General features: G+C 72.3%; 48 protein-coding genes (1 of these 48 running past the window's edge). 39 read left to right on the top strand and 9 right to left on the bottom strand.

Going from position 1 to position 57671, the window contains the following annotated elements; all coding sequences use genetic code 11:
- The first annotated feature begins 698 nt into the window (after positions 1–698).
- The 5 genes from EXU48_RS18505 (at position 699) to EXU48_RS18525 (ending at position 6269) form a co-directional block, all read left to right on the top strand.
- Complete coding sequence (locus EXU48_RS18505) at positions 699–1397, top strand: helix-hairpin-helix domain-containing protein (protein ID WP_235857130.1); 699 nt, start codon at positions 699–701, stop codon at positions 1395–1397.
- Positions 1394–2890 carry a ComEC/Rec2 family competence protein gene (locus EXU48_RS18510; RefSeq protein ID WP_133109178.1) on the top strand — a complete coding sequence of 499 codons (1497 nt, stop codon included), beginning with the start codon at positions 1394–1396 and terminating at the stop codon, positions 2888–2890. Before EXU48_RS18505 ends, EXU48_RS18510 begins: the two co-directional genes overlap by 4 nt.
- 39 nt (positions 2891–2929) lie before the next feature.
- Complete coding sequence (gene holA / locus EXU48_RS18515) at positions 2930–3943, top strand: DNA polymerase III subunit delta (RefSeq protein WP_133109179.1); 1014 nt, start codon at positions 2930–2932, stop codon at positions 3941–3943.
- Positions 3944–4001: 58 nt separating this feature from the next.
- Complete coding sequence (locus EXU48_RS18520) at positions 4002–4967, top strand: phosphotransferase enzyme family protein (protein WP_133109180.1); 966 nt, start codon at positions 4002–4004, stop codon at positions 4965–4967.
- 177 nt (positions 4968–5144) lie between these two features.
- Entirely contained in the window at positions 5145–6269 is a 1125-nt protein-coding gene (locus tag EXU48_RS18525; RefSeq protein WP_133109181.1) for a glycosyltransferase family 4 protein, read from the top strand.
- 131 nt (positions 6270–6400) lie between these two features.
- Here EXU48_RS18525 and rpsT read toward each other — a convergent pair whose 3' ends face one another.
- From rpsT to EXU48_RS18540, 3 genes are all read right to left on the bottom strand, one after another.
- Entirely contained in the window at positions 6401–6661 is a 261-nt protein-coding gene (gene rpsT / locus EXU48_RS18530; RefSeq protein WP_133109182.1) for a 30S ribosomal protein S20, read from the bottom strand.
- A gap of 157 nt (positions 6662–6818) precedes the next feature.
- Positions 6819–7409: a type II toxin-antitoxin system PemK/MazF family toxin gene (locus tag EXU48_RS18535; RefSeq protein WP_133109183.1), complete on the bottom strand. Its 591-nt coding sequence runs from the start codon at positions 7407–7409 to the stop codon at positions 6819–6821.
- 42 nt (positions 7410–7451) lie between these two features.
- Positions 7452–8639, bottom strand: a complete 1188-nt coding sequence (locus EXU48_RS18540; RefSeq protein ID WP_133109184.1) for an acetyl-CoA C-acyltransferase — start codon at positions 8637–8639, stop codon at positions 7452–7454.
- Positions 8640–8851: 212 nt separating this feature from the next.
- On the opposite strand from EXU48_RS18540, the gene EXU48_RS18545 reads away from it, so the two are divergent.
- The 11 genes from EXU48_RS18545 to EXU48_RS18595 all read left to right on the top strand — a co-directional run bounded on the left by EXU48_RS18545 (position 8852) and on the right by EXU48_RS18595 (position 18988).
- The gene (locus EXU48_RS18545; RefSeq protein ID WP_133109185.1) at positions 8852–10069 is read left to right on the top strand and encodes a substrate-binding domain-containing protein; all 1218 of its coding nucleotides are present in this window, start codon (positions 8852–8854) and stop codon (positions 10067–10069) included.
- Positions 10070–10149: 80 nt separating this feature from the next.
- Positions 10150–10908: an ABC transporter ATP-binding protein gene (locus tag EXU48_RS18550; protein WP_133109186.1), complete on the top strand. Its 759-nt coding sequence runs from the start codon at positions 10150–10152 to the stop codon at positions 10906–10908.
- Positions 10905–11672, top strand: a complete 768-nt coding sequence (locus tag EXU48_RS18555) for an ABC transporter ATP-binding protein (RefSeq protein ID WP_133109187.1) — start codon at positions 10905–10907, stop codon at positions 11670–11672. Before EXU48_RS18550 ends, EXU48_RS18555 begins: the two co-directional genes overlap by 4 nt.
- Positions 11669–12547 carry a branched-chain amino acid ABC transporter permease gene (locus EXU48_RS18560; protein ID WP_133109188.1) on the top strand — a complete coding sequence of 293 codons (879 nt, stop codon included), beginning with the start codon at positions 11669–11671 and terminating at the stop codon, positions 12545–12547. Before EXU48_RS18555 ends, EXU48_RS18560 begins: the two co-directional genes overlap by 4 nt.
- The gene (locus tag EXU48_RS18565; RefSeq protein WP_133109189.1) at positions 12544–13647 is read left to right on the top strand and encodes a branched-chain amino acid ABC transporter permease; all 1104 of its coding nucleotides are present in this window, start codon (positions 12544–12546) and stop codon (positions 13645–13647) included. Before EXU48_RS18560 ends, EXU48_RS18565 begins: the two co-directional genes overlap by 4 nt.
- Positions 13644–15269, top strand: coding sequence for a class I adenylate-forming enzyme family protein (locus EXU48_RS18570; RefSeq protein ID WP_133109190.1), 1626 nt, complete (start codon positions 13644–13646; stop codon positions 15267–15269). The genes EXU48_RS18565 and EXU48_RS18570 overlap by 4 nt, the downstream gene beginning before the upstream one ends.
- Positions 15266–15916 (top strand): TetR/AcrR family transcriptional regulator, encoded by a 651-nt coding sequence (locus EXU48_RS18575; RefSeq protein ID WP_133109191.1) that lies wholly within the window; start codon positions 15266–15268, stop codon positions 15914–15916. Before EXU48_RS18570 ends, EXU48_RS18575 begins: the two co-directional genes overlap by 4 nt.
- Positions 15913–16674, top strand: coding sequence for a 3-hydroxybutyrate dehydrogenase (locus EXU48_RS18580; RefSeq protein ID WP_133109192.1), 762 nt, complete (start codon positions 15913–15915; stop codon positions 16672–16674). Before EXU48_RS18575 ends, EXU48_RS18580 begins: the two co-directional genes overlap by 4 nt.
- A complete protein-coding gene (locus EXU48_RS18585) occupies positions 16671–17555 on the top strand; it encodes an alpha/beta hydrolase (protein ID WP_133109193.1) in 885 nt (294 codons plus the stop codon). Before EXU48_RS18580 ends, EXU48_RS18585 begins: the two co-directional genes overlap by 4 nt.
- Positions 17552–18316: a CoA transferase subunit A gene (locus tag EXU48_RS18590; protein WP_133109194.1), complete on the top strand. Its 765-nt coding sequence runs from the start codon at positions 17552–17554 to the stop codon at positions 18314–18316. Before EXU48_RS18585 ends, EXU48_RS18590 begins: the two co-directional genes overlap by 4 nt.
- A 3-nt stretch (positions 18317–18319) precedes the next feature.
- Positions 18320–18988 (top strand): CoA transferase subunit B, encoded by a 669-nt coding sequence (locus EXU48_RS18595; protein ID WP_207947821.1) that lies wholly within the window; start codon positions 18320–18322, stop codon positions 18986–18988.
- Between the two features lie 6 nt (positions 18989–18994).
- On the opposite strand, the gene EXU48_RS18600 is transcribed toward EXU48_RS18595, so the two are convergent.
- The gene (locus EXU48_RS18600; RefSeq protein WP_133109195.1) at positions 18995–19927 is read right to left on the bottom strand and encodes a LysR family transcriptional regulator; all 933 of its coding nucleotides are present in this window, start codon (positions 19925–19927) and stop codon (positions 18995–18997) included.
- Positions 19928–20044: 117 nt separating this feature from the next.
- On the opposite strand from EXU48_RS18600, the gene EXU48_RS18605 reads away from it, so the two are divergent.
- The 4 genes from EXU48_RS18605 to EXU48_RS18620 all read left to right on the top strand — a co-directional run bounded on the left by EXU48_RS18605 (position 20045) and on the right by EXU48_RS18620 (position 24790).
- Entirely contained in the window at positions 20045–21259 is a 1215-nt protein-coding gene (locus tag EXU48_RS18605) for an MFS transporter (RefSeq protein ID WP_133109196.1), read from the top strand.
- Between the two features lie 152 nt (positions 21260–21411).
- Positions 21412–23025: a circularly permuted type 2 ATP-grasp protein gene (locus EXU48_RS18610; RefSeq protein ID WP_133109197.1), complete on the top strand. Its 1614-nt coding sequence runs from the start codon at positions 21412–21414 to the stop codon at positions 23023–23025.
- Positions 23019–23951 (top strand): alpha-E domain-containing protein, encoded by a 933-nt coding sequence (locus tag EXU48_RS18615; RefSeq protein WP_133109198.1) that lies wholly within the window; start codon positions 23019–23021, stop codon positions 23949–23951. Before EXU48_RS18610 ends, EXU48_RS18615 begins: the two co-directional genes overlap by 7 nt.
- Positions 23948–24790, top strand: coding sequence for a transglutaminase family protein (locus EXU48_RS18620; RefSeq protein ID WP_133109199.1), 843 nt, complete (start codon positions 23948–23950; stop codon positions 24788–24790). Before EXU48_RS18615 ends, EXU48_RS18620 begins: the two co-directional genes overlap by 4 nt.
- 174 nt (positions 24791–24964) lie before the next feature.
- Here EXU48_RS18620 and EXU48_RS18625 read toward each other — a convergent pair whose 3' ends face one another.
- Positions 24965–25630: a hypothetical protein gene (locus EXU48_RS18625; RefSeq protein WP_133109200.1), complete on the bottom strand. Its 666-nt coding sequence runs from the start codon at positions 25628–25630 to the stop codon at positions 24965–24967.
- Between the two features lie 122 nt (positions 25631–25752).
- Here EXU48_RS18625 and lepA point away from each other — a divergent pair, with 122 nt between their 5' ends.
- From lepA to EXU48_RS18640, 3 genes are all read left to right on the top strand, one after another.
- Complete coding sequence (lepA, locus tag EXU48_RS18630; RefSeq protein WP_133109201.1) at positions 25753–27609, top strand: translation elongation factor 4; 1857 nt, start codon at positions 25753–25755, stop codon at positions 27607–27609.
- Positions 27606–28823 carry a radical SAM family heme chaperone HemW gene (gene hemW, locus EXU48_RS18635; RefSeq protein WP_133109202.1) on the top strand — a complete coding sequence of 406 codons (1218 nt, stop codon included), beginning with the start codon at positions 27606–27608 and terminating at the stop codon, positions 28821–28823. Before lepA ends, hemW begins: the two co-directional genes overlap by 4 nt.
- 117 nt (positions 28824–28940) lie before the next feature.
- Positions 28941–29996 carry a hypothetical protein gene (locus EXU48_RS18640; RefSeq protein WP_133109203.1) on the top strand — a complete coding sequence of 352 codons (1056 nt, stop codon included), beginning with the start codon at positions 28941–28943 and terminating at the stop codon, positions 29994–29996.
- A 312-nt stretch (positions 29997–30308) separates the two neighbouring features.
- Here the strand turns inward: EXU48_RS18640 and EXU48_RS18645 are convergent, their stop codons facing one another.
- Positions 30309–31163, bottom strand: coding sequence for a DUF3097 domain-containing protein (locus EXU48_RS18645; RefSeq protein WP_133109204.1), 855 nt, complete (start codon positions 31161–31163; stop codon positions 30309–30311).
- A gap of 129 nt (positions 31164–31292) precedes the next feature.
- Here EXU48_RS18645 and hrcA point away from each other — a divergent pair, with 129 nt between their 5' ends.
- The 3 genes from hrcA to EXU48_RS18660 are packed head-to-tail and all read left to right on the top strand — an operon-like array spanning position 31293 to position 34288.
- On the top strand, positions 31293–32321 hold the full coding sequence (hrcA, locus tag EXU48_RS18650; RefSeq protein ID WP_133109205.1) for a heat-inducible transcriptional repressor HrcA: 1029 nt from the start codon (positions 31293–31295) through the stop codon (positions 32319–32321).
- 58 nt (positions 32322–32379) lie between these two features.
- Positions 32380–33504: a molecular chaperone DnaJ gene (gene dnaJ, locus EXU48_RS18655; protein WP_133109206.1), complete on the top strand. Its 1125-nt coding sequence runs from the start codon at positions 32380–32382 to the stop codon at positions 33502–33504.
- Positions 33505–33517: 13 nt separating this feature from the next.
- Positions 33518–34288, top strand: a complete 771-nt coding sequence (locus EXU48_RS18660) for a 16S rRNA (uracil(1498)-N(3))-methyltransferase (protein ID WP_235857131.1) — start codon at positions 33518–33520, stop codon at positions 34286–34288.
- Between the two features lie 131 nt (positions 34289–34419).
- Here EXU48_RS18660 and EXU48_RS18665 read toward each other — a convergent pair whose 3' ends face one another.
- Positions 34420–34884, bottom strand: a complete 465-nt coding sequence (locus EXU48_RS18665) for a DUF2809 domain-containing protein (RefSeq protein ID WP_165962891.1) — start codon at positions 34882–34884, stop codon at positions 34420–34422.
- A gap of 431 nt (positions 34885–35315) precedes the next feature.
- Here EXU48_RS18665 and EXU48_RS18670 point away from each other — a divergent pair, with 431 nt between their 5' ends.
- Complete coding sequence (locus tag EXU48_RS18670) at positions 35316–36596, top strand: hypothetical protein (protein WP_133109209.1); 1281 nt, start codon at positions 35316–35318, stop codon at positions 36594–36596.
- 1 nt (position 36597) lies between these two features.
- Here EXU48_RS18670 and EXU48_RS18675 read toward each other — a convergent pair whose 3' ends face one another.
- Both EXU48_RS18675 and EXU48_RS18680 read right to left on the bottom strand, forming a co-directional pair.
- A complete protein-coding gene (locus EXU48_RS18675) occupies positions 36598–38151 on the bottom strand; it encodes a phytoene desaturase family protein (protein ID WP_133109210.1) in 1554 nt (517 codons plus the stop codon).
- Positions 38152–38242: 91 nt separating this feature from the next.
- Positions 38243–39043: a GNAT family N-acetyltransferase gene (locus tag EXU48_RS18680; RefSeq protein WP_235857132.1), complete on the bottom strand. Its 801-nt coding sequence runs from the start codon at positions 39041–39043 to the stop codon at positions 38243–38245.
- Between the two features lie 200 nt (positions 39044–39243).
- On the opposite strand from EXU48_RS18680, the gene EXU48_RS18685 reads away from it, so the two are divergent.
- The 12 genes from EXU48_RS18685 to EXU48_RS18740 form a co-directional block, all read left to right on the top strand.
- Entirely contained in the window at positions 39244–40296 is a 1053-nt protein-coding gene (locus tag EXU48_RS18685; protein WP_133109212.1) for a PhoH family protein, read from the top strand.
- A complete protein-coding gene (ybeY, locus tag EXU48_RS18690; protein ID WP_133109213.1) occupies positions 40293–40745 on the top strand; it encodes an rRNA maturation RNase YbeY in 453 nt (150 codons plus the stop codon). Before EXU48_RS18685 ends, ybeY begins: the two co-directional genes overlap by 4 nt.
- Positions 40742–42121: a hemolysin family protein gene (locus EXU48_RS18695; protein ID WP_133109214.1), complete on the top strand. Its 1380-nt coding sequence runs from the start codon at positions 40742–40744 to the stop codon at positions 42119–42121. Before ybeY ends, EXU48_RS18695 begins: the two co-directional genes overlap by 4 nt.
- Positions 42118–43029, top strand: a complete 912-nt coding sequence (era, locus tag EXU48_RS18700; protein WP_133109215.1) for a GTPase Era — start codon at positions 42118–42120, stop codon at positions 43027–43029. The genes EXU48_RS18695 and era overlap by 4 nt, the downstream gene beginning before the upstream one ends.
- Before the next feature lie 100 nt (positions 43030–43129).
- The gene (locus tag EXU48_RS18705; RefSeq protein ID WP_235857133.1) at positions 43130–44617 is read left to right on the top strand and encodes an alpha/beta hydrolase family protein; all 1488 of its coding nucleotides are present in this window, start codon (positions 43130–43132) and stop codon (positions 44615–44617) included.
- A 135-nt stretch (positions 44618–44752) separates the two neighbouring features.
- The gene (locus EXU48_RS18710; RefSeq protein WP_235857134.1) at positions 44753–45616 is read left to right on the top strand and encodes a PP2C family protein-serine/threonine phosphatase; all 864 of its coding nucleotides are present in this window, start codon (positions 44753–44755) and stop codon (positions 45614–45616) included.
- Positions 45613–47613, top strand: a complete 2001-nt coding sequence (locus tag EXU48_RS18715) for an FHA domain-containing protein (RefSeq protein WP_133109218.1) — start codon at positions 45613–45615, stop codon at positions 47611–47613. The genes EXU48_RS18710 and EXU48_RS18715 overlap by 4 nt, the downstream gene beginning before the upstream one ends.
- Positions 47614–49260: a serine/threonine-protein kinase gene (locus tag EXU48_RS18720; protein ID WP_133109219.1), complete on the top strand. Its 1647-nt coding sequence runs from the start codon at positions 47614–47616 to the stop codon at positions 49258–49260.
- A 31-nt stretch (positions 49261–49291) separates the two neighbouring features.
- Positions 49292–50026, top strand: coding sequence for an FHA domain-containing protein (locus EXU48_RS18725; protein ID WP_133109335.1), 735 nt, complete (start codon positions 49292–49294; stop codon positions 50024–50026).
- A 143-nt stretch (positions 50027–50169) separates the two neighbouring features.
- Positions 50170–56280, top strand: a complete 6111-nt coding sequence (locus tag EXU48_RS18730) for an Ig-like domain-containing protein (RefSeq protein ID WP_133109220.1) — start codon at positions 50170–50172, stop codon at positions 56278–56280.
- 40 nt (positions 56281–56320) lie between these two features.
- A complete protein-coding gene (locus EXU48_RS18735) occupies positions 56321–57319 on the top strand; it encodes an AAA family ATPase (RefSeq protein WP_133109221.1) in 999 nt (332 codons plus the stop codon).
- A 1-nt stretch (position 57320) separates the two neighbouring features.
- Positions 57321–57671 carry the start of a DUF58 domain-containing protein gene (locus EXU48_RS18740; protein ID WP_133109222.1) on the top strand. 906 nt of this gene lie beyond the right edge of the window, so only the first 351 of its 1257 coding nucleotides appear in the window; its start codon is at positions 57321–57323; its stop codon lies off the right edge, out of view.

The following is a 57671-nucleotide window of genomic DNA, read 5'->3' on the forward strand; positions in this document are numbered from 1 at the left end:
CGGCCTCGGCCGCCGCGAGCGCCGCCCGGGCCGCCGCGGCGCGGGCCTCGGCGGCCTCGGCCTCCGCCTGGGCGGCCGCGGCCCGGAGGGCGGCGAGATCCGGTGTCGCGTTCTCGCTCATGGGACCACAGACTAGGGCGGACCGCCCCGCCCCGACACCGTTGCCAGGACCGATCGGGACCCAACCGGACGGATCGAGTTATCCCGGACCGGACCGGATCGAGCGTCGACCGGCGTCGGCGGCTTCGTCCGGGGCGACCCGGTCCACAGACCCGGCGGGATGCCGGACGTTCCCCAACCGTGACCGTGGCCCGGCCGGGCCCGGTCCGCACGTTCTAGCGTCCTTCGGTGTGGAGCGTCGAGGTACCGAGCCGCGGGATCGGCTGCGGCGCGTGCTCCGGGTGGCCTACGCCGTGCCCGACAGCACGGCCGACAGCACGCCCGACATCGCATTCGGCACAGCACCGGCCGGGGTGGCCGAGGAGCCGGGACGTGCCCGCGACGAACCGGGTGGGCGGCCGGCCGCAGTCGCGGACCCGTGGGCACGGGACGACTCAGCGGACTCGGACGATTCGGACCACTCCGACCGCTCAGGTGGGCGCGCCGGCGGATCCACGACGCCGCGCCCGAACGACCGCGGCCGCTCTCCGGCGCCCCTCGCGCGACCGCGGGCCGGCGGCTCACGAAGCCGCTTGGCCATGCCCACCTCGATGGCGGCCCGGGTCGGGATCGCGGTGGTCGTCCTGGCCCTGATCGCGCTCGTCATCGTCTGGCCCCGGGACTCGAGCGAGCCGCCGCTGCCGCCGCTCGCAACACCCTCCGCCCCGGATCCGGCCGGTCCCGCCGCCGCGCCGGAGGGCGCCACCGGGCCCGAGACCTCCGTGCCCGGCACCGGCGGCACCGGCGATGCTGGGGCTGCCGACGAGACCCTTGGAACCCTCGTGATCCACGTGGCCGGAGCCGTCTCCTCGCCCGGGGTGTACGACCTGACGGCCGGCTCCCGGGTCAACGACGCCGTCCTCGCGGCGGGCGGCCCCACCTCCGACGCCGACCTCGACGCCGTGAACCTCGCCGGCTGGCTGCAGGACGGGCAGCAGGTGTACGTGCCGGTCCTGGGGGAGACGCTGCCGCCCGCGGCCGTGGGCGCCCCTGACCCGGCCGGGACCGCCGACGGTCCCGACACTGCCGGCCCTGCCGGCACGATCGGCCCCGTCGACCTGAACACGGCGACTGCGGCCGAGCTCGAGACGCTGCCCGGCATCGGACCCGCCCTCGCCCAGCGGATCCTCGACCACCGCAGCGAGAACGGCGGCTTCACCAGCATCGACCAGCTGGACGACGTCTCCGGGATCGGACCGGCGACGATGGAGCGGCTGCGTGACCTGGTGACGGTGTGAGGACCCCTCTCGACCTGCGCCTGCTGCCCGCGGCCGCGCTCGCCTGGGCCGGGAGCTGGCTGGTGCTGGTCGTCCCACCCGTGGCCGCGACCGCCGTGGTGCTCGGCCTGCTCGTCTGCACCCTCGGGTGCCTGCACCGGCTCGGCCGCCGCCACCGGGCGAGGCACCGGTTCACCCCGCGGGAGCGGGTGCTGGCTGCGGTGGCCCTCGGCTGCCTGGTCGGGGCCGCGGTCCTCGGTCTCGCGGCCCCGCGGGTCGCTGCACGTGCGGCCGCGGTCGCCCCGGTGGTGGGGGAGCGCGGCGTGGCCACCCTCGTGATCGGTGGTGAGCCGCAGGAACTCCCGGGATGGTCCGGGGCGAGCCTGCGGGTGCCGGCCACGCTCGTCGAGGCGAACCTGCCCGGCGGACGGTACGCGCTCGCGGTCCCGGTGACCGTCATTGCGGGGGAGGGCTGGGAGAACCTGCCGGTGGGCGGCCGGATCCGCACCGACGCACGGTTCGCGGCCACCGATGCCGGAGACGCCGCGGCGCTCCTCGTGATCGCCGACGGCGCCGGGGTCTCCGAGCGTGCCCCGCCCTGGTGGCAGGCGCGGGTCGGTGACCTCAGGGCCGGACTCGTCGCCGCCAGTGCCGGCCTCGCCCCGCAGGCCCGCGGCCTCGTGCCCGGTATCACCCTGGGCGACGTCCGAGCGCTCCCGGTGCCGCTGGAGGAGGACCTCCGCACGGTCGCGCTGACCCACGTCACGGCCGTCTCCGGTGCTCACGTGGCGATCATCCTGGGCACGGTCCTGCTCGCCGTGTGGTGGGCGCCCCGGTGGCTGCGGGTCGGCATCGGGGCCGTCGTCCTGGTCGCGTTCGTGGCCCTCGTCTACCCCAGCGGTAGCGTGCTGCGGGCGGCCACCATGGGTGGTCTCATGCTGCTGGGTCTCGCGCTGCGTCGACCGCGCGCGGCCCTGCCGGCACTCTGGGTCGCGATCGTCGCACTGTTGGTCGCGGACCCCTGGATCGCTCGGTCGTACGGCTTCGTGCTCTCCGCCGTCGCCACCGGCGGGTTGCTGCTGTGGGCCGGCCCGCTCGCGGGCGTGCTCGCGCGCTATCTCCCGCGGCCACTCGCACTGGCGGTCGCGGTGCCGATCGCGGCCCAGGCGGCGTGCGCTCCGATCATCGTGCTGCTGCAGCCCGGGGTGGCGCTCTACGCGGTGCCGGCCAACCTGCTGGCGGCCGCCGCGGTGCCACCTGCGACGGTGCTCGGGGTGGTGGCGACCCTGACCGCGCCGGTGAGTCCCGTCGTCGCCGCGGTGCTCGCCGGCTGGGCGGGCTGGTGCACCGCCTGGATCGCGGCCGTCGCGACGTGGGCGGCATCACTCCCGTCGGCCACCGTGCCCTGGCCCGGCGGCCTGGGTGGCGCGCTCCTGCTCGCGGTGCTCACCGGCCTGGTCCTCACCGCCGCGATCCGACGCTTGAGGGGCGGGTCCGGCGCTCGCGCGCCCTGACGTGCCGTGCCTGTCGGCCGGTCGTGGCAGGCTTGGCCCGTGCCTCCCGCTCGTCGTCGTCCCAGCGCTCCCACCGGTCCCACCTGGCAGGACGTCCCGCTCGCCCCCGTGGTACTGGTGCGCGGCCAGGAGACCGTGCTGGCGGACCGGGCGGTGGCCCGGATCGCCACCCTCGTGCGCGAGCACGGAGGTGACTACGAGCAGACGGTGCTGGAGGCGGCCACCTACGAGCGCGGCCAGCTCGAGACGATCGCCAGTCCGTCGCTGTTCGGCGAGCACCGGCACATCGTGGTGAACGGCCTCGAGGCGATGTCGGACGCGTTCCTCGACGACGCCCTCGCCTACGTCGGCACGGCCGGCCCGGAGGTCACCGACGTCACGCTGGTGCTGCGTCACGAGAAGGGGACCCGCGGCAAGAAGCTCCTCGACGCGGTCGCCAAGGCCTCCTACCCGGTGGTCACCTGTGAGGCGATCAAGCGTGATGCGGACAAGGTCGCGTTCGCGGCGGCGGAGTTCCGCACCGCTGGGCGCAAGGCCACGAACACCGCGGTCCAGGCCCTCGTCGAGGCCCTCGGCTCCGACCTGCGTGAACTGGCGTCCGCGTGCCAGCAGCTCATCGCGGACACCAGCTCCACGATCACTCCGGACGTGGTGCAGCGGTACTACGGCGGTCGGGTCGAGGCCACCGGCTTCCGGGTCGCGGACACCGCGATCGCCGGCCACAGTGCCGAGGCCGTCACCCTGCTGCGGCACGCCCTGGAGACCGGGGTGGACCCGGTCCCGCTGGTGGCGGCGCTCGCGGTCAAGCTGCGCACCCTGGCCAAGGTGGCCGCGATGCGGGGCCGAGGCGGGGCCAGCGCATCGGACCTGGGCCTGGCACCCTGGCAGGTCGACCGGGCCCGTCGGGAACTGAGCGGCTGGACGCCCGAAGGGCTGGCGCGCGCGATCACGGCCGTGGCCGACGCGGACGCCGAGGTCAAGGGCGAGGGCCGGGACGCCGAGTTCGCCGTCGAACGTGCCGTGCTCCGGGTCGCGGGCGCACGCGGCCACTAGGCACGCCGTGACGCCCCGGTAGACCGCCGTCGGACCGGAATCTGCCTACGATGCGGCAATGCATCCAGCCGGACTGTCCCTCCTGTGGGAGGACGGCCACCCGCCGGACTCCCTCCGCACCCGCTTCGGTTTCACGGACCTCGACGACGTCGCCGCCTGGCTGAGTGACGTCCTGCGCCGGCACTGGGGCATCACCGTGGCGCGCTGCGAGCGGGTGGTGATCAGCGCCCACAACGCGATCGCGTGGCTGGACACCAGTGCCGGCCCGCTGGTGGTCAAGATCGGCGCGCACGCCCCGGCGTTCGAGCGGCTGGCGGCGATCGCCGACGTGCTGGCCGGACTCGAAGCGGCGGGTGTTCCGGTGGCCGCGCCGTTGCCGTCGCGCGGGGGTGAGCGTCGGATCGTCGCGCACGCCGACCGCCCGCTGTCCGTGGTGGTGCAGCCGCTGGTCGACGGCGAACTTCTCGACCCCACGGACGTGACGGCGGTGCGCGCCGCCGGGGCCGAGCTCGCGCGCTTGCACCTCGCGGCCTCGGCCCTTCCGGCCGGTGCGATCGCTGCGGACCCGTGCCTGCCGGAGCCGGACCCGCGTCGCCGGCTCGCGAACGGGCCGTCGGCCGCCGGGCGGGCACCGCGCGCGAGCGCCCGACTGGCGGACCTGCTCGAAGGGCTCCCCGATCTCGATTCCGCCCCGCAGCTCATCCACAGCGACTACCGCAGCACGAACATCCTGATGGCCGGGCCGAGGGTGGCCGTGATCCTGGACTTCGACGAGATGATGGTGGACCACCGCGTCTATGACGTGGCCCGGGCGGTCGTCAACCTGGCCACCCGGTTCCGGACCTGGCGGCCGACCACACCCGCCACGCGGGAGAGCTTCCTCGCCGGCTACCGCACCATCGCGCCGTTCACGGAGCGCGAGGAGGGCTGGCTCGAGGCGTTCACGCTCTGGTTCGGCCTCGGTTCCGTGCCTGCTGGTGACGACCCGGACGGCTGGGCCGCCGCGGTGGAGCACGGTCTCTGAACACCGCGTCACCGGACCCGCCCGATCGGCCAACCCGTCGCTGGCGACGCCGGGCGGTCGACCTGACGTGACTCGACGCACGCACGGAGAGCGGGATGCCGACTTGCCACCTGTTCGTCACCTCCCGGCCGTGGCGTCTTGGCAGGTTCGTCACCCCCGCCCGGGACCGTGGGAGCCGTGAGAGTCGCAGTGGTGACCGAGTCCTTCCTGCCGAGCGTCAACGGCGTCACGACCAGCGTCCTGCGGGTGCTGGACCACCTCGCCGCCCGCGGCCACCAGGCGGTCGTCGTGTGTCCCGGCCCCGCACCTTCGACGTACGCCGGGTTCCAGGTGCGCGAGTGCGCGGGCGTGGACTTCCAGGGATTCCGCGCCGCCGTGCCGAACCGTCGCCTCGTCAAGGCCGTCCTCGACCTGGCGCCGGACGTGCTGCACGCCGCGGCGCCGTTCGGCATCGGCGCCCAGGCGCTCACCCTGGCCAGGAGGCAGGGGATCCCGAGCGTGGCGGTCTTCCAGACGGACCTGGCCGGCTACACACGCCGGTACGGGCTGTCCCTGACCGCCCCCGCCGCGTGGCGATGGCTGCGCCGGGTGCACAACAGCGCCGACCTGACGCTCGCGCCGTCGACCGGGGCGCTCGCCGACCTCGCCACGGCGGGCATCGACCGGGCCCGATGGTGGGGGCGCGGGGTGGACGCCGGTACGTACCACCCGAACCGGCGCCACCTGGCGGAGGTCAAGGCCCTGCGGGCCCGGCTCGCGCCGGACGGGCAGGTGCTCGTCGGCTACGTGGGCAGACTGGCGCCCGAGAAACAGGTGGAGCGCCTCGCCGTCGCCGCCCGGATGCCCGGGGTCCGGCTGGTGCTCGTCGGCGCCGGTCCGAGCCGTCCGCTCCTGGAACGCGCCCTCGCCGGGACCGATGCCGTGCTGCTCGGCCGTCTCGACGGTGACGACCTCGCGAACGCGTACGCGGCCCTGGACGTGTTCGTGCACGCGGGTACCCAGGAGACCTTCGGGCAGACGCTCCAGGAGGCGGCGGCCGCCGGCCTTCCGGTCGTGGCCCCGGCCAGTGGCGGCCCGAAGGACATCGTCAAGCACGGTCACACCGGCTTCCTGGTCGCGCCGGACGACGACCGGGCGATCGCGGACGCCGTCGCCCTGCTCGCCGCCGACCCGGGCCTGCGCGCACGGATGGGGGAAGCGGGCCGGCGTGACGTGCTGCCGCGGTCCTGGACGGCGCTCGGCGACGCCCTGCTCGGCCACTACGAGGACGCGATCCGCGCTCGCGCGCTGCAGCCGGCCTGAGCCGGCCCGAGCACGCAACCACGAGAACGGCGCCACACCCCGGAAGGGGAGTGGCGCCGTCGGCGTCAGTGCTTGTCTGCTTGTCTGCTTTGTCTGGCTGACAAGCTCGCCCGCGACGCGGGCGGGGCGGCTCAGAGAGCCGCGACCTGCTTCGCCAGGGCTGACTTGCGGTTCGCGGCCTGGTTCTGGTGGATGACACCCTTGCTGACGGCCTTGTCCAGCTTGCGGGAGGCGTTCTTCAGCGCGTCGCCGGCCGCCTCCTTGTCGCCTGCGTCGACGGCCTCACGAACTCGACGCACGTGCGTCTTGAGCTCGGACTTCACGGCCTTGTTGCGAAGGCGCGCCTTCTCGTTCGTGCCGATCCGCTTGATCTGGGACTTGATGTTTGCCACGTGGACTCTCTTGTGTATTCGCTCGCGCGATCTGACGTCGGTGAGGGCTCTGGCCTGACCGGGACTGAGGCGTGGGGATACCTGCGACGGTCAGAGGGCGAGTCGCATGCCGAGGTGGCCGCAGACTCAGCGCACCAGTTTACACGGATTCGGCCGATCAGTGGCCATGCAGATCGTGGAGCGCGTCACTCACCCGGTCGTAGGTGCGTCGGTCCACGGCGGCGCCCTCGCGGCGGACCGCGTCCGCGGGAAGGAACAGCACCCGGTCCAGCCTCACCTCCGAGGGTCGGCCCCGGGAGTCCCAACCGCCGGAGCCGATGTCCAGCCACCGCCGGCCCCAGCGGGCCTCGTCCTCGGCGTCCCGGTCGTGGTCCTTCGAGGTGAGCTGCAGGCCGAGGAATCCCTGGTTGTGGCGGGTCAGGATCAGCACCGGCCGGTCCTTGCCGCGGCCGTCGTTCTCGTCGTAGGGCACCCACGCCCAGACGACCTCGCCGGGGTCGGCAGCTCCGTCGTCACTGGGGGAGTAGCGCAGCGGCGGCAGGCCGCGGCCGACCTCGAACTCCCGGGTCGTGTGCGGGTGCTCGGTCCGTTGCCCGGCGCCCCCACCGGATCCCGGCTCAGGCCTCGGGCGGGCGCCGGAGTTCCGGCGGACGGCGTCGCCGGAACCGCGTCGGCTGGTTCGGCGGGGCCGGAGCAGATCCCGGGCCACGGTCCCCGCCACCCGGAGGGCGCGATCGAGCAGGCTCATGCTCGGTGAGCCTAGCGGGGGCCCCCGGTGGAGCGGCGCTGCTCATGCGCGGAGCAGGAGCGCCTCCCCCTGGCCGCCACCGCCACAGAGCCCGACGGCGGCCCGCCCGGAGCCGCGACGCGCCAGCTCGTGTGCGGCGTGCACGACCAGACGCGCACCCGAGGAGCCGATCGGGTGGCCGAGTGCGATCGCACCGCCGTGGATGTTCACCCGCTCGGGGTCGACGCCGAGCTCGGCCTGCGAGCGGCACACCACCGCGGCGAACGCCTCGTTGATCTCGACGAGGTCCAGGTCCGACACGGTCCATCCGGCGCGGGTCAGGGCCGCGGCGATCGCGCGGGCCGGCTGGGAATGCAGCGAGTTGTCCGGCCCGGCCACCTGGCCGGCCGCGTCCACCACGGCGAGAGCGCCCAGGCCGTGCCGCTCGGCCTCCGCGCGGGAGGTCAGCACCACGGCCGCGGCGCCGTCGGTGAGCTGGGAGGAGTTGCCCGCCGTGATCGTGCCGTCGTCGGCGAACGCGGGCCGGAGCCGCGCCAGGACCTCCTCGGTGGTGTCCGGGCGTACTCCCTCATCGGCGTCGACCACGACCTCCCCCTTGCGACCGCGGATCGTCACCGGCGCGATCTCGGCGGCGAACACGCCGTCGGCCCGCGCTGCCACGGCGAGGCGGTGCGAGCGGGCGGCCAGGGCGTCCTGCTCGGCCCGGGTCAGCCCGAGCGTGGCATTGCCGCGTTCGGTGAGCGCCCCCATCGCATCGCCGTCGACGGCGTCGGTGAGGCCGTCGTGGGCGAGGTGGTCGACGGCGGTCCGGTCGCCGTAGACCCAGCCGGCCCGGGTGCCGGGGAGCAGGTGCGGCGCCTGGGACATGGACTCCATGCCGCCGGCCACCGCGACCGTCGCCTCGCCCGTGCGGATCAGCCGGGCCGCGTCGATGATCGCGGTCAGCCCCGACAGGCAGACCTTGTTGAGGGCGATGGCGTGCGCGCTCGGCGCGATGCCGGCCGCGAGGGCGGCCTGACGCGCCGGGTTCTGCCCGGCGCCGGCCTGCAGCACCTGGCCGAGCACGACGGCCTCGACGTCCGCGCCGGACACTCCGGCTGCGGCCAGCGCGGCGGCGATGGCGTGGGCGCCGAGCGCGGTGCCGGGCAGGCTCGCGAGACCGCCGTTGATCCGGCCGTACGGGGTGCGCGCGGCACCCACGATCACGACGTCATCGGGGGAGGTGGGCATCTGCGGCTCCTTCGGGCGATTCCTGACTTCCATTGTCACCCCACGGCCCGGCCGTGGCCCGCCTCGCGCGGCTCCCGACGTGGATGCCGCGCCGCCCGGTCCGCCGCGCCGGGACCGATCGACTTGACGCCGGAGGTCCGTGTGACACACCATACCTGCAACCTGAGGCACCTCTCAGGTTCTCGATCACGAAGATGTGAGAGGTAGGGCCCATGCACCTCCGGAAGAGGTACGTCGCCGCTTCGGCGCTCGCGGCGTCATTGATGCTGGTCGGCGCGTGCGCGCCGACGCAGGGAGCAGACTCCGAGACCACCGAGGGCGCCGGCGCCGAGACCGGCGCCGAGGTCCAGCCGATCGACGTGGGCGTGGTCTACTCCCGCACCGGCCCCTTGGCCGGCTACGGCGAGCAGTATCTGGCCGCCTTCGAGGCCGGCCTCGACTACGCCACGGACGGCACGAACATCGCCGGCGACTACGAGATCAACCTGGAGATCGTCGACGACGCCGGCGACCCGAACAAGGCGGTGAACGCGTTCAAGGACATGGTCGGCACCGGGATCCCGCTGATCGTCGGCACCGCGTCCTCCGGCGTCGCGCTCCAGGTGGCCCCGTTGGCCGAGCAGAACCAGACCGTCTACATCGTCGGCCCGGCCGCGGTCGACCAGGTGACCGGCATCAACGGGTACACGTTCCGGTCCGGCCGTCAGACCTACCAGGACGTCGCCACGGCCGGGACGTTCCTCGACGACGTCGAGGGCGCGAGCGTGGCCGTGTTCGCCCAGGACAACGCGTTCGGTCAGGGGAACGCGGCCACGGTCGAGGCGGTCCTCGGCGGGGCCGGGGCGACCGTGACCCCGATCCTGGTCGGGGAGAGCGTCACCGAGTTCACCGGTGAGGCCCAGAAGATTCTCGACGCCCAGCCGGACCTGCTCTTCGTCGCCTGGGCCGGCGAGACGACCGCCGCGATGTGGCAGGCACTCGAGCAGCAGGGCGTCATGGAGGCCACCACCGTGGTGACCGGCCTCGCGGACACCGCGTCCTACCAGGCCTACGGCCCGGCGTCGGACCGGATCAACTTCCTCAACCACTACTTCGCCGGTGCCGCGGACAACGAGGTGAACACCGCGATGATCGACGGCATCGAGGCCGCCGGTGGCGTGCCCGACCTGTTCTCCCCGGACGGCTTCAACGCCGCCCTGATGGTGGTCCGCGCCATCGAGGAGGGCGGAGACGACCCGGACGCCATGGTCGCGGCGCTCGAGGGCTGGACCTTCGCCGGTCCCAAGGGCGAGATGACCATCCGCGCCGCCGACCACGCCATGATCCAGCCGATGTTCCAGGTGCGACTCGTCGACGACGGCGGCACCTGGGTCCCCGAGCTGATCCAGGCGATCGCCGGCGACGAGGTCGCCCCACCCGAGGCGGGCTGACCGGACGGGCCGGCGGCCCCGGCCGCCGGCCCGCCCGAACGCGCTCCCGTCGTTGACCGTTCCGGCCTGGAGGCCCAACCATGACCACACCACCCGCCGTCGCCACGCGTGGGCTCGGACTCACGATCGGCGGCGCCCGGATCCTCGTCGACGTGGACCTGACCGTGCCCGCCGGCGAGATGCTCGGCGTCATCGGCCCGAACGGCGCCGGCAAGACCACGCTGTTCAACCTGATCTCCGGGGTGCTCCGCCCCACCGCGGGCACCGTGGAGTTGGACGGCGAGGATGTCGCCGGCCTGAGCATCACCCGCCGGGCCCGCCGCGGGCTCGGCCGGACCTTCCAGACCTCGAGCCTGTTCCCCCAGCTCGACCTCGTCGAGAACGTCCGCCTCGCGTCCCAGGCGAAGGAGGGCGCTGCGATGTCCGTCCTCGCGTTCCCGCTCGCCTCGGACCGCGCCACCGTGACCGCCCGGGACTGCCTGGCCCAGGTGGGCCTGAGCCACCTGGAGACGGTCGCGGCCGGCAACTTGTCCCACGGGGACAAGCGCAAGCTCGAGATCGCCGTGCTGCTGGCCACCGATCCGAGTGTGATCCTGCTCGACGAACCGATGGCCGGCGTCGGCTCGGGTGACGTGCCCGGTCTCACCGAGATCATCCGACGGATGCACCGCGAGCGCGGCTGCACCGTGCTCCTGGTCGAGCACCACATCGAGGTGGTGCTCGGCCTCGTCGACCGGGTGGCCGTGATGCACCACGGCCGGTTGCTCGCGTGCGACACCCCGGAGGTCGTGATGGCCGACGCCACCGTCCAGTCCGCGTACCTGGGGGAGGGCGCATGAGTCCCGAGCTGATCCTGAGCGTGCGCAACCTGAGCGCGAGCATCGCCGGCCAGCAGGTCGTCGAGGACGTCAGCCTGGACGTGCCCGCCACCGGGGTCACCGCCCTCCTCGGCCGCAACGGCGTCGGCAAGACCTCGACGATCAAGGCGATCCTCGGCCTGATCCCGCGGCGCGGGGAGATCCTGCTCGACGGCGTCGGCATCGACCGCGAGCCGACGCACCGGATCGTGCAGCGCGGGGTGGGCTACGTCCCCGAGGACCGTGAGGTGTTCGCCGGGCTGACCGTCGCCGAGAACCTCAAGCTCGCCCAGCGGGGCCCGGACGCTCACTGGGACGTCGTCGAGACCCTGTTCCCGGACCTGGTGCAGCGCTCCGCCCAGTTGGCCGGCACCCTGTCCGGCGGGCAGCAGCAGATGGTGTCCCTGGCCCGGGCGCTGCTCAACCCGAACCGGCTGCTGCTCGTCGACGAACCCACCAAGGGGCTCGCGCCCAAGATCGTGGGCGAGGTCGCCGACGCCCTGGTCCGGGCCGCCGAACTCGCGCCGATCCTGCTCGTCGAGCAGAACCTCGCGGTGGTCAGGGCCCTGGCCCGCGACGTCGTGGTGGTCTCCGGCGGGCGGGTGGTGCACACCGGCCCGGCCGCCGAGTTCCTCGACGATCCCGACCTGGTCCGCCGCCACCTCGGCGTGCATGGCGACGCTCCCGAGAGCGCCGCAGCGGGCGCGGTCCCGGACGGCGCGCACCCAACGGAGGCACCGGCGTGAGCACCGTCCTGTTGCTGGCCATCACCGGTCTCGGCCTCGGCGCCCTCTACTTCCTGGTCGCCTCCGGGCTGTCGCTGATCTACGGGCTGATGGGCGTGCTGAACTTCGCGCACGGCGCCTTCCTGATGTTCGGGGGGTACGCCGGCTACGAGGTGTCCCGGCTGATCGGGGCGACCACCTGGCCCGGGTTCGCTGTCGGTGCCCTCGCCGGTGTTCTGACCGGGGCCGCGATCGCCGCACTCACCGAACTGCTCCTGGTCCGGCGGCTCTACGAGCGTCACATCGAACAGGTCCTCGTCACGGTCGGGCTCGCCCTCGCCCTGGGCGCCCTGGCCTCCGGTGTCTGGGGGACCGACGCGATCATCATCACCGGCCCGGACTGGATGTCCGAGGTGACCGTGATCCTCGGTGCGCGGGTCCCGAACAACAGGTTCCTGGCGATCATCGCCGCCGTCGCCGTCCTGGCCGGGATCGTTCTGTTCCTGAAGTTCACCCGGTACGGGCTGATCATCAGGGCCGGCGTCGAGAACCGTTCGATGGTCACGGCGCTGGGTATCGACGTCCGGAAGTCGTTCACCCTCGTGTTCGCGGTCGGCGGGGCGGCCGCCGGACTGGGTGGCGTGCTCGCCTCCCAGTACTACACGATCGTCTCCCCGCACCTGGGGCCGTCGCTGCTGATCTTCGCGTTCATCGTCACGGTGATCGGTGGCCTGGGCTCGTTGACCGGCGCGGCGATCGCGTCCGTGCTGGTGGCGATGCTGCAGCAGTTCGTCAATTACTACGTCTTCGGACTGGGTGAGTTCGCGGTGGTCCTGGCGCTCGCCCTGGTGCTGCTGATCCGCCCGAGGGGCCTGATGGGAAGGGTGGCGGCATGAACCGCGCATCGGTACTGCGGGTCGGGATCGGGATCCTCGGCGTGATCCTGCTCGCCGCCCTGCCCCTGCTCAACCTCAGGATCCCGGGCGTGCTCCCAGGGGCCACCTACGAGCCCGGCACCCTGCAACTGTTGGCCCTGTGCCTGCTGATCGCCGGACTCGCGCTGAGCTACCACGTCCTGTTCGGGCTCGCCGGGCTGCTCTCCTTCGGGCATGCGCTGTACTTCGCCGCGGGGCTGTACGGTCTCGCGATCGCGCTCAGGCACTGGCAGATGTCCCTGGTCTCGGCGGCCCTGCTGGTGTTCGTCGGGGCGACCCTGCTGGCCCTGATCGTCGGGGCGGTCTCGCTGCGGGTCAGCGGCATCTCGTTCGCGATGGTGACCCTGGCCTTCGCCCAGGCGGGCTCGGTACTCGTGGCCCGCAACCCCGGCGGCCTCACCGGCGGCGAGGAGGGCCTCGGACTGGACATCACGAACATCCCCGAGTCGTTCGTCGGGGTGGTCAACACCCGGAACCTGTACTGGATCTCCTTGGCGATCGCGATCGCCGTGTTCGCCCTGGTGACCTGGTTCGAGCGCTCCCGGGCCGGGCACGTCGCGGCCGCGACCCGGGAGAACGAGCTGCGGGTCCGGGTGATCGGGATGCAGCCGTACCTGGTCCGGCTGCTCGCGTTCGTCACCGCCGGCAGCCTCGCCGGCATCGTCGGGATGGCCTACCTGCTCGTCCAGAACGGCGCCCAGGCCCGGGCCACGTCCGCCGACTTCACGCTGACCCTGCTGGTCATGGTGGTGCTCGGCGGGGTCGGCTCCCGGTGGGGCGCCGTGATCGGCGGTGTCGTCTACACCCTGCTCGATCAGCGGCTCACCGCCCTCGCCGGAGGCGAGTTCATCCAGTCCCTGCCGGCGATCCTGAGGGTGCCGCTGTCGCAGCCGCTGTTCCTGCTCGGAACCCTGTTCATCCTGGTGGTGCTGTTCCTGCCCGGCGGGATCACCGGCACCGTCGCCCGGCTCCGGTCCGGGGGTAGCGTGGCCCGCGCGCGAGCCACACTCGAGCAGGCGGGTGGTGCCGAGAGCGACGGCATGGAGGTCGAGGCCCGATGAGTGCAGCGAGTATCGATCAGTGGCACACCCTCGGACGGTGGCCGGCGGAGCGCGCCCGCGAGGCCCCCGACCGGATCGCCATCGACGACCGCGGCGTGCCGGTCAGTTACGGCGAACTGGAGCGCAGGGCCACCGCGCTCGCCCGTGGCCTGCGCGCCGCCGGCTACGTCCCGGGCGACCGGATCGCCACGCTCACCGGCAACAGCGCCGACCACGTCGTGCTGTTCTTCGCCTGCGCCAAGGCCGGTCTGGTCCTCACGCCCCTGTCCTGGCGCCTGGCGGCCCGTGAGGTCGCCGACCAGCTGGCGATCGCCGATGCCGTCCTGCTGCTGTCCGACCAGACGTTCGAAGCCCTGGCGCGTTCCGCCGTCGCCCGCCTGCGCCGGCCGCCGGCGACCGGCGAGCTCGGCACCAGCGGTGTCGAGGCGAGCGTGCCCGCGCCGTCCCGGAACCCGGCCGAGGTGCCGCAGGCAGTGCGGGAGGTCCGGGACAGCGACCCCTTGCTGCTCACGTTCACCTCCGGCACCAGCGCCCGCCCCAAGGGTGTGGTGCTGACCCATGCGAACTGCTTCTGGACGAACCTGTCCCTGTCCCGTACGGCTCCGATCACGCCCGACGACGTGGTGCTCGCGGTGATGCCGCAGTTCCACGTGGGCGGCTGGAACGTCCAGCCGCTGCTGGCCTGGTGGACCGGCGCGACCGTGGTCCTGGAGCAGACCTTCGAACCGGCCCGGGTGCTGCACCTGATCGCCGAGCGGCGGGTGAGCACCATGATGGGCGTCCCGGCGCACTACCTGATGCTCGCCGAGCAGGCCACGTTCGCCGACGCCGACCTGGCCGCCCTCCGGCTAGCGATCGTCGGCGGTGCGCCGATGCCCGAACCGTTGCTGCGGACCTGGCACGCCCGCGGCGTGAAGCTGGTCCAGGGGTACGGGCTGTCCGAGGCGTCGCCGAACGTGCTCTGTGTCCCGGCGGCGCTCGCCCGGGACCGGCTCGGTTGGGCCGGAACCGCGTACCCGTACGTGGACGTGGCCGTCGCCGATCCGGTCACCGGCGAGGTCCTCGATGGGCCCGCGACCGGTGAGCTCCTCGTTCATGGCCCCGGTGTGTTCGCCGGGTACTTCCGCGACCGGGAGGCGACCGACCGGGCCCTGCAGGACGGCTGGCTGCACACCGGGGACCTCGTGGAGCGCGATGACGAGGGCTTCTTCCGGATCGTCGACCGGCTCTCGGACATGTACATCTCCGGCGGTGAGAACGTCGCCCCGGCGGAGGTGGAGGCGGTGCTGCGGGGTCATCCGGCGGTGGCCGACGTGGCGGTCGTCGGCGAGCCGGACGAACGCTGGGGAGAGGTGGGCATCGCGCACGTCGTCCTGCGCCGCGGGATCGCCACCGACGCGCAGGCCCTGATCGGACACTGCCGCGACGACCTCGCCGCGTACAAGGTGCCCAAGCGGATCGCGTTCGTCGCCGAACTCCCGCACACCGCGTCCGGCAAGACGGTGCGCCGGGAGCTGCGCACCGGCGCGACTACCCAGGTCCCCGCCACGACCGTTCCCGACCCGGCCGATCCCGCCACGGCGCGGCGGGCCGCCCAGCCCCGGAAGGAGGCCCACCGGTGAGCACCGTCCCACGCACCGCCCGGGGCACCAGGACCCGCGCGAAGATCCTCGAGGCCGCCGAGACCGTGTTCTCCGAACTCGGCTACGCGGAGGCCAGCATCGTCAAGATCACCGAGGCCGCCGGCGTCGGGCAGGGCACGTTCTACCTGTACTTCGAGACGAAGAAGCACGTGTTCGACGAACTCGTCGAGGACCTCAACCGCCGGGTCCGGCACGCCATGACCGAAGGGGCACGCGGGGCCACCACCCGGATGGAGGCCGAGCGGGCCGGGTTCGCGGCGTTCTTCGCGTTCACCGCGGAACACCCCGCCCTGTACCGGGTGATCCGGGAGGCGGAGTTCGTCTCCCCGGAGGCCCTGCGGCTGCACTACACCCGGATCGTCGAGGGCTACATCGAGGGCCTGTCCCAGGCCCGGGACGCCGGCGAGATCGGCAACGTGGACCCGACCGTGGCCGCCTGGGTGCTGATGGGCATCGGTGAGATGGTCGGCATGCGCTGGGTCCTGTGGGGTTCCGGCGCCGAAGCGGGCGCCGACGCCGACCCGACGGCGTCCGGCACCTCCGCCGTGCCGCCGGCGGTCTTCGACGAGATGATGCGGCTCATCTCCGGTGCCCTGCGCGCCACCGACCCTTCGGAGGGATCATGACCGACGGACCAACGCAGGACCTCGCCGGGCGGCGGGCCGCCGTCACCGGGGCAGGCAGCGGCATCGGTGCCGCGATCGCCGAGGCGTTCGCGACCCGGGGTGCGCACGTGATCGCCGTCGACGTCAACGCCGAGGCCGCGGCGGCGACGGCGCAGCGAACCGGGGGAGAGGCGTGGGTCGTGGACCTGGCCGACACCGCCGGGCTGCGCGAGGCGCACCTGGACGTGGACATCCTCGTCAACAACGCGGGCATCCAGCACGTCAGCCCGGTCGAGGAGTTCGACCCGGACCGGTTCCACCTCATCCTCATGCTGATGCTCGAGGCGCCGTTCCTGCTGGCCCGGGCCGCGCTGCCGCACATGTACGAGCGTGGCTTCGGCCGGATCATCAACATCTCCTCCGTGCACGGCCTGCGCGCCTCCGCGTTCAAATCCGCCTACGTCAGCGCCAAGCACGGCCTCGAGGGCCTGTCCAAGGTGATCGCCCAGGAGGGGGCCGGGCGCGGGGTCACCAGCAACTGCCTCAACCCCGGGTACGTGCGCACCCCGCTCGTCGAGGCTCAGATCGCCGACCAGGCCCGGGTGCACGGCATCCCACCGGAGCGGGTGGTCAGCGAGATCCTCCTGGAGCGCTCCGCGATCAAGGAACTCATCGAGCCTGCGCACGTCGCCGACCTGGCCTGCTGGCTGGCTTCCCCGGCCGCTGCGATGGTCACCGGCTCCTCCTACACGATGGACGGCGGGTGGACGGCGCGATGAGTTACCGCACCCATGACGTGGCCGTCCGCGGCGGCACCATGCACGTCGCCGAGTGGGGCGACCCGCAGGGTCCGCCGGTGCTCGCCGTGCACGGCATCACGGCCTCGCACCGGTCCTGGGGACTGGTGGCGCAGCGCTTGCCCCAGGTGCGCCTGATCGCCCCTGACCTGCGCGGGCGCGGTCGCAGCCGGGACCTGCCAGGCCCGTTCGGGATGCCCGCGCATGCGGACGACCTCGCGACCGTGCTCGCCGCCCTCGACGTCCCCAGCGCCGTGGTGCTCGGGCACTCGATGGGCGCCTTCGCGTCGGTCGTGCTGTCCCGCCGGCACGCCGAGCGGGTGCGTGAGCTGATCCTCGTCGACGGCGGGGTGCCCGTGGAGCTGCCGGTCGGCCTGGACCCGGAGGAGGTCGGGCCCGCGCTGCTCGGCCCGGCGGCGACGCGGCTCGCCATGACGTTCCCGACCCGGGAGGCCTACCGTGAGTTCTGGCGGGTGCACCCGGCGTTCGCGGACTGGAACGACGTCATCGAGGACTACGTGGACTACGACCTGATCGGCACCGCGCCCGACCTGCACCCGAGCACGACCGTCGAGGCGGTCACCGAGGACTCGCTGGAACTGGCCGGCGGTGAGGCGCTTCTGGACGCCCTCGCCCACCTGTCCCACCGGGCGGCCTGGCTGCGGGCCCCCCGCGGGCTCCTGAACGAGGAGCCGGGTTTGTACTCCCCGGCCTACGCCAGCGCCAATGCCGACCGGCTCGGCCTGGACCTGGCCGATGTCCCCGGCACCAACCACTACACGATCACCCTCGGACCCACCGGCGCGGACGCCGTCGCGGACGTCGTCCGCCGGGCCCTGACCGCTGCGGAGGCGACGGCATGAACGGACTCGACAAGGTTGTACCCGACCCGACCCAGGCGGTGGCGGACATCGGCGACGGAGCCTCCCTCGCCGTCGGCGGCTTCGGCCTGAGCGGCAACCCGATGGTGCTGATCGAGGCCCTCCTGGCTCAGGGAGCGAGCGACCTCGCGATCGTCTCGAACAACTGCGGTGTGGACGACTGGGGCCTCGGCCTGCTGCTCGGGGCGGGGCGGCTGGCGAAGATGACCTCCTCCTACGTCGGGGAGAACAAGGAGTTCGAGCGGCAGTTCCTCTCCGGCGAGCTCGAGGTGGAGCTCACCCCGCAGGGCACGCTCGCCGAGAAGTTGCGCGCCGGCGGCTCCGGGATCGCCGCGTTCTTCACCCAGACCGGCGTGGGAACCCAGGTCGCCGAGGGCGGGCTGCCCCGCCGCTACCACCCCGACGGCACCGTGGCCGTCGCGTCCCCGGTGAAGGAGACCAGGACGTTCGACGGCGCCGAGTACGTCCTGGAGGACGCGATCCGCACGGACTTCGCGCTCGTGCACGCCCTGCGCGGCGACCGCACCGGGAATCTCGTGTTCAACAAGAGCGCCCGCAACTTCAACCCGCTCGCGGCCATGTCCGGGCGGGTGTGCATCGCGCAGGTCGAGGAGCTGGTCGAGCCGGGCGAACTGGACCCCGATCAGATCCACCTGCCCGGGGTGTTCGTGCACCGGGTGGTGCCGGTCGGCACCGGGATCGAGAAGCGCATCGAACGTCGCACCACCCGGACGGAGGGCTGAGGCATGGCAGGCAGAGCAGGCCAAGCAGGGAAAGGACTGACCCGGCAGCAGATGGCCGCGCGCGCCGCGCTGGAACTGCCCGACGGCGCCTACGTGAACCTGGGCATCGGACTGCCGACGTTGGTCCCGAACTACGTGCCCGAGGGCCGCACCGTGGTGCTGCAGTCCGAGAACGGGATCCTCGGAGTCGGACCGTACCCGCTCGAGCAGGACGTGGACCCGGACCTGATCAACGCCGGCAAGGAGACCGTGACCCTGCTGCCGGGCGCGTCGTTCTTCGACTCCGCCACCAGTTTCGCGATGATCCGCGGCGGCAAGATCGACGCCGCCATCCTGGGCGCCATGCAGGTCTCCGCGGCCGGCGATCTGGCGAACTGGATGATCCCGGGCAAGATGGTCAAGGGCCCGGGCGGGGCGATGGATCTCGTGCACGGGGCCAAGCGCCTGATCATCCTGATGGAGCACACCGCCAAGGACGGCAGCCCGAAGATCGTGAACGAGTGCAGCCTGCCGCTGACCGGGCGGGGCGTCGTGGACCGGATCATCACCGACCTCGCGGTGCTCGACGTCACGCCCGAGGGACTCGTGCTGGTGGAGCTCTCGCCCGGGGTCACGGTCGACGAGGTCGTCGCCGCGACCGAGCCCGACGTTCGGGTGGCGCTCGCGGGCTGACGGCGGTCAGGGCCCGACGGCGGGGGTTCGGTCCGGCGGCCGCGGCCAGGACCGCTCCAGCTCGCTCAGGACGAGCAGCATGGCCGGGCTCCGGTACCGGCGCGGGTGCGAGGCCACGTGGACCTCGCAGTCCGGCAGCTCGGGTCCGGCCAGGACCGCGAGGTCGCCGGAACCGATCTCGGCCTCCACCGAGAGCCGGGGCAGGGCCGTCCAACCCAGGCCCACCCCGACGCACCGTTTGATCGCCTCCACGCTGCCGAAGCGGGAGCGGCGCCCGCTGCGGCGGCCGGTCGCCGCGAGCCGGTCGGCCACCAGGTCGCCGTAGCCACAGCCCTCCTCGAGGAGCAGCGCGTCCCGGTCCGCCAGGTTCGACCAGGTCGCCGGCCCCGGCACGGAACTCGGCGCCCTCGCCCCGCCGGCGTCCGGGCCGGGCCGGTCGACGAACACCAGCGGCTGGATCCCGAGGCGGGTCAGGGCGAGATCGGTGACCGGCGTCCGTGGCTCCAACGTGACGGCCAGGTCGACCGACCCGCTGCCGACCGCATCCAGGCCGTCGTGGGTGCCGCCGGCAGTGACCCAGATCTGCACCTCCGGCTCGATGCGACGCAGGGCGCCGATCACGTCCGGGAGCCAGTAGGTGCACAGGGTCTCGGGGGCCATCAGCCGGACGGTGCCGGCCGCCCGGCGCTCGCCCCCGGCGGCCCGGACCCGCTCCTCGGCGGCCAGCAGTTCCTCGGCGGGACCGATCACCGCGGCGCCGACCGCGGTGACCGTGACGTGGCCGGGCAACCGGTCCAGGACCGGGCTGCCGAGCAGCCGCTCGAGGCGCTGCACGTGCGCCGTCACGGTCGACTGGGTGAAGTTCAGTTCCGCGGCGGCGGCGGTGAAGCTGCCGGTGCGTGCCACGGTCAGGAACGTCCGCAGCAGGCGGGTGTCCATCTGTTCTCCCGGTCTCGTCGAGGGGGTGACGTGACCTCACACTATTGCGATGCGCGATGGATCGCATCGACGGTCATCGTTTGACGCGATGGTGCGGGCCGCGTGAGGCTGGCTCGTATGGACGAGCGAACCGAGGCGTGGGCCGGGGCGACGGCGATCCCGGCGCCCCGGCGCGGGCACGGCACCCGTGACCTCCGGGTCCTGCTGGCCGTGACCTTCCTCGCGTTCATCAACTACGCTGCGCTGCTGGCCGTGGTGCCGCTCTGGGCCTCTCGGCTCGGAGGGGGCAGGGGCGTCGACGGCGGCCCGGGCAGCATCGCGGTCGGGGCCACGACCGGCGCGATGATGGCCGCGACCGTACTCACCCAGCTCGGCCTGCCCCGGCTGTTCCGGATGCTCCCGTTGCGCACGATGCTCATGCTCGGGGCCGCACTTCTCGGCCTGCCCGCGCCGCTCTACGCGGTCACGGACGCGATCGCACCGGTCCTCGTGATCACCGTCGTCCGCGGCGTCGGGTTCGCGCTCGTCGTCGTCGCCGGCTCGACCCTGCTCGCCGACGTCGCCGGCCGTGGTCGGCTCGCGTCGGCCTCCTCCTTCTACGGCGCCGCCGCGGCGCTGCCGAACCTCGCCGCCCTCGCGGGCGGGGTCTGGGTGGCACACACCTGGAGCTTCGACATCGTGTTCGTCACCGCCGGCGCGGCCGGGGTGCTCGCGGCGATCGTCGCGTGCCCGCTGCCGAAGGGGATCCGGGGCACGTTCCACCTCGCCTCGGTGGCACGGTTGCGCACCATCGCGGGCCCGGTCGGCCTGTTCCTGCTGACCGCAGGTGCGTTCGGGGCGGTGACGACGTTCCTGCCGGTCACCGGTCCCGAAGCCGGGACGACGGCGGTGGCGTTGCTCGGCGCGTCGGCCGCCCTGATCGCCGCCCGGCTCGGCGCCGGGGCGATCGGGGACCGGATCGGGACCGGGCGCGTCCTCGCTCCCGCTGCCGGCCTGGGTGCGCTCGGCGCGGCGACGCTGGCCCTGTCCCTGGAGGGCCCGGAATGGACCCTCGTGCTCGGTGCCACGCTGCTCGGCGCAGGCTTCGGCGCGGCCCAGAACGACTCCTTCGTGATCGCCGTGCAGCGGCTCGGGGCCGGGCACGGCGGGACCGGTGCCACGATCTGGAACATCGCCTACGACGGCGGACTCGGCCTCGGAGCCATGGGCCTCGGTCTCGTGGTCGGTCACCTGGGCTACGCGCAGGCGTTCATCGCGCTGGGTTCCGGGATCGCGTTCTGCGCCCTTCTCGCGCTCCGCCCGGGTGCGGGCGGCGTGCTCACCCGCGGTTGAAGCGGTTGAACATGCGACGGGTCGTACTCGGGTACGTCCGCGCACCGGTCTGCCCGGGCCGGGCCGGGCATCGTGGCGCCGGCGGCCCTCGGCTCACGCATCCCGACCGCCGTCGACACGCGCCAGACACATCCAGCGGGTAGTTTCCGGACATGGCCGACCTGTTCGAGGGATATCCCGCCGGAGCGGCGTGGGACGAGATGATCTCCGGTGACGCCGTCCGGGCCCCGTACCAGCACGTGCACCGCACCATGGGCACCCTCAACGCCGATGAGCTGCGGCTGCGCGCGGACGCGCTCGCGCGCTCCTACCTGGCCCAGGGCGTCACGTTCGACGTCGGCGGGGAGGAGCGGCCGTTCCCGCTGGACTCGGTGCCCCGCGTGATCGAGGCCGCCGAGTGGGACCTGCTCGCTCCCGGCGTGGCACAGCGGGTGCGGGCCCTCGAGGCGCTGCTGGAGGACGTCTACGGCGCCCAGCGGGCGATCGCCGACGGCGTGCTGCCGCGGTCCCTGATCGTCTCGTCCGCGAACTTCGTCCGGGCCGCCCGGGGCATCAACCCGCCGAACGGGGTACGGGTGCACGTCGCCGGCATCGACGTGATCCGCGACAGCGCGGGTGGGTGGCGGGTGCTCGAGGACAACGTGCGGGTGCCCAGCGGCGTGAGCTACGTGCTCTCGAACCGGCGCGCGATGGCGCAGTCCTTCCCGGAGCTGTTCTCCACGATGCGGGTCCGCCCGGTCGCGGACTACCCGCGCCGGCTGCTCGCGGCCCTCAGCGCGGCCGCCCCGCCCGGTGTCGACGAGCCCGTGGTGGTGGTCCTCACGCCGGGCGTGTACAACAGCGCCTACTTCGAGCACTCCCTGCTCGCCCGGCTGATGGGGGTGGAACTCGTCGAGGGCCGCGACCTGATCTGCTCCGGCGGCAAGGTGTACATGCGCACCACCGAGGGCCGGCGCCGCGTGGACGTGATCTACCGGCGGGTCGACGACGACTTCGTGGACCCGGTGGTGTTCCGGCCGGACTCACTGCTCGGCTGCCCGGGCCTGATCGGCGCGGCCCGCGCCGGCGCGGTGACGATCGCGAACGCCGTCGGCAACGGCGTCGCCGACGACAAGCTCGTCTACACCTACCTGCCGGACCTGATCCGCTACTACCTCGGCGAGGAGCCGATCCTGGCCAACGTGGACACCTGGCGGCTCGAGGAGCCGGAGGCTCTCGCGGAGGTGCTGGACCGGCTCGACGAGCTCGTGGTCAAGCCCGTGGACGGCTCCGGCGGCAAGGGCATCATCATCGGTCCGGCGGCGAGCCGCACCGAACTCGACGAGGCCCGGGGCCGGCTGCGCACCGATCCACGGGGCTGGATCGCGCAACCCGTGGTCCAGTTGTCCACCGTGCCGACGCTCGCCGGCGACGCGTTGCGGCCCCGGCACGTGGACCTGCGGCCATTCGCGGTGAACGACGGCGACCAGGTCTGGGTGCTGCCCGGCGGCCTGACCCGGGTGGCGCTCGCGGAGGGCCAGCTGGTCGTGAACTCCTCGCAGGGCGGCGGCTCCAAGGACACCTGGGTCCTCGGCGCGCAGCGCCGGTCCCCGGAGCTGCATCCGCACACCGGCCCGACGGCGGCCGTCGGCTCGGGTGGACCGCCGCACCACGTGCAGGGCGTGCGGCTGGACTCGAACCCCAACGACGGCGGACTGAGCGAACAGACCCAGCAGCAGCAACAGGGCGACCACGGGACCGGCCAGGACGGAGCGGGCCGATGCTGAGCCGGATCGCCGAGTCGCTGTTCTGGATCGGGCGGTACGTCGAGCGGGCCGACGACACCTCACGGATCCTCGACGCGCACCTGCAGCATCTGCTCGAGGATCCGTGGATGGAGGAGGACCAGGCGTGTCGCTCCCTGTTGGGGGTGATGGGCGCCGCCGCCCCCGCCGCCGGGGTCGTGGCCACCCGGCAGACCGTGCTGGACACCCTGGCCTACGACCGGAGGTCCCCGGGGGCCATCGCCGGTGCGCTGGCGTCGGCCCGGGAGAACGCCCGCCGGGCCCGGGAGACCCTCTCCTCCGAACTGTGGGAGTGCTTGAACACCACGTGGAACGCGCTGCCCGGCCGGATCAGCGGCTCCACCCCGCACGACTTCTTCGCCTGGGTGCGTGAACGTGCCGCGATCGTCGCCGGGCTGGTGCAGTCCTCCACCCGGCGGGACGCGACCCAGAACTTCATCCTGCTCGGGCGCAGCCTGGAGCGGGCGGACATGACCGCCCGGCTGATCGCGACCCGGGCGGTGTCCGGTCCGGCGGGTCCGGGCTGGACCACGATGCTGCGTTCGTGTGGGGCGCATGAGGCGTTCCTGCGCACCTACCGGGGCCGGGACTCGGACACTCTCGCCGCCGAGTTCCTGCTCATGGACCGGCTGTTCCCGCGGTCGGTGCTGTTCTCCCTCGAGGAGGCCGAGGCCTGCCTGACCCGCCTCGAGCCGGCCGACCCACGCGGTCACCACCCCGGCGACGCCCGGATGATCCTCGGCCGGGTCCGGTCCGGGATCGAGTATCAGCCGCTGCTCAGCCTGCTCGGCAACCTGGCCACGGAGATGACCCGGGTCCAGCAGGGCTGCTCGGAGGCCAGCGACGCCGTCCGGCTGCGGTACTTTCCCTCGGGCGCCACCGACGACTGGATCGGAGGCCGGATGTGAGCCGGCTGCACATCGTCCACACGACGCACTACACCTACGCGCGGACCGTGTCGGCGTCCTACAACGAGGCGCGGATGCGTCCGGCCAACCTGCCCGGGCAGACCGTCCTGGAGTCCCGCCTGACCGCGACCCCGAGCACGTTCAGCGCCGACTACCGGGACTACTGGGGCGCCACCGTGACCGCCTTCGAGACCCTGACCGAGCACGACGAGCTGCTGGTCGTCGCCGAGTCCCGGGTGGACCTGTCACCGGTGCTGCGGGGTGGGGCCGGCACCGGCTGGGAGACTCTGCGAGCCCCCGACCTCATCGACCGGATGTCCGAGTTCCTGGACGTCACCGCGGCGACCGAACCGGACGAGGAACTGCGTGAGCTGGCCCGCGCCCACGCCGACGGCGCCGGGCCGCAGGAGGCCGCCCTGGCCATCTGTGGGGCACTGCGGGAGGCGATGGAGTACGTGCCCGGGGTGACCGGGGTGCACACCCGTGCCGTCGAGGCCTGGCAGGCTCGCAAGGGGGTGTGCCAGGACCTCGCCCATCTCGCCGCCGGTGCCATGCGCAGCGTCGGCATCCCGACCCGGTACGTGTCCGGGTACCTGCACCCGCGGACCACGGCCGCAGAGATCGGGGTGCCGGTGACCGGGGAGTCGCATGCCTGGATCGAATACTGGTGCGGGGACTGGTTCGGCTATGACCCCACGAACCTGATCACCCCCGAGGGCCACCACGTGGTGGTCGGCCGCGGCCGTGAGTACGCCGACGTCACCCCGATCCGCGGCGTCTACGCCGGCGGCGGGGCCTCAACACAGCAGGTCGAGGTGCGGATCACCCAGGAGACCTGACACCCGCCGGGCCCCCGCCGATCGAGCCCTCGCTCGCCGACCGAGTCCCGTGCGGGCGGCTCGGTCGCCCGGGATCGGCTCGCTCGACCGGGAACCGGCTCGGTCGCCCGGGATCGGCTCGTTCGACGCGGGCTGGGTGGGTTGCTCGCGGCGTGGGCCGGGTGGATCGCGGGCTCAGCCGGCGAGCAGCACCAGCGCCAGGATGATCGCCAGCAGCGCGCCGAGCGGGACCGCCACGAACACCCCGAGCGCCGCGGCGAGGGTGACCCGGAGGTCGTCCTTGAGGTAGGGCGCCCCGACCGGCCCGCCCGCCGCGGCGAGCAGGGCCCGCTGCGCCTGGTCCACCCGAGCCAGGGCTCGCCCGACGATGCCGAGCCGCCCGACGCCGAAGATCCGGGTCAGCCGGGCGCCGGCACCCTTGTCGCTGCTCGGCTGGGCGGCCTCGGAGAACGCGTCGAACACGGCGTTCACGTCCTCCTCGCCGGCCCGCCCCCGCATGTCATCCTCGACCCGCTCCACCAGGGCGTCACCGGTGATCACGGTGACCCCGGGCTCGACCGAGACGACCCGATGCGCACCGAGCGAGGCGGTGGCACGCAACCACCGCCGTCGCCGGACCGCCAGGACGACCACCGGCACGGCGAGCAGGACCGGCAGCGCGAGCAGGGCCACCGATCCCGCGACGCCCGGGCCACCCGGCGAGGTGACCAGCACCACGGCGAGCGTCAGCGCGACGGCGAGCACCGCCGTCGCCGCGACGATCAGGAACTTGCTCGGCCCGCCGAGCAGCCGGCCCGTGAATGCGGCCAGGTTGCCCATCGAGTCGCCGAGTGAACTCATGTACACGATTGTGCCGCACGCCTTCGACCCCCAGCGATTGCGGGACGCGACCCTCGGCGTGGGACGATGGGAGCAGACCCGCCCACCGGCCCCCCAACCAGCAGACGTCGAGGTTCCACCCCGTGCCACCCATCGCCACCCCGGCCGCCAGCGCCCTCATCCAGCCGGCGTCCACGACTCCGGAGTTGCTGCGCAACTTCTGCATCATCGCGCACATCGACCACGGCAAGTCGACGCTGGCGGACCGGATGCTCCAGCTCACCGGCGTCGTCGACGAGCGGTCGATGCGCGCGCAGTACCTCGACCGCATGGACATCGAGCGTGAGCGCGGCATCACGATCAAGTCCCAGGCCGTGCGGATGCCGTGGCAGGTGGACGAGGCCGCGTACGCGCTGAACATGATCGACACCCCGGGGCACGTGGACTTCACCTACGAGGTGTCCCGGTCGTTGGCCGCGTGTGAGGGTGCCGTGCTGCTCGTCGACGCCGCGCAGGGAATCGAGGCGCAGACCCTGGCGAACCTGTACCTGGCGATGGAGAACGACCTCGCGATCATCCCGGTCCTGAACAAGATCGACCTGCCCGCGGCCCAGCCGGAGCGGTTCGCCGAGGAGCTCGCGACCCTGATCGGCGGGGAACCCGAGGACTGCCTGCGGGTCTCCGGCAAGACCGGCGTCGGCGTCGAGGTGCTCCTGGACGCGATCGTCGCGCAGGTGCCGCCGCCCGTCGGTGACCCGGACGCGCCGGCCCGCGCCATGATCTTCGACTCCGTCTACGACACCTACCGCGGCGTGGTCACCTACGTGCGGGTCGTGGACGGCCAGCTGTCCCCACGCGAGAAGATCCGGATGCTGTCCACGAACGCCACCCACGAGTTGCTCGAGATCGGCGTGAGCTCGCCCGAGCCGCACCCCACCCAGGGACTCGGCGTCGGCGAGGTCGGCTACCTGATCACCGGCGTGAAGGACGTGCGCCAGTCCCGCGTGGGTGACACCGTCACGAACGCGGCCAAGCCGGCGACCGAGTCCCTCGGCGGCTACCGGGACCCGCAGCCGATGGTGTACTCCGGCCTGTACCCGATCGACGGCTCCGACTACCCGGCGCTGCGCGACGCCCTCGACAAGCTCAAGCTCAACGACGCGGCGCTGGCGTACGAGCCGGAGACGTCCGTGGCGCTCGGATTCGGGTTCCGGATCGGGTTCCTCGGGCTGCTGCACCTGGAGATCGTCAGGGAGCGGCTCGAGCGCGAGTTCAACCTGGACCTGATCTCCACCGCCCCGAACGTGATCTACGAGGTCACCATGGAGGACGGCACCGAGGTGACCGTCCGGAACCCGAGCGAGTTCCCGACCGGCAAGGTCAAGACCGTCACCGAGCCCATCGTCAAGGCCACGCTGCTCGCCCCGAGCGAGTTCGTGGGCACGATCATGGAACTCGCCCAGGGCCGCCGCGGCACCCTCCAGGGCATGGACTACCTCTCCGAGGAGCGCGTCGAGCTGCGCTACATCCTGCCGCTCGGGGAGATCATCTTCGACTTCTTCGACCAGCTGAAGTCCCGGACCCGCGGCTACGCCTCCCTGAACTACGAGATCAGCGGCGAACAGGACGCGGACCTGGTCAAGGTTGACATCCTGCTCCAGGGCGAGCAGGTGGACGCGTTCTCCGCGATCGTGCACCGGGACAAGGCCTACGCCTACGGCGTGATGATGACCGGCAAGCTCAAGGAACTCATCCCCCGGCAGCAGTTCGAGGTGCCGATCCAGGCGGCGATCGGCGCCCGGATCATCGCCCGCGAGACCATCCGCGCGATGCGCAAGGACGTCCTGGCCAAGTGCTACGGCGGTGACATCTCCCGTAAGCGCAAGCTCCTCGAGAAGCAGAAGGAGGGCAAGAAGCGGATGAAGAACATCGGCCGGGTCGAGGTTCCGCAGGAGGCGTTCGTCGCCGCGTTGTCCTCGGACACCACATCGGGCAAGTGAGCGCCCGATCGACACTGCCCGGATCGGCACCGCTCGCGTCGACACTGCCGGCATCCGTCGTCGACGGCGCCAGCGAACGCGACTTCGGTGTCTACCTGCACGTCCCGTTCTGCTCGGTGCGGTGCGGCTACTGCGACTTCAACACCTACACCTCCACCGAGCTCGGCGGTGGGGCGTCCCAGGCGAACTACGCGGCGACGGCGATCGGGGAGATCGAACTGGCCGCCGCGGCCATGGCCGAGGTCGGGCTGCCCCGGCGGCCCGTGTCGACCGTCTTCCTCGGCGGCGGGACGCCCACCCTGCTGCCCGCCGCCGACCTGGCCAGCCTGCTGGACGCCGTCGGGCAGGCCTGGGGACTGGCCGGCGACGTCGAGGTGACCACCGAGGCCAACCCGGACTCGGTCACCGCCGCGGACCTGGTGCGGCTCGCCGGCGCCGGGTTCACGCGGGTGTCCTTCGGGATGCAGTCCGCGGTGCCGTCCGTGCTGCACACGCTCGAGCGCACCCATGACCCGCGGCGGATCCCGGACGTGGTCGCGTGGGCGCGGGACGCCGGGTTACACGTCTCGCTCGACCTGATCTACGGCACGCCGGGGGAGACCCTGGACCACTGGCGCACCAGCCTGGACGCGGTCCTGGGCCTCGAACCGGACCATGTCTCCGCGTACGCCCTGACCGTGGAACCGGGCACGAAAATGGGCGCCCAGGTGCGCCGCGGCCTCCTGCCGATGCCGGACCCCGACGACGAGGCGACCAAGTACGAGATCGCTGCCGCGGCACTGGCCGGGGCCGGGTACGACTGGTATGAGATCTCCAACTTCGCCCGCACCACGGCCGATCGGTGCCGCCACAACCTCGGTTACTGGGGCTCGCAGGACTGGTGGGGCGTCGGCCCGGGCGCGCACTCCCACATCGGCGGGCACCGGTGGTGGAACGTCAAGCACCCGCGCCCGTACGCGGAACGGATCGACGGCGGACGGCTGCCGGTCGCCGAGAGCGAGACGCTCACGGACCGCCAGCGTGAGGACGAGCGGGTCCTGCTCGGTGTCCGGCTGGTCGACGGGCTCGACGTCGGCGCGGACCTCCGGGGCAGGCTGCCGACCCTGGTCGGAGACGGCCTGATCGAGGCCGAACCGGCCGCCACCGGGCGGGCCGTGCTGACGCTGCGTGGGCGCCTGCTCGCGGACACCGTGGTAGGTGCGCTGACCGACTGAGCACTGCTCAGGTGTGACGAAATTCGGGAGAAACAGGGCACGCCTTGTGCACGAGCGGGCCAGAAGTCGCTACGGTTACGCCGTCATCCGTTTTTCTCATCCCAGGCAGGGAGAACCATGAGTCAGCTTCCCCCCGACCCGAACAACCCGAACGGGCAGGGCGGCGTGCCCCCCGTTCCGCCTCCTCCCGGTCAGGGTCAGCCTGGTCAGGGTCAGCCCCCGTACGGTCAGGGCCAGCCTGGACAAGGCCAGCCGAGCTACGGCCAGGGCCAGCCCGGGCAGAACCCACAGCAGCCTGGCCCCGGCCAGCAGCCCCCGAACTACGGCCAGGCGCCGCAGCCCCCGGGCGCCTACCCGAGCCCCCAGCAGGGCGGCTTCCCGCAGGCCCCGCCCCCCGGGCCCGACCAGTACGGCCAGTACGGCGCCCCCGGCGCCGGCTACGGCGGCCCGCCGCAGGGCCAGGCATGGGGCGGCGACCCGTATGGCCAGCAGCTGCAGCAGCGCCCGTTCGCCGTCGGTGACGCGATCGGATATGCCTGGAAGTCTGTCATCGGGAACTTCGGTTCCTGGCTGTTGGTGAACCTGATCCTGATCGTGCTGACGATTGCGCTCAGCTTCCTGAACCCCGCCACTCGGTTTGCGACGAGTGGGAACGGCTTCGACTATTCCACCCTGTCGAACGAGTTCACCGTGCTCGGCCTGATCGGATCGATCCTCAGCACTATTGTCGCCGCGTTCATCAGCGGGATGATGTACACCGGTGCGTTGAAGGAGACGACGGGCCGCAAGCCCGCGGTCGGCGAGTTCTTCTCGGTGAACAACTTCGCCAACGTGGCGATCTTCGCCCTGGTCTGGGGTGTCGTGGCCGGTGTGGTGTCCGGCCTGCTGCCCGCCCTGGGCATTCTGGTACTCATTGCCGGCTTCCTGCTCTGGTTCACCTACGTGTTCATCATCGACCGGAACCTCGCCTGGCTCGACGGCATCAAATCGTCCGTGCAACTGGTCACCCAGAACCTCGGCAACAACCTGCTGCTCGGGCTCGCCATCATCGGTATCAACATCCTCGGAGCGATCCCGTGCGGCCTGGGGCTGTTCATCACGATCCCGATGACGTATGTGGCCGTTGCGTACGCCTACAAGACGCAGACGAATCAGGCCGTCGCTCCCAAGTGACGCCGCCCTGATCACGTCATGACCCGGTCCGACCGGGCGCGACCCGGCCGAGCCGGGACCGTCCGCGGACAGCGAGGGCCCGCGCATCCCACCGGTGCGCGGGCCCTCGCGTTGCCGGACCGGCCCTCCGGTGACGCGCCGCGTGCGTCACCGGCCGCCCAGGTCGACATGGCAACGTTTCACGTCAGCAATGAAATGACACAACCTCGACGTCGATCGGGGTGGGGTCGGAAGGACCCTTGGCGAGCCGGCCCCCTCGGCTGAGGGTGCGGTGGTGGTTGCCACTTCAGCACTCTCGCCGGCCCGGCAGGCTCAGGGGGCGGTGACGAAGTCCACGAGCTCCTCGACGCGGCCGAGCAGGCTGGGCTCGAGGTCGCGATAGTCGCGGACGGTGCCAAGGATCCGCTTCCAGCCCCGGGCCACGTCCGCCTGGTCGGCCGCCGGCCAGCCGAGCTCGGCCAGGGTGCCGTACTTGATGTCAGTGCCGCGCGGGATGTGAGGCCAGCGCGTCAAGCCCACCCGGGCCGGGCGGACCGCCTGCCAGACGTCCACGTACGGGTGGCCCACCACGAGCACATGCTCGGCGCCGTACCGGCGCACGACCTCCGCGGCGATCCGGGTCTCCTTGCTGCCGGAGACCAGGTGGTCCACGAGCACGCCGACCCGGCGTCCCCGCCCGGGTCCGAACTCGGTGAGCATCTCGGCGAGGTTGTCGACGCCGTCGAGCAGTTCGACGACCACGCCCTCCAGGCGCAGGTCCTCGCCCCAGACCTTCTCGACGAGTTCGGCGTCGTGGCGGCCCTCCACCCAGATCCGGGAGGCCCGCGCCACGCGCGCCCGGGCACCGGGAACGGCGAGCGACCCGCTCGCGGTGCGCTGCGCCGTCGGGGGTGCCTGCGGCTTGCGGTAGGGGACCAGCCGGACCGGCTTGCCGTCCACCCAGAACCCCGCCCCGAGCGGAAAGGTGCGGGTGCGGCCGCGGTTGTCCTCGAGGACCACCACGTGGGTGCCGCCGCTCTTCTCGACCCGGACCACGGCGCCTACCCAACCGGTCTCGACGTCCTCGACCACGAGGCCGGGCTCGGCGGGCGTGTCCACGGTGCGGGGGGTACGCCCGGCGTGCGGGTCGCTGGACAGGACGTCGGCACCATAACGATCGGAACTCACCCGAGCGAGGTTACGCACGCACCGCCGGGAGTTGTCGGAGCGACGCGTAGAATTAGCACTCCAGGCACCAGAGTGCTGACAGATTGCTGACACGCTGTGCGGATCCAGTGGATCGGGAGGAGGACCCGGATGAGTTCGGAGCGTCAACTCGACGTGTTGCGAGCGATCGTGCAGGACTACGTGCGCAGCCGGGAACCGGTCGGCTCACGCAACCTCGTCGAGCGACACAACCTCGGGGTGTCCCCGGCCACGATCCGCAACGACATGGCCGCGCTCGAGGACAGCGGGTACATCGCGCAACCGCACACGTCCGCCGGTCGGATCCCGACCGACAAGGGGTACCGGTTGTTCGTGGACCAGATCTCGGTGATGAAGCCGCTCTCGGCCGCCGAGCGCCGTGCGATCACCGAACTCCTCGAGGGGGCCCTCGACCTGGACGACGCCCTCGAGCGCACCGTCCGCCTGCTCGCCCAGCTGACCCAGCAGGTCGCGGTCGTGCAGTACCCGTCGCTGCGACGCTCCACCCTGCGGCACGTGGAGCTCGTGCCCACGGGGGACCGGCGCGTGATGGTCGTGATCATCACGGACAACGGGCGGGTGGAGCAGCGCACCGTCGAGTCGCAGACCGACCTGGCCCCCACCTTCCTGGCCGAACTGCGGGCCCGCCTCAACGCGGCGGGGGTCGGCCGTCCCGCGGCGCGGCTGCCGAAGGTCCTCGGTGAGCTGGCCGAGGTGTTCGCCCCCGAGGACCGGTCGCTCGTGGACGCGGTCGCAAGCGCGGTGATCGAGGAGGTCTCCCAGGAGGCCGAGGAACGCATCGTGATGGCCGGCACCGCGAACCTCGCCCGGGCCGACCTGGACTTCACCCGCACCATCGGCCCGGTCCTGGAGGCCCTCGAGGAGCAGGTGGTGCTGCTCCGGCTGCTGTCCGAGATGGCCGAGGAGGACGGCGAGCGTCCGCTCGCGGTGCGGATCGGGCATGAGACACATCACGCCAACCTGGCCGAGACCTCCGTCATCGCCAGCGGTTACGGTGGGGAGGGTCCCGACGCGATCGCGCAGATCGGGATCGTCGGCCCCACTCGGATGGACTACCCGAACACGATGGCCTCGGTGCGAGCCGTGGCCCGCTACCTCACCCGGCTGCTGTCCGGCTGACCCTCCGGCGGCCCTCGCCGCCCCGACCGTTCCGATCCCCAAGCGACGAAAGTGACCTGTGAGCGACTACTACGAGATCCTCGGTGTCTCCCGCGACGCGAGCACGGAGGAGATCAAGCGCGCGTATCGCAAGCTCGCCCGGCAGCATCACCCCGATGTGGCCGGCGTGGCCAGCGAGGAGAAGTTCAAGAACATCACCGCCGCGCACGACACCCTCTCCAACCCGGAGAAGCGTCGCGCCTACGACATGGGCGGCGGCATGCCCGGGATGGGTGGCGCCGGCGGGCCTGGGTTCGGTGGCTTCTCGGACATCTTCGAGACGTTCTTCCAGGCCGCGGCCGGCGGCACCGGCCAGCGCGGCCCGGCACCCCGCTCACGGCGCGGCCAGGACGCGCTGCTGCGCGTGAGCATCGACCTGTCCGAGGCCGCGTTCGGCGCAGCCCGGGACCTCGAGGTCGAGACCGCGGTGGTCTGCACCACCTGCCAGGGCACCTGCTGCCAGCCGGGCACGCACCCGAAGACCTGCGACACCTGCCAGGGCCGCGGATCCGTTCAGCGGGTCGCCCGGTCCTTCCTGGGCCAGGTGATGACCACCGCCGCATGCGCCGTCTGCGGTGGTTACGGCACCATCATCACCGACCCGTGCATCGAGTGCTCCGGCGAGGGCCGGGTCCGCACCCGCCGCACCGTGCGCGTGAACATCCCCGCCGGTGTGGACGAGGGCACCCGGATCAAGCTGAGCGGGCAGAGCGAGGTCGGCCCGGCCGGTGGTCCCCCCGGGGACCTGTACGTGGAGATCCGTGAGAAGCCGCACCCGGTCTTCACCCGCCGCGGCGACGACATCCACTGCTCGACGGCGCTGCCCATGACCGCGGCCGCGCTGGGCACGGTGCTCAACCTGGACACCCTCGACGGCACGCAGGAGGTGGACATCCGCCCGGGTACCCAGCCGGAGGAGGTCGTCACGCTGCGTGGGCTCGGGGTCGGGCACCTGAACGGCAGCGGCCGCGGCGACCTGCACGTGCACGTGGACGTGGAGGTCCCCACCAAGCTCGACGACGACCAGGAGCAGCTCCTGCGCCAGCTCGCCACGGCCCGCGGCGAGGAGCGTCCCGAGGCCCGGCTCGCCCCGGCCAGCCCGGGCATGTTCTCCCGGCTGCGCGAGAAGTTCGGCGGCCGCTGACGTGTCCGCGGCGGTGTTCCTGGCACCGGCGGGTGAGCTGGACCTGCTCACCCCGGGTGCCCGGTACACGCTGGTCGGGCCCGAGGCCCGGCACGCCGCGACCGTCCGCCGCCTGCGCGCGGGGGAGGAGATCGAACTGGTCGACGGCGTGGGCGTGCGTGTGCGCGGCGCCGTCGCCGAGGTGGTCGGCGGGTCGGACGCCGCCGTGGTCCTCGAGGTCGACACGGTGGTCCGCGAGCCCGAGCCGGCCCCGGCGATCGTGCTGGTCCAGGCGCTCGCCAAGGGCTCCCGGGACGAGCTCGCCATCGAGGCCGGTACCGAGGTGGGGCTCGACGGCGTGATCCCCTGGCAGTCGGAGCGTTCGGTCTCCCATTGGCGTGGGGACAAGGCGACCAAGGGCCGGGCACGTTGGCAGCAGATCGTCGCCGCCGCCGCGAAGCAGTCCCGGCGGGCACGGGTTCCCGAGGTAGCGGAGCTGGTCGTCGGGGCGGCCGTCGTGGCCCGGGCCGGGCGGGCGGTCGCCGACGGCGGCGCGGTGCTGGTCCTGCACGAGAGCGCCACCGAAGCGATCGCTGACGTGCGCATCGGCGCCGACGCGCCGGAGGTGCTGCTCGTGGTCGGGCCCGAGGGTGGGCTCTCCGACGCCGAGGTGGCCGCGCTCGAGACCGCCGGAGCGCAGCCGGTGCGGCTCGGACCGCACGTGCTGCGCACCTCGACCGCGGGACCGGTCGCGGTGGCGGTGCTGGCGCAACGGCTCGGGCGTTGGGGCGCGGCCTCGGATTGATCCCCCTCGCGAAGACCACTCGCGGTGACCTGCGTCGGTGACCCGTGTGGTGGGTCAGTGGCGCACGGCTTGATGGACGGCGGTTGCGTCGGTGACCCGTGTGGTGGGTCAGTGGCGCAACACGGGTGGCCCTACCCGTCCGGCCGGGCCAGGTTGATCGGGCCGGCGCCGGCCCGAGCAGCCGGTCGCGGAGTCGAGCGGGCGAGCAGCAGTCCGGTGACCGCTCCGGCGGCGGCGAGTGTGACCAGATCCACGACGTCGAAGTTCGCACCGAGGAGCAGCCGGGCGGGTGGGAGCGCCGCCGAGATCATGCCGGGCCCCGGCGTCAGTTGTGCGAGCTCGACGGCGCAGGCCGCGCCCGTGCCGACGGCCCCCGCCATGGCCGCCCACCAGCGTGGCCGGATCAGCGCGACCAGCAGCACCGCCGCGACCGCGTACGCCGCCGTGCCGGCGAGGTCCGAGCCAGGCACGTCCCGCACGAGCTGCAGGGCGAGCCCCACGACGACGACCGCGGCCAGCGCGAGCGCGACCGGCCTGCGAGGGCGGGGTGGCGCGGCGGGGAGGTCGCCCGTGTGGGCGTCGGAGGGGCGGTCCATGGGCACGATCGAACCCCAGGTCCGCGCACCCCGGGGACGAGCCGGGCGGACTTCACCGGATCTGCCCAGCATCGGACGACTCTGCGCGCGTCAAGCACACGCGCGCCCAGCCGGGTCCGACCGCCGTCCCACGAGGAGACCCCGAGGAAGTCGCCGCGCCCTCGAAGCCGCGCATTCCCGAGGTCGGTCTCGACGCGGCCGCGACTTCCTCGGCGCGGGAGAACGAGGGGTGGCGCGAGGACGAGGGGCAGGGCGCGCGGGACACGAGTGGCAGGGCGCGGGAGCATGAGGGGCAGGACACGCGGGCATGAGCGGCAAGGCACGCGAGCGAGCGGCAGGGCATGGGAGCACGAGCGGCATCGTCGCCGGGTGGGCAGAACTCACCGACAGAGTTCGGAAATCCGAGGCCCGGATGCGGCATCATCGGGTCGGTGAACAACCCGCCAACCTTCCTGATCGTGATCGGCGTGCTGCTCCTGCTCGGGGCCGGCATCGGGATCTTCTTCTGGCGCCGCCGCGTCGGCTACATCAAGTCGCTGACCGACCGGGGCTGGGCGTTCGAGTCCAGTCCCACGCTCGCGATCGCGAACGGGCTGAACGTGCCGCCGTTCGGGCTGGGCTTCGACCGGAGCACCGACGAGCACATCGCCGGCGCCCGCAGCGGCGTCCCGTTCCAGGTGTTCGAGTACAAGTCCCAGGTCGGCAGGTTCCGGGTGGCGGCGATGCGGCTGCAGCTGCCGCTGCCGGAACTGTTCGTCACCACGGCCGGTGCCCGGCCGGGCGCGCAGGCGGCGCAGCAGCCCTCGACCGGGCAGTGGCACGTGCTCTGTGACGATCCCGGCTTCGCGCGGGCGTTCCAGTCCGCGGCCGGTGCGGCCGTCACCGCGTTCGCGCAGGCGAACGCGGGCATCGACCTCTCGGTCGACGGCGACCAGCTCGTGATCCTCGGTGCGCCGAAGGACGCCGCCGAGCTCGAGCGGTACCTGGACCTCATGGCGGAGATCGCCCGCGCGCTCGAGCCCGGTGCGCTGGCCTCGTTCCGGCGCCCGGCGCCGGAGCCGTGGGTCGGCTTCTACCGGCGCCCGCACTGGCGGTTCCGTGACCGCGACGACGCTCTGATGAATGTCGTGGAGGTGACCCGCGGCGGCCAGAACCACCGCATCGTTAATGTGGTCAGTTGCGACGTCGGGCCGCTGCCGTTCGTGGCGTTCAAGCACCACTGGCAGACCACCCGGACCGTCACCAGCACCGACGCCAACGGCAACACCACCACCCGCACCGAGACCGACAACCACGAGGAGTCCATCTTCGAGATGAGCCTCGGGATCCCGACGCCCTACCTCGAGGTGACCGGCAACCGGGTCCTGGGCAAGTGGTTCGGACGGGGTGAGCGGGTGGAGTCCGAACTGGCCGCGTTCAACGAGCGGTTCGACGTGCGCTCCACCGTGCCGAAGTTCGCCTCCGACGTGATCCACCCGCGCCAGATCGAGTACCTGATGCAGACCCAGCCGGCGCCGTTCTCGATCGAGGGCGGCCGGATCCGGGTGGACGTGCCCGAGCACGACCTGCGGGTGATCGACCACACCGTCGCGGTGCTGCTCGGCTTCCTCGTGCGGATCCCGGAGTTCGTCTGGCAGGACCTGGGCGTGGCGGTCCCCGACTTCGACGGCGACGGCCGCCCCGGCCCGACCCTCTACTCCAGCGCGACCTGACTCATAGCATCTCGAGGAGCGCGTGCGCGGCGTTGTGCCCGCCGATCCCGCTCACCGCGCCGCCGCGCACGGCCCCACTGCCGGCGATCAGGACCCGCGGGTGCTCCGTGGCCACGCCCCACCGGTGCGCCGGTGAACCCGGGACCCCGGGCCGGCCGGATTCGAGCCACGGCCAGCTCAGGTCCCCGTGGAAGATGTTCCCGCCGGGCATGCCCAGTTCCTCCTCGATCTGCCCGGGGCTGCGGACCTCCACGCACGCAGCACCCGTGGCATCGCGCAGCAGGAGCGGCTCCAGCGGCTCCGCCAGGTGGGGTTCGATGCTGGCCAGGAACCGCCGCCAGGCGCGTTCGCGCAGCGCCTCGTCGGCGAGTCCCTCCTCGAGCTGATGCAGCCCGAAGTAGGTCAGCGTGTGCGCGCCGGAGGCGGCCAGGTCGGTGCCGAGGATCGAGGGGTCGGTCAGGGTATGGCAGTAGATCTCACCGGGGCAGGGAGTCCCGTCCTGCTCGACGGCGGCCCGTGGGTCCGCGGACATCGCCGCCTGGGCGGACTCCAGTTCGGTCATCGACTCGGCCAGGTGCAGGGTCCCGGCGAACGCGACCCTCGGGTCGATCCCGGACCGCAGCCGCGGCAAGCGTGACAGCACGAGGTTGATCTTCACCTGCGCGCCCTGCGGGCGCCCGCCCGGATCGTCGCCGAGCAGGCCGGCCAGCGTGTACGGCGCGACCGCGCCGAGTACCCAGTCGACCTCGAGAACCCCCGCGCCGGAGATCAGCCGGGCTCCGCCGTCGCCGGCCTCGACGGACCGGACCGACGCCCCGGTGACGATCCGGACCCCGGCCGCCCGCGCCACCCGCTCGAGCTCGGCGGTGACGGCGCCCATGCCGCCGACCGGCACCCGCCACTCGCCGCCGATCACGTGGTAGAGCCAGCACCGGTTCTGCCGCAGCGACGGCGAGTGCAGCGACGCGAACGTACCGATCAGCGCGTCGGTACCGACCACGCCGCGAACCAGGTCGTCGGTGAACGTGCGCTCCAGGGCGGACCCGATCGGGGCCTGCGTGAGGTCGGCCCACCAGGCCGGTCCGATCAGTGCTCGGGCGTGCTCGGCCGTCGGCAGCGGTTCGAGCAGGGTCGGCGCGAGCGCCTCGGCCAGGTCGTCGGCGCCGGCGTAGAACTCCTGCCACGCGTCGTACTCGGCGTCGGAGCCGGTCCGGGCCCGGAAGGACGCGGCGGTGGCCGGGCCCGGGCGGGTCTCGACGAGCAGCCCACCTGCGCCGTCGGGCCCGTCGTACGGGGTGTACGACGCCGTCGGGCGCGACCGCAGGTCGAGGTCCAGCCCGAGGTCGGTCGCCAGGGCCGGCGGAAGCAGGCTGACCAGGTAGGAGAACCTGGACAGCCGGGCGTCCACCCCCGGGAACGGGCGGCCGCTGACGGCGGCGCCCCCGACGTGGTCAAGGCGCTCGAGGACGGTGACGTCGTGTCCCTCACGGGCCAGGTACGCGGCCGCCACGAGGGCATTGTGGCCGCCGCCGACGATCGCCACCCGGGTTGCCATGTCGGCAGCCTAATGTGGCGGATCTGACCGGGCACGCGCGGGCGCGAGGACCTGTCGGTCAGGCGGTCCGGCCGGTTCTGCGCCCTGTTGGCTACTCGGGTCGACCGCTCCGGCGCCACTCGTACGGAGTCGTCGTGGACACCTTCACGAGGCCTGCCCGTTCCAGGATCGGCCGAGAGAACTCGGTGGAGTCGCTGTGGGCGAGCCGCTTGCCGCTGTTGATCGCCGAGCGTGCGCGTGCGGCCGTCAGGGCCCGGTAGATCCCGCGGCCCCGCCACTGCGGCCGGGTCGCGCCGCCCCAGATCCCCGCGAAGTCGGTCCCCGACACGGGCTCGAGCCGCCCGGCACAGACGATCACGCCGTCGGCCTCGGCCACCCACAGCTCCATGCCGTCCTCCAGTGCGAGGCGACGGAGAATGGCCACGGCTGACGTGTCCGACGGCGGGTCGCCGAAGACCTCGTCCTGCATGGCGCACATGGATCGGACGTCTGCTTCGCCGGTCACCCGGCGCAGCGTGACCCCGGCGGGAAGCGGCACGTCCACGACCAGGTCACGCAGCTCGCCGAGCATGATCGACTCCGGGTCGTCGGGGACGAACCCGTGTCCGACCAGGGCCTCGTGCAGTCCCGGCGCGTGGTCGTGGCCCCGGGTCTTCCACTCGACCCGGGTGATCGCGGGGTCGGCCCGGTAGTGGTCGAGGACCACGCCCACGACGTCACCGATCTCGCCGGGGTCGATGCCCTTGAGGTCGCGGTAGGAGACGAAGCCCCGACCGCCGATGAAGGTGGCCAGTCGCAGCGGGCCGTGCCGCTCGACCGTGACCGCACTGGGCGTCTCGGCGTCGGTACGCAGCTGGTCGTCGTAGGCGGTGAGGAGTTCGGTGGGTGTCACCCGGGCATCCTGCCGGGACACCGGTCGGCGGGCGAGGTGATTTGCGGATCGGCGACGTGGCCGCATCCCGCTGCGGACGCGACGCCGCGCACGGCTCGATATCCAGGTTCGCCTCGGACCCCACCCGGCTAGGATCGATCCAGACGGGTGCGCGCCGCGCACCGCGACCGGAAGGAAGCACGGGCCACCGAGCCCCGCTCATGGCACAGACCAGCGCAGCAGAACCCTCCGCAGCCGCCGACGGCCCGGGTGCGGCCGGCGCAGTGGGACAGGTCCAGCACCAGATCACGATCCCCGACTCGATTCCGATGGTGGCGCTGCTCGGTCAACGTGACGAGGTGCTGCGCGCGATCGAGTCCGGGTTCCCGACGGTCGACGTGCACGTGCGCGGCAACGTGGTGACCCTCACCGGGCGCCCCGGTGACGTGGCGCTCGCCGAGCGCCTCGTCGACGAGCTCAGCGAGATCGCCTCCTCCGCGCAGCCGCTGTCCGCGGACGCCGTCGAGCGGGCCATCACGATCCTGACCGCGGCCACCGCGGAGCGCCCCGCCCAGGTGCTCACGATGAACATCCTGTCCAGCCGGGGCAAGACGATCCGGCCCAAGACCGTCGGACAGAAGGAGTACGTCGAGGCGATCGACCGGAACACCGTGGTGTTCGGGATCGGCCCGGCGGGTACCGGGAAGACCTACCTGGCGATGGCCAAGGCGGTCCAGGCGCTGCAGTCCAAGCAGGTGAACCGGATCGTGCTGACCCGTCCCGCGGTGGAGGCCGGGGAGCGGCTCGGGTTCCTGCCCGGCACCCTGAACGACAAGATCGACCCGTACGTGCGCCCGCTCTACGACGCGCTGCACGACATGGTCGACCCGGAGTCGATCCCGCGGCTGCTCGCCGCCGGCACCATCGAGGTGGCACCGTTGGCGTACATGCGGGGACGCACTCTGAACGACGCGTTCATCATCCTCGACGAGGCCCAGAACACCTCCGCCGAGCAGATGAAGATGTTCCTGACCCGGCTCGGTTTCGGTTCCAGGGTCGTGGTCACCGGGGACGTCACCCAGATCGACCTGCCCGGCGGCACCCGGTCCGGACTGAAGGTGGTGCAGGAGATCCTCGACGACATCGACGACGTCGCCTTCTGCGAGCTCACCAGCGCCGACGTGGTGCGCCACCGCCTGGTCGGCGAGATCATCGACGCGTACTCGCGGTTCGAGACCCGCTCGTCCGCGCCGCGGGAGGGGTGGCGCCGATGAGCACCGACGTCACCAACGAGTCCGGATACGACCTCGACGAGGCCGAGTTCGCGGCGCTGTCCCGGTTCGTCATCGACGAGATGCACGTGCACCCGCAGGCCGAGCTCGAGATCCGGTTCGTGGCCACGGATGTGATGGCCGAACTGCACGTGCGGTGGATGGACGAAGAGGGGCCCACCGATGTGCTCTCCTTCCCGATGGACGAATTGCGGCCCGGAACCGAGGACGACGTCAGCGAGGAGGGCATGCTCGGGTCGATCGTGGTGTGCCCGGACGTCGCCGTCGAACAGGCTCGCGCGGCCGGGCACTCCGCCGAGGAGGAGATGCTCCTGCTCACCACCCACGGCATCCTGCACCTGCTCGGGTACGACCACGCCGAGCCCGAGGAGGAGAAGGAGATGTTCGACCTGCAGCGCCGGCTGCTGCTGACGTTCCTGGCGCGCCGGTGACCGACGCGGGGCCGCTGCCGCTGCTGATCCTGCTCGCACTCGCCGGGGCCGGGCTTGCGGCGCTGCTGTCCGCCGGGCAGGCCGCCGCGGGGCGGATCACTCGCGCCGCCGCGCACGAGGCGCAGACCGCCGGCACCCGCGGCGCGGCGCACGTGGTCCGGATCGCGGAGAACCCGGCCGGTGTGACCAGGGCGGCGGGCTTCACCCAGATCCTCGCCGAGATGATGGCGGCCGTCTGCCTGACGCTGATCCTCGCCGGAGCTGTGCGCAGCTGGTGGGCGGTGCTGGTCCTGTCCGTGGTGCTGTGCGCGCTGGTGATGGTGATCGTGGTCGGGATCAGCCCCCGCACCATCGGGCGCCGCGATCCCGTGCGGGTGCTGGCCTGGGTGGGGCCGCTGCTGCTCGCCCTGGCGACGCTCTACGGCCCGATGGTGCGCCTGGCCGACTCCCTCGGGGCGCGGGCCGGGCGGACCACGTCCGAGGAGCGCGAGGCCGGGGAGGAGGATCTGCGCGACATGGTCGACCGGGTCAGCGAGAGCCACCAGATCGACGACGACGAGCGGGAGATGCTGCACTCGGTGTTCGAGCTCGGCCGGACCATGGTGCGGGAGGTGATGGTGCCCCGGACCGACATGGTGACCGTCGCCTCCGGCACCCCGATGCAGAAGGCGATCACGCTGTTCGTGCGGTCCGGGTACTCGAGGGTCCCGGTGGTCGGTGACAGCGTCGACGACCTCCTCGGGGTGCTCTACCTCAAGGATGCCTTGCGCTACGTCACCAAGAAGCCCGAGCGTTCGACGGCACCCGTCGACCGGGTGATGCGCGGGGCCGTCTTCGTGCCAGAGACGAAGCCGGTGGACGATCTCCTCGACGAGATGCGGGACGCCGTCGTCCATATCGCGATCGTGTTCGACGAGTACGGCGGCATCGCCGGGCTGATCACGATCGAGGACATCCTCGAGGAGCTCGTCGGCGAGCTCGTCGACGAGCATGACGCGTCCGAGATGGAGGTCGTGCCCGACGGCGATGGCACGTTCGTGGTGCCGGCGCGGCTGCCGCTGGACGAGTTGGGCGACCTGTTCGGCCTCGAGGTGACCGATGATGAGGTGGACACCGTCGGCGGTCTGCTCGCCAAGGCGCTCGGTAAGGTTCCGATCGCCGGTGCCCGTGCCGTGACCCACGGCGTCCAGATCAGGGCGCTGGACGCCACCGGCCGGCGCAAGCAGATCACCACCCTGCGGGTCCGCGCCGCGCAGCCCGCGCCGGCCGACGGCGGGGAGCACCCCGAGCCGGCCGGCAATGCCGACCAGGCACCCGATCCAGAGCATCCCGGACGTTCACCGCACGAGCCAGCAGACGAAGGACACCGATCATGAGCACCACCCCCGAGTTCCGGGCAGGCTTCGTCTGCATCGTCGGCCGGCCGAATGCCGGCAAGTCCACGCTGACGAACGCCCTCGTCGGTCAGAAGGTCGCGATCACGTCCGGGCGTCCGCAGACCACCCGGCACACCGTCCGGGGGATCGTGCACCGGCCCGACGGGCAGCTCGTCCTGGTGGATACGCCCGGGCTGCACCGGCCCCGGACCCTGCTCGGCGAGCGTCTCAACGAATTGGTCATCGGCACGCTCGCCGAGGTGGACGTGATCGCCTTCTGCATGCCGGCCGACCAGGAGGTGGGGCCCGGCGACCGGTTCATCGCCCGCGAGCTCGCCGAGGCCCGCACCCCCGTGGTCGCGGTCGCCACGAAGGCGGACAAGGTGGCCCCGGAGCGGCTCGCGAAGCACCTGTTGGACATCTCCGCACTCGGCGAGTGGGCCGACATCGTGCCCGTGTCCGCCGCCAAGGACTACCAGCTCGACGTGCTCGTGAAGGTGCTGCTCGGCCACCTGCCCGAGTCCCCGCCGCTGTACCCCGACGGCGAGCTCACCGACGAGCCGGATGCCGTCATGGTCGCCGAACTGGTGCGGGAGGCCGCCCTCGAGGGGGTCCGCGACGAGTTGCCGCACTCCCTGGCGGTGGTGGTCGAGGAGATCGTAGAGCGGGAAAAGCCCCACCGGGACGGTCGGCGGATGCTCGACGTCCGGGTGGAGTTGTACGTGGAGCGCGACTCCCAGAAGGCGATCGTGATCGGTGCCAAGGGATCCCGGCTGCGGGACGTCGGCACGAAGGCCCGGAAGGGGATCGAGGCGTTGCTCGGGGCCGCCGTCTACCTCGACCTGCACGTGCGGGTCGCCAAGGACTGGCAGCGGGACCCGAAGTACCTGCACCGGCTCGGATTCTGACGGTCAGGCCGGCCAGAGACCGCCCATGACGGCAGCCGACGTTCCGGCGGCTGGGCGCCGGCGCGACGGGGGAGCCGGCCGGACGAACTACGCTGGACCGGTGATCTACCGGAAACTGGCCGCCGTTCTCGGGCTGGTCCTCACCTTCGGTGTGATCGGATCCCTCTCCGGGCCGGGCTGGAACCCGGAGCCGCTGACCGAGGCCGTCGTCCCCGAGACCGCCGATGTGGCGATCGGCTCCGACGCCGTCACGGATCCGGTCGGCACCTACGAGACCGCCCAGGAGACGATCGAGGTCGAACTCGACGGCGCGCGGGTGCTCGCCACCGTGACCTACCCGGTCGATGCTCCCGACGGGCGCCCCGGGATGCTGTTCATGCACGGCGCGGGCACGGCCACGAACCTGAACTTCACCGACCAGGCGCAGGCCCTCGCGAGCGCCGGGGTGTACGCGATGGTCCCCGAGAAGCGGATGGACACCTACACCACCACGGAGCGGGACTACGTGCAGATGGCCCGGGACTACCTGGTGTCCTGGCGGATCCTCACCGAGTGGCCCGGGGTGGACCCCGACATGGTCGGGATCTACGGCGAGAGCGAGGGCGCCTGGATCGCGCCCGTCGCCGCCGCGGAGGAACCGGACGTCGCGTTCGTCGTGTACGTCTCGGCGCCGGTGGTGCCACCCCGGGAACAGTTCGCGTTCGCCGCCGACTCCTACCTGCGCTCGGTCGGGGTGCCGGCGGCGTTGCTGCGGGCCATCCCACGCGGACTCGGCGCGAACATGCCCGGTGGCGGCTTCGAGTACGCCGACTTCGACGCGAGCCCCTACCAGCAGCGGATGCAGCAGCCGGTGTTGCTCATCTACGGCACCGGGGACTCCGCGATGCCCACGGTCCAGGGCCCCCTCCAGCTCATCGACGACATCGCCGAGGCCGGGAACACCCAGTACACGCTGCGCTACTTCGAGGGCGCGAACCACGGCATCCGGATCGACGGAGAACTCGCGCCCGGTTTCAACGATGCCCTGACCCGGTGGGTCCTCGGGTTGCCGGAGACGGCGACCGCCGAGCCCAGGATCGCGGGCGACCAGCCGGTGCAGCGGTTCCGGGCCGCCCCGGTGAGCCACCCGCGCTGGTATGCCGACGGGGACATGCTGGTCGCGTCGATCCTGGGGGCGTTCGCCCTGCTGGTGATCGGTCCGCTGGCGTGGGTGGGCAGCCGCCTGGTCCGGCGGCCGAGCAAGCCGCTGCCGCCACCACTGGCGCGCTACACCGCGGCCACCGCCCTGGCCACGGTCGCGGTGCTGGTCGTGTTCGCCGCCTACATCGTCCAGGTGGCGAACCTCGCTCTGAACTACCGCACCGACGACCTGGCCGTGCACGGCGGCTGGGTGCTGCTGCAGGCGGTCGGGATCTTCGCCGTCGCCGTCGGGGTGCGTTCGGTGGCGGCGGGCATCAACGCGCGCCGCACCCTGGGCGCCGCCGCGACCGGCGCCGTCGGGCGGATCACCTGGTGGGGCGTGCACGTCGGTGCCACCGTGCTGTTGCTGATCGCCGCGTACTGGGGTGTGTTCCCGAGTGTGCTCTGACCCTCCTGCCGAAGCGGGCACAGCGGTCGCGAGGCTCGCCCGCGGCGCCCTGACCCGCGGGGCCGGGTGTGACGGGCACCGGCTGGCTGCATAGGATCAGGCTCAGATTTCCCTCCCACGGATCGAGGAGTGCGGGTGCAGACTGTATGGGGCGTGGCCACCGATGCCGGTGGGCGTCGCAAGGCGAACGAGGATTCCGTGCTGGCCACGCCGTCGGTTTTCCTCGTCGCCGATGGCATGGGCGGGCACGTCCATGGCGCGATGGCCTCGGGCGCGGTGGTGGCGGAGTTCTCCCGCTACGCCGACACGGTCCGGCCCGACGTGGAGGTGCAGCCCACCGACGTGCAGGCCGTGGTGCGCGCCGCCCAGCAGCGGATCCGGGCCTCGCTGTCGAACGTGCAGGAGTCCGTCGGTGACCATCCCGTCACCGCCGGTAGCACCGCCGCGGGGGCGATCCTCACCCGGCACGCCGACGCCCCGTACTGGCTCGTGTTCAACGTGGGTGACTCGCGGGTGTACCGGTTCGCCGAGGGCGCGCTGACCCGGATCAGCGTGGACCACTCCGTAGTCCAGGAGTTGGTGGACTCCGGTGCGATCACCGACGAGCAGGCCCGCACCCATCCGCAGCGGAACGTCATCACCCGGGCCGTGGGCAGCGGGATCGACGTCGAGCCCGACTTCTGGATGCTCTACGCCGGCACCGCCGAACGGCTGCTGCTGTGTTCCGACGGTCTCATCAACGAGCTGAGCGAGGACCGGATCGCCGGCGTGCTCGGCGGTGACCTGGGCGCCCAGGACGCCGCGGCGGCGCTGCTGGCCGAGGCCATCGCCGGCGGTGCCCGGGACAACGTCTCGGTGATCGTCGTCGACCTGACCCCCGATCACGAACTGCTGGCGACGACCGCCCCGCGCGAGGGCGCGAGCGAGCCCGGCGGCGCGGATGACACCGTGCCTCGGGAGCAGGGCGCCGGCGCGGACCGGAACTGGTGGTGGGCGTGAGCCTCGAATACGTGCCGGGGGAGTGGACCGGTCTCGCGACCGGGACCGGGGTGGTGCTGCTCGCGCCGACGGTGCCGTCGGTGACGGTGCAAGCCGTGTGGGACGCGCTCGCCGGTGGCCGCCCGATCACGCAGTGGCTCGAGATCATCGCCGGCGGCGGTATCTCGTCGCTTCCCGCGTTCGCCCTCGTGGAACGCACGCCCGACGGCGTCCGGGTACTTCTGCGGGGCGACGTGGTCGTCGACGTGGATGGCACCGAGGTGGCCGCGCGCGGCATGAGCACGTGGCGCGAGGAACTGGTCCGGGCGACCACGGACATCGTGGTGCGCACCCCCGCCGCGTTCGGTGCGGACGGTGAGGCGTGGCCGCTGCTCGGCGGAGTCGTCCGAGCGGCCCGGATCCGCATGGACCTGGCCGACGCGGCACCGATCGCCTCCGGGGCGTCCGGCGCGGCGGTGGCCGCTTCCGCGGAAGCGGCGGCTGCGGCCGAACCGATGGCGACCGAACCGGCGACTGCGGCCGAGCCGGTCCGAGCTGAGCCGGCTCCGGAGCCGCCCGACGACGATTCGCTCGCCTCGGCGCAGCCGGTCGACGTCTTCGAGGAGGCCGGGTTCGGCCCGGCCGGCGGCGGGGCCGAGGCGGCGGATCAGGGCGACGAGGATGAGGGTGCTTCCGCGGAGGCGCCGGTGTCGGAGCCCGAGGGTGACGATGCTCCCGCGGAGGCGCCGGTGTCGGAGCCCGAGGGTGACGATGCTCCCGCGGAGGCGCCGGTGCCGGGTCCCGAGAGCGACGATGCTGCCGCGGAGGCACCTGTACCTGGGCCCGACGGTGACGATGCTTCCGCGGAAGCACCCGTGCCCGAGAGTGAGGTCGCTTCCGCGGAAGCGTCGGTGGCGGAGCCCGTGGGAGGGGATGCTTCCGCTGAAGCGCCCGCGCCCGCCGACGGCAGCGACGCCGACCCGCTCGAGCACGAGACCTACGTGGGCCCGGTTCCGGACATCGCGGCGCCCGGGGCGATCGAGTCGGGTGCGCCCGACGGGCCCGAACAGCACGACCCCGACCGCGGTGTGCCCGAGCACGATGTCCCCGAGCACGATGTCCCCGAGCACGGCGGCCCTGTACCCGGCGGCTCCGCACCCGAGCCGCCAGCGGACGAGAACCCCGAGCCCGAGGTTCCCGAGCCAGGCATCTCCGAGCCCGAGGTCGCCGAGCCCGAGGCCCCCGCCGCCCCCGAGGACCCGGCGACCGACGCCCCGCCGCCACCCACCCCGGTGCCGCCGCAACCACCGGCCGGCACCCCGACCGCGGAGTACGAACAGGTCGGACCGGTCAGCAGCGGGCTGATCGACTCGCTCCCCTGGAACATGCCGAACGCCCGCGAAGCGGACGCAGCGGCGCAGCCGCCGGCGCCCAGCCCGGTCCCCACGTTCGACCCGCCGTCCGAGCGGGACTCCGCTCCGCCGTCGTCCGCCGGTGACGCCGAGATCGAGGGCGACCATGACGGCGAGACGATCCTGGTCTCCCACCTGCGCACCGCCTACGCCCAGGACGCCGCCGACGCGGTACCCGACCAGCCGCCGTCGGCCACGATCGTGCCCGGCGTCGCCGACGACGCGCTGTACGACGAACCCCGCCCGATGATCATGCTCGGGGTCTCCAGCGGCCCGCGGGTACCGCTCGACCGGGTCGTCCTGATCGGGCGGGCACCGGAGTCCTCGCGGTTCGCGGGATCGCTGATGCCGCGCCTGGTGACCGTCCCGAGCCCGCAGCAGGACATCTCCCGCACCCACGTCGAGGTCCGCCTGGAGGGCGACCATGTGGTGGTCACGGACCTGCGGTCCACGAACGGCACGCTGGTCGCCGTGCCCGGCAACGACCCGCGCCGGCTGCACCCGGGCGAGGGCGTGCCGGTCCCGGTGGGCTCCCTGATCGACCTCGGCGACGGCATCACCATCTCCGTCGAGAGTGCCGGTCGGGCCCACGGACAGGGCCACTAGGTGGCGGGCCGCCGGCCGCCGTCGCCACCTCCCGAGATCGCGGGCTACACCCACGAACGCCTGGTCGGCTCGGGTGGCTTCGCCGACGTCTTCCTCTACACCCAGCACCTGCCGCGCCGGCCTGTGGCGGTCAAGGTGATGCTCGCGCACGCCACCAGTCCGCAGGCACGCGAGCAGTTCGTGGCCGAGGCGAACGTGATGGCGCAGCTGTCCACGCACCCCTCGATCGTGACCATCTACCACGCGGACACCGCCCCCGACGCGCGCCCGTTCCTGGTGATGGAGTACTGCCCGCGCCCGAACCTGTCGGTGCGCTACCGCACCGAGCGGATCGGGGTCGCCGAGGCGCTGCGGATCGGGGTCCGGCTCGCCGGTGCCATCGAGACCGCGCACCGGGCCGGGATCCTGCACCGTGACATCAAGCCCGCGAACGTGCTCACCACCGACTACGGGTGGCCCGCCCTGACCGACTTCGGCATCTCCGTGGCCACCGACGCGGTCGAGGAGACGGACACCATCGGCCTGTCGATCCCGTGGGCGGCGCCGGAATTCTTCTCCGAGGGCGCCGAGCGCGGCGTGGCCGGCGACATCTACTCACTCAGCGCCACGATCTACACCCTGCTCGCAGGGCGGTCGCCGTTCGAACGCGAGGGCGGCCCGAACGGCGCCCTGGACCTGATCACGCGGATCGAGCGGGACCCGGTGCCGGTGATCGGCCGCGACGACGTCCCCGACTCCCTGAGCCAGGTCCTGGCCCGCGGCATGGCCAAGGCGGCGCGCGACCGGTACGCCACCGCCGCCGACCTGGCCCGGGCGATCCAGCGGGTCGAGCAGGAGTTGCGGCTCTCGCAGACCAGCCTGGACGTGCCGGACACGTCCTGGATCCACGTGCCGGAGAACGTCGGCGAGGACCTGCGCACCCGGGCCCGCTCGGTCGTCACGGTCGCCCCGGAGGCCCCGCCGACCACGGGCGACCCACTGGCGGGGGAACGCACGGTGCTGCGTCCGCAGGTGGTCCCGCAGGCACCGCCCGACGGCGGAGCGCTCCGCCCGCAGGCCCCGCACCCGGGCGGGGGGCCGGGTGGGTACGCCCCGGCGGGCGCGCCCGGTCAGCAGGGCGGCGGCCCCTCGGGGCTGGCGCCGCCCGGGACCGGGCCGTCGGCAAGCGAACCGGGCCACGGCGCTCCGGGCGGACCCGGCGGGGCGAGCGGACCGGGACCGCGCCGTCGGTGGCCCGTGTGGGCCGCCGTGGGTGGCGTGATCGCGGTCGTCGGCACCGGCGTCATCATCGGCGCCCTGAACGCCCCGGACCCGCCCGAGCCGACGCCCACAGCGACCACGACGATGCCCCCGGACGACCCGAGCGCCGCCGCGCACCCGCCGGCGCCGGAGGACGTCAGCGGCACCCGGGATCCGGACGGGACCATCACGTTCAGCTGGGCGCCCGTCGAGGCCGACGCCGAGATCACCTACGTCTGGACCTACACCCGGGGGGCTCCGGCGGAGGACTCCGGGGGGGCCCAGGAGACGTTCGGGGCGACGTCGGTGAACGTGCCCGATTCCGCGGACTATGTTTGTATCAGTGTGCTCTCGGTCTATACGGAGAGCCGTTCCGTTTCGAATGAGAGTGTTGAAGGATGCGCGTAGTTCGGCGCAACGAAGGGGGCCTTGGATGAGCATGCAGGTCGAGTTCTGCGGCGAATGGTTCGGGGTCGAGGAGGACGACACCTTCCAGATCGGTCGTGAGGGGAACCTCGAGATCGACGACAACCCGTACCTGCACCGCCGGTTCCTGACGATCTCCCACCACGACGACCTCTGGTGGCTGGAGAACGTCGGCAGCCGGCTGTCCGCGACGGTCTCCGACTCCGACGGCAACATGCAGGCCTGGCTCGCCCCCGGGGCGCGGCTCCCGTTGGTGTTCGCGCACACCACGGTGTTGTTCACGGCCGGCCCGACCACCTACGAGCTGGGCATCGTCGGGGACTCGCCGGCGTTCGAGTCCTCCACGCCGGAGCGCACCCAGGTCGGGGAGACCACCATCGGCCCGGTCACGCTCACCGACTCCCAGAAGCTGCTCATCATCGCGCTCGCCGAGCCGGTGCTGCGTGGCCGCGGCTCGACGGCGTCCATCCCCACCTCCGCGCAGGCTGCGGCCCGGCTCGGCTGGGTGATCACCCGGTTCAACCGGAAGTTGGACAACGTCTGCGAGAAGCTCTCCCGGCACGGCGTTCGCGGGCTGCGCGGCGGGCAGCAGCAACTGGCAGTGAACCGGCGGGCGCGGCTCGTCGAACACGCCGTCGCGTCCCGGATCGTGGTGGCGGCGGACCTGGAACTCCTCGAGGCCAACGCCGAGGCGGCCGTCGCCGAGAAGGTGGAGAAGGAGAGCGCGAGCGCCGCCAGCGGCGCCTGATCGACCGGTCCGAGGGTCAGGTGTGGCCCATGTCGCATCAGTTGGTGCGATCTCACCATGGGCTCATTCAGGTGCGGCAGGTACCCTGACCCCGGGGACACGGCCGGTCCTCCACTTCATCCTGTAACTGCGGGGGCAGCATCTTGAGTCTGACGTCACGTCTGGCGCGCAACAAGCGCCGGATCGCGAGCGCCACCGTGATCTCCCTCGTGGTCGGCACGGTGGTCGCGCTCAGCCTCAACTACGAGGGCGTCGCCACGGCGGATGTCGAGCTCAACGACGGTGGCGTCTGGGTCTCGAACAACAACGATATCCTCGTCGGCCGGCTGAACTACCCGATCCAGGAGATCGACGCGAGCCTGGCCGGGCCGGGCTCGAACATCGACGTCCTGCAGCGCGAGGACGTGGTGTTCCTGCGCGACTTCAACTCCAACACGCTCCAGCGGGTCTCGACGGCGAACGTGGCCGTCAGCGGCGGCGTGGTGCAACTGCCGTCCGGTTCGGACATCGGCCTGGGTGACGACACGCTCGGGGTGCTCATCGAGGAGACCGGCGAGTACCGGGTCCTCGGCCTGGATCAGCTCGGCGTCCTCGAGGAGTCGACCGAGGACCCGACCGCCGTGCTCGGTGAGGGCGCCGTGCAGGCCGTGGCCGACGACGGCACCGCCTACGGTCTGGACGTCCTCGACGGCACCCTGTCCACGTTCACGCCGCAGGGCCGCGCCGCCGGTGACGAGCCCGAGACCGCCGAGCTCGACCCCGAGCTCCTCAGCGGCGCCGAGGTGCAGATGACCGTGGTCGGCGACGCCCCGGTGATCCTCGCCTACACCGAGGAGGACGACAGCCTGCACCTGCTGCAGCCGGGCCGCGACGCCGTCGACCTCTCCGGCCTCGAGCTCGACGCCGCGAGCGCGACCCTGCAGAGCGTCAGCCCGAACGGCGACACCGTGGCCCTGGCCACCACCGACGCCCTGGTGCGGGTGCCGCTCGGCGGGGGCGACCCGCAGGTGGTACCGGTGGAGAACCCCGGTCAGCCGGCCGCGCCGATGCAGATCTCCGGATGCACCCACGGTGCCTGGGCCGGCGGGCCCGCCTCGTACCTGCGCCTGTGCGGCGACACCGACCCGGTCGACCTCCCGGTCTCCGAGGCCACCGGCGGCGAGCTGAAGTTCCGCACCAACCGCGGCAACGTCGTCCTCAACGAACTGTCCTCCGGCAACTCCTGGATGATCGAGGACGCCCTCATCCTGGTGGACAACTGGGAGGACGTCACCCCTCCGCAGGACGAGGAGGAGGAAGAGGAGGAGTCCCAGGACCTCGAGCAGCAGGAGGTGCCGCTGGACCGGGAGGCCGAGAACCGACCGCCGACGGCGCAACCGGACTCGATCGGGCTGCGTGCCGGCGCGACCGTGGTGCTGCCGGTCCTGGACAACGACTCCGACCCCGACGGCGACCTGCTCATCGCCTCGGCGTTCGACGCCGTCCCGGAGACGTTCGGCACCGTCGAGGCGATCCTCGGCGGGCGGGCCCTGCAGATCCGGGTGGCCGAGGATGCGAGTGGCTCCGCGAACTTCAGCTACACCGCGGACGACGGCCGTGGCGGCACCGACACCGCCACGGTCGACCTCACCGTGCTCCCGAACTCGGTCAACGAACCGCCCGAGCAGCTGCGTGACATCACGGCGCGGGTGGCCGCCGGTCAGAGCGTCACGGTGAACGTCATGAACGACGTCCGTGACCCCGAGGGCGACTCGATGTTCGTCGAGGGCACCGCCGAGGCCGCCGGTCTGGTGGTCCTCGCCAACCCGAACGGGTCGGTCACGATCACCGATCCCGGCCTGGCGACCGGGATCAAGGAGGTCATCGTCCTGCTCAGCGACGGCCGGGACGTGGCCGAGGTGACCCTGCAGATCGAGGTGCTGCCGGACGCGCCGGCCGCGCCGCAGGCGGTCTTCGACTTCGCGACCGCGTTCGTGGACGAGACCATCACGGTCGAGCCGCTCACGAACGACCTCGACCCGAACAACCGCCCGCTGCGGATGTCCAACGTGACCGCGGACAACGGCGGCCCGGAGATCGTGCCGGACATGGACGGCGGCACGTTCACGTTCACCGCGCAAGCCGCGGGGGACTACTACCTCACCTACATCCTCGCCGACGACGACGGCCAGCAGTCCACCGGGCTGATCCGTGTGAACGTGCGGGCCAAACAGGAGACGCCGCCGGTCGCGGTCGCCGATACCGCGCTGCTGCCGCCGCTCGGCTCGGTCCTGGTCGACGTGCTGCAGAACGACTCCGACCCGAACGGTGGGGTGCTCGCCGTCCAGCAGATCGACGTCCCGGACATCCCGGGTCTGCAGGTCGCCGTGCTCGAGCACCGGATCCTGCGGATCACCGCCACCCGCACGGTGAGCCAGCCGTTCACCATCAACTACACGGTCTCCAACGGGCTCGCGAGCGCGCCCGGTCAGGTCCAGGTGCTCCCGATGACCGGGGCCGAGGCCTCCCAGCCCCCGGTCGCCGAGGAGGACGTGGCCCGGGTCCGTGCCGGTGACCACGTGACCATCCCGGTCCTGGCCAACGACACCCACCCGAACGGGCTCACCTTCGAACTCTCCCCGGAGCTGGAGGAGGCCCCGGCGGAGGGTCAGGGTCTGATGTTCGTGGCCGGCGACGTGGTCCGGTTCCAGGCGCCGGCGGAGGCCGGCACGGTGACCGCGGTCTACTCGATCGTCGACGAGGCCGGCCGGGTCGGCTCGGCCCGGATCACCATCTATGTCCAGGCCCGCTCCGACGACGCGAACGCCCCGCCGGTGCCGCAGCCCGTGGAGACCCGTTCGTTCGCAGGGGAGCGGATCCGGATCCCGATCAACACCTACGGCATCGACCCGGACGGCGACTCGGTGCAGCTTCTCGGCGTGGCCGAGGGCCCGCAGCTCGGTCGGATCGTGGCGACCGGGCCGACGTACCTCGACTATCAGGCGTACGTCGACGAGGCCGGCACCGACACGTTCAGCTACACGGTCCGGGACCGGCTCGGCCTCGTCGCGACCGCCCCGATCACGGTCGGCGTGATCCCGCCGCCGGACACGAACCGGGACCCGGTGGCGGTGCCGGACGAGATCACGGTGCGCCCGAGCCGCGCTCTGCAGACCGACCCCCTTGCGAACGACACCGACCCCGACGGCGATCAGTTGTTCTTCGACGACCCCGCCTTCTCCGGCACGGGTGGGCTCGAGGTCTCCATCGAGGACGGGCAGGTCGCGTTCGAGTCCCCGGCCGAGGCCGGCACCTACATCGTCACGTACAACGTGACCGACCGGCACGGCGGCTCCGACACCGGTGCCCTCACCGTGATCGTCGACCCCGACCACGCCCCGCAGCCCCCGATCGCCGTGGATGACGTGGTCCCCGCGAGCGCGATCCTCGGCGAGACGCTCGTGGACGTCGTGGTGCTGGAGAACGACACCGACCCGGACGGAAGCGTCGAGGACCTCGAAGTGAGCATCCCGGCCGGGAATGCCACCGCCCAGTCCGTCGGCAACAACGTGCGGATCGAGTTGACCGACAACCGCCAGGTGGTCACCTACCAGGTCACCGACCAGGACGGGTTGAGTTCCTACGCGTTCATCGACGTGCCCGGCCTGCTCGACACCGGCCCGGTGCTGAACCCGGACGCACCACCGATCGAGGTGCTGGCCGGGGAGTCGGTCGAACTGCCGCTCGAGGACTACGTGGTCGCACTCAGCGGTCAGCCGGTGCAGCTCGCGGACACCACGACCGTGCGGGCCACGAACTCCGACGGGTCGAACCCGGTCGTGGACGCGACCACACTGCAGTACACCTCGGACCCGGAGTACGTCGGCGCCGCCTCCCTGACCTTCGAGGTCACCGACGCCCCGGACATCAACGCCGACGGCATCCTGACGTCCGTGCTCACCCTGGACATCACGGTGACCTCGGACGAGAACAAGCCACCGCGGGTGCGCGCCGGTTCGCTGTCCGCCGAGGCCGGCGGCGAGTCCGAGTCGCTCGACCTGTCCCGCCTGGCCGACGACCCCGACGGCGACCCCGGGCTCCTCGAGTACGAGATCGCCGACGAGGTGCCCGGCTTCGACGTCGAGATCACCGACGACGTCATCCTCACCGTCAGCGCCCACGAGGACACCGCCAAGGGCACCGCCGAGGACCTGATCATCAACGTCACCGACGGCGAGAGCGACCCGGTCCCGCTGACCGTCACCCTGACGGCCACCGGGAGCACCCGGGAGCTCATCGTCGCGAACAACGACGACGCCGGCGACATCCACCAGGGCGAATCCACGACCGTGGACGTGCTGGCGAACGACTCCAACCCGTTCCCGGACTCCGAGCGCACCATCCTCAGCGCGCAGATCGTCCAGGGCAGCGGCACCGCTGCCGTCTCCGGCGACCAGGTGACGATCACCCCGGCGCCGGAGTACAACGGGCGGCTGCTCGCCAGCTACACCGTGGTGGACGTGACCGGTGACCCCGACCGCGTGGTCGAGGCCCAGATCAGCGCCGCCGTGCTCGGCCGCCCGGACCCGCCGTACGTGCCCCTGGTGGGCTCGGAGGGCAACCGTGAGGTGGTGCTGTCCTGGACCGCACCGAACGACAACGGTGCGCCGATCACCGGCTATACCGTGTCCGGTGGCGGCGTCAGCCAGCAGTGCGCGACCACCACCTGCACCATCGGCGGCCTGACGAACGGGAACGTGTACTCGTTCACGGTGACGGCGACCAACGAGGTCGGCGAGTCCGACCCGAGCCCCGCCTCGCGGGAGGCGATCCCGGACGTGAAGCCGCAGGCACCCGCACCGCCGACGCTGGAGTTCGGCGACGGCGAACTGGCCGTCAACTGGACCCCGCCGGTCAACGAGGGCACGCCGATCACGAGCTACGACGTGCAGATCTCGCCGGCGACCGGCGGCACCAGCCAGCAGTCGGTGACCGGCACCTCGATGACCTGGACCGGCCTGACGAACGGCCAGACCTACACGTTCCGGGTCCGCGCCATCAACGACGCACCCGAGCCCGGTGACTGGTCCGGCTGGTCCCAGGGGGAGTACCCCTCGGGCCCGCCGCTGCAGCCCGCCGCCCCGCAGGCGAACCGCGTCGACGACCCGGACGGTCGCCGGCTCACGGTGAGCTGGAGCCCGCCGAACAACAACGGTGACGCGATCAGCGCGTACTACCTGACCGTGATCCAGGACGGCGCGCCTGCAGCACCGATCACCCTCTCGGGCAGCGTGACGTCCCGCGAGGTGCAGGTCGAGAACGGCCACGACTACCGGTTCACGGTGGTAGCGGAGAACCGGTCCGGCCGCTCGCCGGCATCGGGGCCGTCGAACCAGGTGCGTTCGTTCGGGCAGCCCGGTCAGGTGACCGGGGTGAGCGCGGCGCCGACCGGCGCCGACCAGCGGGCGACCGTGGGCTACTCCGCACCGGCGAGCAACGGCCAGGCCATCTCCCGGTACGAGTACAGCCTCTCCGGCGGCGGCGCCCAGTCGCTGCCGAGCAGCGGCACGATCAGCACCCCCGGTGCGGACGGTACCTCCTACACGGTGCGGGTCCGGGCCTGCAACACCTACTGCGGGCCGTGGAGCGCGGCCTCGGCGTCGTTCTCGACGTACGGCCCGCCCAGCGCTTCGGGCGTGGACATCTCGTCGTCGGCCAACGGCCGACAGGTGTCCTTCTCCTGGACCGCTCCGGCCAGCAATAACGGCGCGAACATCACCGCGACCCGGTGGCGGATCGACGGCGGCGGCTGGACCGTCGTGAACGGACGCACCGGGAACGCCTCGACCGGCGGCAACTGGGAGCAGAACCACACCATCGACGTCCAGGTGCGGAACCAGCATGGTCAGTGGAGCTCGGGGAGTGCGTCCCGGACCGAACGGGCCGAGGAGGACCCGACGCCACCGCAGCCACCGCCAGTCGTCATCGGCGCCGACCGCGGTGCCGGTGCGACCTGTGACGGCGGCGGGAGTTGTGCGCACGTGGTGCTCACCTACCAGAACCTGCCCGCCGTGTCCGGTGGCTACCACGCGGTATTCACCGTGTCGAGCAGCAACTGTGGCAACACGTTCACCCGTGACTACGACGGTGTCGCCGCCGGCGGCGGGGACGGCCGGTGGCAGTCCGGCGGCTATTGGGGCACGTCCTGCCGCGGCACGGTCACCTGGACCCTGACCGGCGGTGGCAATCGCTACAGCGGCTCGTCAGGTTGGTGATCTCCGTGCGCTCCGCCCGATCGAACGAACAGAAGGACACATGACCGCAACTGACACCCGCGCCGCCCTGACCGCCGAACAGGCGGGGTGGTTCGCGGACACCTTCGAACGGCTCGTCGGCAACGTCTCCCAGGCGGTGCTCGGCAAGCCGCACGTGGTGCGCCTGGCGTTCACGTGCCTGCTTAGCAACGGTCACCTGCTCCTCGAGGACTACCCGGGCACCGGGAAGACCTCGCTCGCGCGCGCCCTGGCCGCCACCGTGCAGGCCACCCACAGCCGGATCCAGTTCACTCCGGACCTGCTGCCCTCGGACGTCACCGGCGTGACGATCTTCGACCAGGAGTCCCACCAGTTCCAGTTCCACAAGGGCCCGATCTTCGCGTCCGTGGTCCTCGCGGACGAGATCAACCGGGCCTCCCCGAAGACGCAGTCGGCGCTCCTGGAGGTCATGGAGGAGGGCCGCGTCACGATCGACGGCATCCCGCACGAGGTGGGCCGCCCGTTCATCGTGCTGGCCACCCAGAACCCGATCGAGCAGGCCGGCACCTACCGGCTCCCCGAGGCGCAGCTGGACCGGTTCCTGATGCGCTCCTCGATCGGCTACCCGGACACCGACGCGACCGTCGCGATCCTGGCCGGCAGCGCCATCCGGGACCGCTCCGCCACGCTGAGCCCGGTGATCACCGGCTCGGCCGTCGTGGACATGGCGGACCTGGCCGCGACCGTGTACGTCGACCCGGCCGTGCTCTCCTACGTCACCCAGATCGCCGAGGCCACCCGCCGGGCGCCCGAGATCGCGCTCGGGGTGTCCGTGCGTGGCGCGCTCGGGCTGGTCCGGGCCGCGAAGACCTGGGCAGCCTCGCAGGGCCGCCACTACGTGATCCCGGACGACGTCAAGGCCCTCGCGGAGCCCGTGCTCGCGCACCGGCTGGTCCTGGACGCCGAGGCGGAGTTCGAGGGCGCCGAGGCCGGCACCTCGCTCACCCGGATCCTCGCCGAGGTCGCGCCGCCGGCCCAACGAGCCTCGGTGACCTCCTGACGTGAGCGGATTCGGCACCGAGGGCACTCCCCGCTCGGTCGGCTACACCACCAGCTCGGTCACCCGGGTGGTGGCGGGCCTGGTAACCCAGGTGCGGCGGACCACGAGCGTCCTCACCTGGATCACCCGGGCCGCCTGGGTGGTCCTGGCCGTCGGCGTGGTCGCGCTGGTCGCGGGATTCTGGCTGAATTGGATCGAGCTGATCGTGCTCGGCGCCGGGTTCGTCTGCGCCCTGCTGGCGGCCGCCGTCTTCGCGATCGGCCGGCACCCGTACGCGATCACCCTCCGGCTGCGTGAGGGCCGCGTGGTCGTCGGCGAGCGGGCCATGGGCGGCATCGATATCCGCAACACG

The sequence above is a fragment of the Occultella glacieicola genome, from assembly GCF_004353825.1.
GTDB lineage: Bacteria > Actinomycetota > Actinomycetes > Actinomycetales > Beutenbergiaceae > Occultella > Occultella glacieicola.

What these genes read in the sequence shown, in the direction of transcription:
- EXU48_RS18595 (WP_207947821.1), top strand. Translation starts at nt 18,320, where the DNA reads ATGGCAGGCAGAGCAGGCCAAGCAGGGAAAGGACTGACCCGGCAGCAG.
- EXU48_RS18625 (WP_133109200.1), bottom strand. Translation starts at nt 25,630, where the DNA reads ATGAGTTCACTCGGCGACTCGATGGGCAACCTGGCCGCATTCACGGGC.
- EXU48_RS18580 (WP_133109192.1), top strand. Translation starts at nt 15,913, where the DNA reads ATGACCGACGGACCAACGCAGGACCTCGCCGGGCGGCGGGCCGCCGTC.
- EXU48_RS18600 (WP_133109195.1), bottom strand. Translation starts at nt 19,927, where the DNA reads ATGGACACCCGCCTGCTGCGGACGTTCCTGACCGTGGCACGCACCGGC.
- EXU48_RS18520 (WP_133109180.1), top strand. Translation starts at nt 4,002, where the DNA reads ATGCATCCAGCCGGACTGTCCCTCCTGTGGGAGGACGGCCACCCGCCG.
- EXU48_RS18555 (WP_133109187.1), top strand. Translation starts at nt 10,905, where the DNA reads ATGAGTCCCGAGCTGATCCTGAGCGTGCGCAACCTGAGCGCGAGCATC.
- EXU48_RS18615 (WP_133109198.1), top strand. Translation starts at nt 23,019, where the DNA reads ATGCTGAGCCGGATCGCCGAGTCGCTGTTCTGGATCGGGCGGTACGTC.
- EXU48_RS18565 (WP_133109189.1), top strand. Translation starts at nt 12,544, where the DNA reads ATGAACCGCGCATCGGTACTGCGGGTCGGGATCGGGATCCTCGGCGTG.
- ybeY (WP_133109213.1), top strand. Translation starts at nt 40,293, where the DNA reads ATGAGCACCGACGTCACCAACGAGTCCGGATACGACCTCGACGAGGCC.
- EXU48_RS18505 (WP_235857130.1), top strand. Translation starts at nt 699, where the DNA reads ATGCCCACCTCGATGGCGGCCCGGGTCGGGATCGCGGTGGTCGTCCTG.
- EXU48_RS18590 (WP_133109194.1), top strand. Translation starts at nt 17,552, where the DNA reads ATGAACGGACTCGACAAGGTTGTACCCGACCCGACCCAGGCGGTGGCG.
- EXU48_RS18535 (WP_133109183.1), bottom strand. Translation starts at nt 7,409, where the DNA reads ATGAGCCTGCTCGATCGCGCCCTCCGGGTGGCGGGGACCGTGGCCCGG.
- EXU48_RS18640 (WP_133109203.1), top strand. Translation starts at nt 28,941, where the DNA reads ATGAGTCAGCTTCCCCCCGACCCGAACAACCCGAACGGGCAGGGCGGC.
- EXU48_RS18665 (WP_165962891.1), bottom strand. Translation starts at nt 34,884, where the DNA reads ATGGACCGCCCCTCCGACGCCCACACGGGCGACCTCCCCGCCGCGCCA.
- era (WP_133109215.1), top strand. Translation starts at nt 42,118, where the DNA reads ATGAGCACCACCCCCGAGTTCCGGGCAGGCTTCGTCTGCATCGTCGGC.
- EXU48_RS18550 (WP_133109186.1), top strand. Translation starts at nt 10,150, where the DNA reads ATGACCACACCACCCGCCGTCGCCACGCGTGGGCTCGGACTCACGATC.
- hrcA (WP_133109205.1), top strand. Translation starts at nt 31,293, where the DNA reads ATGAGTTCGGAGCGTCAACTCGACGTGTTGCGAGCGATCGTGCAGGAC.
- EXU48_RS18605 (WP_133109196.1), top strand. Translation starts at nt 20,045, where the DNA reads ATGGACGAGCGAACCGAGGCGTGGGCCGGGGCGACGGCGATCCCGGCG.
- EXU48_RS18570 (WP_133109190.1), top strand. Translation starts at nt 13,644, where the DNA reads ATGAGTGCAGCGAGTATCGATCAGTGGCACACCCTCGGACGGTGGCCG.
- EXU48_RS18585 (WP_133109193.1), top strand. Translation starts at nt 16,671, where the DNA reads ATGAGTTACCGCACCCATGACGTGGCCGTCCGCGGCGGCACCATGCAC.
- EXU48_RS18685 (WP_133109212.1), top strand. Translation starts at nt 39,244, where the DNA reads ATGGCACAGACCAGCGCAGCAGAACCCTCCGCAGCCGCCGACGGCCCG.
- EXU48_RS18725 (WP_133109335.1), top strand. Translation starts at nt 49,292, where the DNA reads ATGCAGGTCGAGTTCTGCGGCGAATGGTTCGGGGTCGAGGAGGACGAC.
- EXU48_RS18735 (WP_133109221.1), top strand. Translation starts at nt 56,321, where the DNA reads ATGACCGCAACTGACACCCGCGCCGCCCTGACCGCCGAACAGGCGGGG.
- EXU48_RS18675 (WP_133109210.1), bottom strand. Translation starts at nt 38,151, where the DNA reads ATGGCAACCCGGGTGGCGATCGTCGGCGGCGGCCACAATGCCCTCGTG.
- EXU48_RS18610 (WP_133109197.1), top strand. Translation starts at nt 21,412, where the DNA reads ATGGCCGACCTGTTCGAGGGATATCCCGCCGGAGCGGCGTGGGACGAG.
- EXU48_RS18540 (WP_133109184.1), bottom strand. Translation starts at nt 8,639, where the DNA reads ATGCCCACCTCCCCCGATGACGTCGTGATCGTGGGTGCCGCGCGCACC.
- EXU48_RS18545 (WP_133109185.1), top strand. Translation starts at nt 8,852, where the DNA reads ATGCACCTCCGGAAGAGGTACGTCGCCGCTTCGGCGCTCGCGGCGTCA.